Genomic DNA, 57,671 nt, shown 5'->3' with positions numbered 1-57,671 from the left:
TAACAATATCTTTTGCTGAATATAGTGCTTCTAATTTTAGAATATCTGTTTCAAATGTTTTTGGAGTTGTTGCATACAAAGCTCTTGGAATAATAATAGCCTTGTCTTTGGAAAGATCAAGTTTCGTATAATCCATATCCCAAAATAAATGTTTGGGAAAAATTTTCGCTATGTTTTTTGATTGCTTCACAATGCAAAAATACTGAATTTGGAGCTATGTGGTGTACTACTATAAAAATATTAACTCATTCAATTTTAACGACTTACTGATGTGTAAAAAGAAAATCAATAATCGCTGTGGAAATAGTCATTAACGAAATGAAGCAAACAAAGATGTGAGTTTAGGAATACTTGGACTAAACGAGGATTTTGTGAAGCTGAATGAGATAATGACTATTTCTAAATTTGAAATTAATCATCTTTAGCCATTAATCTTGCCATTTCATTTTCCATTGCTACTTCATACCAATCAAAACCAAATTCCTCTGTATTCGCTTCATATTCTAAACCTAAATCATTTATTCGTTTAACTAGTTTTTCTATTTCGTCTAATTTTTCTTGCGCTTCGTCTTCATAAGTCATCCAATCCAATAACCATTGAACTTCATTTGCAATATGTTCACTAAATAAATCATCAAAATGATAAGTAATATTTGTTGTATCTAATTTATCGAAGTCAACATCAAAACTTTTAATTAATTCTTCAAGTAGATCTATGGCTTCATTGATATCATTCTTGCCTCTAAATAGTTCTGAAACAATTTCTTCAATTCTATCTTGTAAAACAGAATTAATATTTTCATTATCTTTAACTGCAAGCATGAATTCTTTAAAATGGGAGTTTAAAGAATAATCTTCATATAGTGCTTCCCATTCAGTAATACTATCAATTATTTCACAAATAACATCTTCTTTATCAATATTATCTATGTATTTATAAATTACCAAAGCCAATTGAATTAAATCAAAATCACTATTACCATCACTTATAAAAGATTGATAATCTGTAAGTAATCTTTTCTCCAAACTTTCAGGTATTTCATTATTACTATCATAGCGTAATGAAAATAATCTTTCTGTTAATTGTGAAACATATTTTACCGATTTAACTATTTTTAAAACTTCTTCTTTATCTTGTTTTAAATATTTAACCAGAAAATCTATTAATGATGGATTAATAAAATTTACATTAACGTCATTTTTTAATAGAATAAACCCACCTTCTAAACGTTGAAATGCTTTTTTAAAAGCAAACATTTCTCTGTGCTTATTATTGTTTTCTATTTCATATTGTACCCTACTATTAAAAGCAACTTCTAGTTCAGTAATATTTGCATTATCTCCAAAACTGATAAGTGTATTTAAAAGCAACCTATCATCTTCTGTTATTTGTTCAGTATAAGCATGCTTCCATATCTCATTTGGATAATCAAAACTTGAAAAAATAAATTCTTTAAATTCATCAGCATCAAAATGATTTACTAGATCTTCTGAAGTAATAAATTCTACTGAACGAGGTGTGTAACTCGTATGATTTACAATGAATTCTTGAATTTTATTATCGCACAATGCTTCCTTTAACTCGTCCTTAATTTCGGATTCTTCGATATGATTTATAAGTAATTGTTTTTTTAATATATAATCATATTCTTTTAATTCAAATAAACTTGATTTAGCTTTTATATTAAATCGTCTTAAATTTTCACTTTCTTCAACTGCACTAATTAAAAGAAATGATCTAGTAGTAAAGACAACTAGTTTATTCTCCATTTTTTCCACTCTTCTAAGAATAGTTCTTAATGCAGTTTCACTACCCTTAGCTTTATTTATTTCAACTTTAGTACTGCCTAAAAAATCATCAAAATAAATTATCTGTTTAGAATTACCCGGTGTTAGTGATTTTTCAGCTTCTTTAATATCATCATAGATATATGATAAATTATAGCCTTCTGCAATATATTTATAGATAAGCATTTCTGCCAAAGTAGTTTTTCCAACACCTGGTTCCCCAGATATTATAATGAACTTATTTTTGTCTAATGCTTTTTGAGCCTCATCGAATAATGGCGTTTTAATGTAAGTCCTCAGACGTTTTTTTAATTCATGTTCAACAAAAGCAGAAGATCTAAATTCTAAATCTGAACTTAATAGTTTCTTTAAAATTGAAAAATCAGATAACCATAATTTATAATGAGAATTTAATATTCCTTCATTTTCTTCAATTAATCTATTTAAATCTTTTTTCCCGTAAATATCATTTAGGTTATTAATATAATCTCCAAATAAAATTTTTATCGCTTCTGTATTATCAACATTCAAATCTACCGAAGTAGCAACAATATATTTATTAGGTTTTAGGGCATTAACATTTTTTACTTCTGTGTTTTTTAAAACTTGATATAAACCATCATATCCAGTTCTGTAATAATGCTTTACTTGACCAACATGGTCATAATGATTTTTCTCTGTTGAATATAATAAATCTATCCCTTTATCTTTTCCGTCTTTAAAGGTTTTATATTTGATTGCTGAACCATTAGGCTGGTCTAGGTTTAATAAATCACAAACAAGTTCTTCTAAATCGGAACTGTTGAGTGTTGAAAAATCATAATCTGCCATAAAATAATTTATTTTTAAAATTCTATCTTTTTTTAGCAACAACAGTTGCAATAATTATTGAAGCCAATGATAAAATAGATATACCAATAACTTTTAATGTGTCTTTGATTCCTTTTTGATATCCTGATTTACTGCCTCCGAATTCTTTTTTATAATCTCCTTTTGCCATATTTTTTTATCTTTATACTATTAATTTTCTTATACGTTTTTGCAAATAATCACGAAATGTAATTTAAGGACTTCAATTAGGCTACGATTTACTCTTGACCGGTAAGTAGTTAAAATATCTTTTCTTATTTCAAATTATTAAATTCATACAAAGTAAAGTCCGTTAAGTAAATAACTGATTTGGTGATGAAGTATAAAAATTGAAACATAAAAAAAACAAATAAGAAACGATACAAAATAATTAAGCAGACTTTTATTGTTAGACAATAGTCGATTGTTTCAAAATTGAATCCAACAGTTGATAAGTGAAAGTTTAGTAGCGAAGTAAAAAAAGAACTAGCAATCACAAAAAATATACACATTATTGCTACTATAATAGAATAGGATAAAGTGAATGAAAAATTCTTCAAATAATTAAAAGTTCTATTGTTTAGAGTATTGGTTTCTGTTCTCTCTTTTAGTTCTTTAATAGTTTCATCCTTATTTGGTTCTATCGTCTGTAGTTTAGTCAATTTATCAGGTATTTTTAATAATACACTATACATTAAGCCCGAAAATAAAGACAAAAGCATTGCTAGAATTTTAGAGTCTTCAATAAACTTATCATGCTTGTAATAAACCAGAAAAACACTTAATGCTGTTATTATAGTATATACAATGATTAACTCACGATAATTCACTTTGTTATCGTCACCAATGTAAATACTTCTAGTAGCATTTAAGTAAATATTCCAGATTTTTTTTATCATATTCTTGCAATTCTAGTGTATTCACCTTCGACTAACTCTCTTAATAAATCATCACAAAATAATTTTAAATTTACAAAATTTGGAGTTCCATTAACATCTAATGGCACTTTGCCTTCTAAATAAATTCTTGGCATCACATCATTCGTATCCAATTCAAAAGTTGAAGTTTTTTTAGATGCTAAATTTTGTAATGATACTTTTCTTGAATTAGCTCTTGATAAAGGTAAATTATTAAAAGTTAATCCAGACATCACTCTATTTAATAAACCTATCCTTTCTGGAGGAATATTATTATCCCCTTTTGGTTTAATAGAAATCTCAATATTATATTCTCTACATAAATTAGAAAATTCGGTATCGCTAGTTAGAGAAGAAGATAACGTACTTGTGAGATAACTTAGACCTACAACTTTGCTGTTATTTTTAAACTCGTCTCTTATACTATCGGGTAAAATAGCGGAAGGCTCTGGTTTGTTATATTTACCTCTAATACTAAATAAATCCCTTATGTGTTGTATAAATTCTTTTCTAATACTTTCTCCCCCATATATTTGAAAAAACAAATATCCAGAACTGCTTCCTAAAGGTAGATGAAGATAAAAAAAGTATTTATCATTAATTACATTACCGCTTAAATCTTCTTCGGTTTCTCTGTTATTTAATGGTGATTTTGTTTTGCCAGACCCTTTAGATCCCCCTTTTAAAACTCCCCAAATAATTTCATTGGTAGGATTATAACCATACTCTTGAACATCTGTAGTTAATGTAAAAGCTTTGTTTCTTACTTCAGTATATCCTTCATCAATACGATTAATAAATAATTGATAAAATTCAGTGAATAAGTTATTTTCAGGAATAACGCCTGGAATATTTAGGATTAAATCTTCAAAACTATTGTTTTCATATCCTGCAACAGGTTTTAATGCAATTGTGAATACTTCTAATTTTACACTTTCTGGATTGTTCATATAAACTGATTAACTTTAATTTTTAATTTTTTCTTTCTCCTCCTGCAACGCCTCTCTAACCTGTTTCAACAACATTTCTTTATACTCTTGATTTTCTTATACTTGGTTGCAAACTATCACAGACTAACATTAAATCGGCTATTCTTTTTAATTATAAAAGATGTTTTTTATTTAACTCCTGAAAATTTCTCAATTATACTTGTAGGCATTGTTGGTGATGAATCATCTTTTAATAATCCCGTATCTGCTCTACTAAAAAGAGATTGTAAAATTAATTGACGTTCTTGTGGTTCTATTGCTGTATMTTTTTTGAGTGCCAAATAAAAATGTGTTAATTGCTCTCTTTCTTCTGCATCTCTTGATAAATGGAATGAACTGAAAGTTAATTTTGATAAAATTTTTATAGTAAATGCTAAAAGAGAAACTATTGTAATCAATATGATAGACCATTTAATGCCTTTAATACTATTATTAAAAGCTTTTTCAAAATAATCAGTTCCTAATGAAATTAATAAAGTAAATAATAAAACAGATGCAATTAGAGATACACCAATTAACCAATTTAGATATGATTTTCCTTCTGTTTTGAGTATTATAGCTCTGTCTTTCCAATATTTAGCAGGAGCTTCTAATCTTAATTTTTCTCTATATAAATCTTCATTGTTCTTTATTGATTCTTGGGCTGTAGCATAAAAATTATCAAACTCTTCTCCAGTATTTTTAAACCAATCTTCAAAAGTTTTATTCTTTTCTTCTCTTAACAATTCAATAGATTCAAAATGCCCCGTTAAGTTATCTTTTGCATCAGAAATGTATCCATTGAGCTGTTGTTCTGCTTCGACAATATGATTGTTGTATTTTTCTCGTATATGACCTAAACTGATTTTTTCATTATTTCTTCTGTGAAGTAGTTCAGATTCTGTTTGGTTTTTGAATTCATAAGCCAATAAAACACCTGTAAAATAATCTTTACCACTACCAAAATTTATGGGGCTATCTGTAATATAGTCGATTGCTCCTTGGGTATAATTAAGATTTTTACTGTTTACTTTTATTAGAAAATCAGTTTCTGGTGAATCGATTAAAAAAACAAAATTTCTACTTCGTACTTTTGAGCTACTAAAAATCTGTATAAATTGCCCCCAGTTAGCATCAAGTTGATTATGATTACCTTCCTTAAAATAGTCTGATATTCCAATCAATTGCGCTTTTAATGATTCGAAATGATTTTTTGAATGTACCAAATATTCAGGAATTATTTCAATATGATTCCAACCAATAACTTGATCATAAATAAATTTATAGATAGATTGAATTCCTTTTAATTCAAACCTTGAATCAAGATGTGGATAATTTAAAATGACATTAAAACTGTTTAATTTATCCTTTATAGGACTATCATTTACTAATTTTCTAAAATTTTTAATGTCCATATTATTTTTAATTTATTTCTTTTTCTCCCTGCAACGTCTCTCTCAACACCTGTTGCAACAACATTTTAGAACCTTGCTTTATTTTATACTCTCTCAAGCTATCACAAAATGCTATTAATTTATATTATTTGACACCAATTAATTTTAAAAATTATTTCTAACTTTTCGTTTTTCTCCTCGAGCAATACTGACACATCCATTCAAATGAGAAATCATTGTGTTTACTCCAACTTGAAATAAATCAAGATTAGTAGCTTCAATAGGAGGATTAGAACTAAGTGAAATCTTGTGCCATTTTAACCCATTACACCAAGATTTTACTTTTTCATTTTCAAAAGAAGCATATAAATTGTGAGCAAATTCATTTCTGATTTTTCTAACCAAGTTTAAATCTTCTCTTACAACGTTTTCAATAAGTCCTAAACAATAGACCATTGAAATTTTATTGCTAAAATTTCCTAATGGTTGATTATATTCCATTAATTTTTTCGCTTCTTTTTCTTCAGGAAGAAAAGCATATAAAATATGCTCCAGACACATTTCTAAAAATGTTCCTCCCAATATTGCAATAGTCCTGTCATCACGTACTTCATTATTAAATAAATTATGAAAATCAATCAGTGTTAAATTGAAATCGAATTGTCTATCAAGTGATTGACTTGTAAAATAGTTACTTCCTAATTTTCCATTTTCCATAATTTATTTTCTTAATTAAACATTCTAAATCTGTTATACCTTTCAAATCAAAAGCTACAATATTTTATTTATATGACTTAATCTAACAATTTGGGTTAACTTATTTTAATATGCTGATTGACGTTTTATCGTAATTGACGTTTGTAATATCACCGAATATCTCTTTAGATAAACAAATTAATAATTCAGATTTTAAAATATCAGTCAATTTCGAATCAAATACTTCCTGAAAATCTTCAGGATATAATATATTTTTTATTATAAGTTTGTTAAATAGATTTTCAATTCCTGCTTGAATTTCAGGTTTAATAAAAAGTTTACTAAGGATGTTATATAGTTTACAGTGTAAATTAATTTTGTTTTCATTTGAAAATTTTAACTCATTCAAATACCAACCATATGGTCTATTACCTCTATTGATAATGCCAAAATCACCATCTGAGCCTCTATAATCTAAAATGTTTTTATAATTTTCAGGACTAATTTTTTCTTCAATTTTTGTTTCCGAATAAGTAGCTCCAATTATACCTGACAAAAAATATAAACCATCGACCAAAACTGCTTTTTGAATGTCGACTTGAATTATATCATTCATATTTTCTAATGGAGAAGAATATGTATAACCCTCATCTCTTGAATTAAATCTTTCGTCATTTAATTCAAAAGTTAGATACTCAAATTTCGTAAGATATCCATCAAAAACATGAGCAATAATTCCATGACCTAACTCGTGGTAATACTTCCAATTTTCTTTCATAATTAAACTTTTTCTCCCTGCAACGCCTCTCTCAAGACCTGTTGCAACAACATTTCGTTATATCCTTGACTTTCTTTAATACTTTGCTTCAACCCATCACAAAACCCCATTAACTCTTCTAACTTGGATACGATTTGTTCTTGCTCATGGAGTGGTGGAAGTGGAATAATGAATTGCTCCAAATTGTATTTAGGTAATCCTTCACGACCTGCACCTGTTGTTGAACCAAATATTAGTTTTTGAAAGTAAGGCGATAATAATAATTTATGCAAAAAGAGGTTGTTTATTGAAAGAGGTCTGATAATACAAACGTGTTGACTTACATTTCCTTCATTGAAATCAATTGGAACTAGTGCACATCTTCCCAATGAACCTCCTGTGATATTTAATAAAATATCATTTGAAATTACAATTGTTCCATTCATTTGTTTTTGAACTTCATCAGAAACAAATTTTATGTCGTCATAAACTAAACCATTATCATGAATATTTTGAGAACGAAAAAATGGCTTTCCAATTTCTGAATAATTACTTCCTTTTGGAGTGCTCCCAGAGCCTATTTTAACACACATTTCACCCAATCTACACCAAGTCCAATGTCTTGGAATTTCAAAAGGGATTTCCTCTTTGGTAATTTGCGGTAATTCTTTTTCTTTTTTGAGCTTTTTCTCTGCGATGAGTTTTGCTTTCTCTACTTTTATTTTTACAAGTAGTTGTTTGCCTGTTTCTTTGCTATTGGTATTTTTAACTAACTTTCCTTGCATAGCTTCCAGCAAAAATGCCTGACGCAATTGTTTGATTAAATCGAGTTGGTGATCTAGTTCAGAAGAAATATCTTCACTATCAGCTTCAAGTAAACTATATTTCTCAACAAATTCAATTTGTTCTTCTAAAGTTGGTAAAGGAATTTCAATTTTGGCAATCTCTTTAATAGGCAAGCTTACATTTGCCATTCCTTTCATTCTATCAACTAATTCACGTTCCTTGTTGAGATTAAGAAAACGAAAAAGATATTCCGCATTTAAAATGTTTTTGTTTTTTGGAATAACAGCACAAAGTATTGAACCTAAAGCAAACTTACCTGATTGAAAATGCAAACGTTTAATACTAGCATGCCCATGCCCAGTTCCTGAAACTAAAGGAATAATTACCGCTTCATCATCAAATTGATATTCGTTATGTGATTTTCTATCTTCAGCAGTAACCACTAAAGGAAATTCACCAGAAATTGCTTTTTGAATTCCTGTCTTTCCTTTTTCAATGATACATAAATCTCCTAATTTTACTTTTTGCCAACTCATTATTTCACGGCATTTTTTAATTGTTCCAACAACGAATTGCTTTTGTCAAAAGAACCATGCAACATTTCCATCAATTCCACACTATTGTATTCGTGGGTTTCTTCTTGTTTGGTTGGGTTTTTAATATCCAAGTCATAATTGCGGTCTATGATAGTTTTTATATCCACTTTCCAAGCAATATCACTTTCCTTGCGATCCGTCCACCATGTTTTTATGGGATTGAATTCTTTGGCTTGTATGGGTTTGGTTTTGTTGTAAGCTTTAGCTCCTTCAGGTAACTTATGTTCATAATACCAAACTTCTTTCGTAGGTGTTCCTTTGGTAAAAAACAATAAGTTGGTTGCTACGGTCGCATACGGCTGAAAAACAGAATTAGGCAAACGTATAATCGTGTGCAGGTTACAATCTTCCAAGAGTTTTTGTCGTACTCTTTGTTTTACGCCATCGCCTGTGAGTGAACCATCTGGCAAAACGATTCCGGCACGACCTCCTTTTTTTAAAAGATGAATCATTAAAATTAGGAACAAATCGGCACTTTCTTTGGTACGGAAATTTTGAGGGAAGTTGGTTTCATTATTATTGGCTACAATACCTCCAAATGGAGGATTGGCTACAATAACATTTACCCTGTGCTTTTCTGTAAAGTTACTCAAAGGCTGATCTAAGGCATCGCCAAAACGAATATTAGGCACTTCCATATCGTGCAAAATCAAGTTGGTAGTCGCTAATAAATAAGGTAGTGGTTTGTACTCCCAACCCATAACATTTTCGGCTATGCTTTGGCGTTCTTCTACACTATTGGCTTGTTTTTTCAAATGTTCAATAGTACAGGTTAGATAACCACCTGTTCCACAAGCGGGATCTAGTATCTTTTCTCCCAGTTGTGGGTTTATCATTTCGGTAATGAAAGAAGTAATGGCACGTGGTGTATAGAATTCACCACTTTTACCTGCACTTTGCATGCCTTTAAGAATACTTTCGTAGAGTTCTCCAAAGGCGTGACGGTCTTTGGCAATGTTAAAGTCCATTTCGTTCAGCTTGTTCAACACTTTACGGATGTTGATTCCGCTTTTCATGTAGTTATTGTTGCCTTCAAACACTTCACGTACTATTAATGCTCTTCGGTTTCCGGAACTCACATCAATATTTCGTAAAGCTGGAAATAGTTTGCGGTCTACAAATTCTATTAGTTCATCGCCCGTCATTCCTTCATCATCACCAGCCCAATTGCCTTTTTCATTTACCCAATGAAATTCGTCTGGAATTGGTGAGGTATAGTTTTCATCTAGTATTTCGAGTTCTTTGTCTTTGTCAGAGAATATTTTAAGAAAAAGCATCCAACCGAGTTGTTCTATGCGCTGTGCATCACCGTTTAGTCCAGTGTCCTGCCACATTATGTTTTGTATGCTTTTAAGTATGCTTGAAATATTACTCATATTTGTATTAGTATTTTTTAGGTATTCTTTTTATTTTCTTTTTTTGTTGTATTAGGGCTAAAAAACAAAAATTCCTTTAAAAATCAACTACTTGAAGTATTTGTTTTTAGTTTTCTTTTACAATTCTTTTTTTTATTGCCACTACTGTTTTAACACTATTTTATTTTTAAAACAACATTTTTATTTTTACACGAATTAAATAAATCTCTTTAAAATCAGTAGTTTAACTTGTTCTGTTTACGGATTTAATATTCATTTAATTTTTTTATGCCAATAAAATATCAATATTTTTTAATTTTTATCTACTCGAAAAAAATAATATAAAACACTTGTTTTTAAGTGATTACACTTGTTTTTAAGTGATGTTTATCTTTCATTTATCTTTTTTTTGCCAAAAAATAAACTCTGTTTTTATTTGCCCCACCAAAATCAAGTACTTCTTCTTTTACCATTTTAAAAATGCACTTCCTAACATCGGCAATAGCAACATCTCCAATCTTTGAATGAATAGTTGAAGCAGAAATATTTGGTGTCATTTTGAGAACTTCTTCAATTAAAGCTTTCAATCTGGGTTGCTCAATGGTTTTTAAAGTAGGCTTAATGTTGATTTTAGAACTCGCAATCAGTTTAGGATTAATCAAGTATTCTCTGCCTTTCTTTTCGCCTCTATTTATGATAATAGACTGACTAGAGAGTTTTGAAATATAGGATCTTAAACGATCTTCATCGGTTAGTTGTAATTCTTTGGTTAGTTGTGTTGCTAATATTTTTTTATGGCGTGTAATTACTCCAAGTGCTATAAACTCTTTTTGTGACAATTGATAGTTTTTCGCAATGAAATCTAGCAATAAAACAGCTTCTTCGTCTAAGATTTTTGAATATTGGGTTACCGAAGTCGCATTATAATCTGAAATAGGTATTGGAAATGCTTTAGCATCACGACTTGTGATTTCATAGATTAAATTATATCCCGTTCCTTCTCCTTCCATTAATTTTAAATCATGAAGGATTCTTATTAAATGTGGATTTCTTCTGTAAGTGGTATGCAGGATATTGTCTTTAGTAATACCTAAAGGCAATCCACCAGGATTTGTTATCTCGAGTCTGTCTTGGTATACTTTTATGAAAATATCGCCTGAAATAGTATAGCTCTTGTGGGCAATTGCATTGATAAGTAATTCTCTAATCAATCGGGCATCATAATGTCTGATTTTATTTCGAAATAACCCTAGAGGGAATTCATCGTAGTAGGTTAGCTCAATTGCTTCTTTTTCAATTTCTAAAAGTAATTCTTTTGGGTTTTTTGAATAATCCTGCCAATCTTCTTTTCTGACTTTTTTTTCCAAATCATCATACACAATGTATTGGACTGTTAAAGGATATACTAATCGGCTTCTTTGTGAGGCTGTACCGAGCCATAAAACGCCAAGATTAGTCAGCTTTCCTTTGTCGATAAGGTTGTAATGCTCAATTATTTCAATGTCTGAAAGGTCTTTGATATTTTGTTTTACCCTGTCTGACTTTCTGATTTCATCTGCAAACCATTGCATATTTATTTGAGGAATTTCAGTGTAAGAAACATTTCGGGGTTGCAATTCCCATTGAAAGGCATCTTTTTCACTTGCTAAACGAACAATGTCTTCACTTCTTGCTGGTTGAGATTGATCTCCAATTCTGATATAGATTTTACCGTCTGCAGTTGTAGCAACTGATTTTAATGTTGGGTAAACTGTAATAGTGAAAAAATCACTCCCATTAGTATGGCTTTCTATTTCACCAAGTTGAAAACCTACATTAAAACAAAGTGATTTTAGTCGGGTAACCGTTTCGTTTGCAGTTTTAACTGATATAGTTTGATTTAATGGTGGTTGTTTGTCTTTGTCTTCAATACCAATAACAATTTTACCGCCATGCACATTAGCAAAAGCGACACTAGTTACCGCAAGGTCTCTTAATCCTTCCGATTTGAGTTTTCCTGCTGTATCTAATACCTTCTTTAAGCTTTTATAATCAATACTAATACCTTCTTCCATCTTTATCTACTAGGCTTTTATCTATAATTAAACTTTTCTTCTTTTTAATGACCACTTCTACCCAATAAAGGTTTGTAATAATTGTGTAATGCTGTTTCTAATAATTCGATTAGCGTTTTTTGCTCTTCGTGGTCTTTGATTCCTAATTTTTCAAAATCAATTGAAGTATAATATAATTCTAATTTGACTTGCGATAAATCCGAGAATTGTAGCCAACTTCGGAGTTGCAAGGAATATGTTTTTTCTGAAACTAGTCCTAAATGTTGCCTTATTCTGTTTTTGAACGACCCGCTTGATTTTCCTATATAAAGTGTTGTGTTTTCATCTACAGCATGATTCGAATTTACTTTAGGATATTTTACTTTTTTTCTTGTTTCCTTTATTGTTTGTATTCTATTGCAAAAAGAAATGTTACTTCCTTTTTCGCCAAAATCTATAATTTTAAAAACATAGATTACATTTTTTAGATCTAGGCTTTTTAGATCAATCTTATTGTAATTGAGAAAATCAAATTCTACTTTTTGAAAATCTTCAATTAGCTTGACTGTATCTATCATTTTGTTAAGTTCATTGAGAATCTTCAATTTATGATTTTCTGCATGAATTTTTAAATCAATAACCATTAAGCGAAGCTTTTATATAATTCTATTTCTAATTCTTTAACTGCTTCTAAATATTTTTGTTTGCTACCAAATTCTTTAATGATTTCTAAAGGCGAACCGAAATCGTCAAATGGTTTTACTCTTAAAACATCAATACTTTCAATATTCACAACCCCTTCATCTGCATATTTGTCTAATAACGTTTCCATTACTTTACGTGCTTGTTCTCCATATTTAGAAAAGTAATTGCGCTTTTTTACATTATTAGCTCTTTCTTTTCTAGTTAATGGTGGCTGGTCATAGGCTACATGACAGATTAAATCAAACAAATCGACTTGTTTGTCAACCGCATCATATAGTGCCTCAACCATAATGCCTTGTTCTTCTAATTCTTTGATAATGGCTTCTTTTTTATCGGCTTTGTTCCAAGTCAGTAAAAAATCTTCTAACGAAGCATACTTTCCATTTATGATTTCTTTGGTATGATCTTTTAAGCTAATAGTTATTGGTTTTCCATTTGAATCAAAAAATAATTCTCTACTAACTAAAACAGAAACATTTACGCCATTGATATATTGTTTTTCTCTTTTTATATATTCTGTATTAGGTTCATTAACCGGATTCCTGATTTCGGGTTTTGCAATTATAATTTCAGCACCAGTTACATCATCAATAATTGGAGAGTTTTCATTCTCTTCTTCATCAATAATGGTAGTTAAATCGGTTTCTTCAGTAATGGGTTTTACTCTTAATGGGTCTCCATCAAAAGCAGGATCGGCAAAATTATCCGTAGCATTTCTAAAGTCCAATATTGTAAAATAAAGCTTGTCAAATTCTTCATTAATTCTTGTCCCGCGACCAACAATTTGTTTGAACTTTGTCATAGAATTGATGTTAGCATCTAACACAATTACTTTACAGGTTTGTGCATCAACACCAGTAGTCATTAACTCGGAAGTGGTTGCAATAACTGGATATTTTTCTTCTGGATTAATGAAATTATCCAGTTCCCGTTTGCCTTCTTCATTATCGCCTGTAATTTGCATTACATACTTATAATTTTCTGCAACTAAATCGGCATTGTGTTTTGCAATTGCATTCCGCATACGCTCGGCATGGTCAATATCAACACAGAAAATAATTGTTTTAGCAAAACGGTCTAATCCTTTTAGGTATTCAGTTACTTTTTGAGCAACAATATCTGTTCGTTCATCTATAACTAATTTTCTATCAAAATCTTTACGATTGTAAATACGGTCTTCAATTTCTTTACCTTCCTTGTCCGTTTTTCCTTGTTGTGGGCGATATCCTTCTGCATCGACATTTAAAGCTACTCTAATTACCTTGTACGGAGCTAAAAAGCCATCATCAATTCCTTGTTTTAGAGAATAGGTATAAACAGGTTCTCCAAAGTATTCTGTATTGCTGGTTTCTTTAGTTTCTCTTGGTGTAGCCGTTAAACCAATGTGGGTTGCTTTGTTAAAGTAGGTCAGTATTTCTCTCCAAGCACTATCTTCATTTGCACTACCACGGTGGCACTCATCAATAACAATTAAATCAAAAAAATCAGGAGAAAAATCTTTGTAGGCATCTTCAATCCCTGGTTCATTATTTGTTAATCCTTGATACAATCCCAGAAAGACTTCATAAGCTTTATCGGAAGTGTCAATTCCTCTTTTTTTATTACTGACCAATTCGTCTTTTCCGTTTCCATTTGAAATGACTTTCTTTTTGATGATAGTCATTTTGTCTTTGAAATGTTTGAAGTCTCCTTTTCGGGTTTGGTCAATAAGAGCCGTTCTATCAGCTAAAAAGAGAATTCTCTTTTTGGTTCTCGATTTCCACAACCGATATATAATTTGAAAAGCGGTATAGGTTTTTCCTGTACCTGTTGCCATCACAAGTATAATTCTATCCTGACCATTTGCAATAGCTTCAACAGTTCTGTTTACAGCTATTTGTTGGTAGTATCTTGGTTTTCTGCCAGAACCATCTGAAAAGTATTTTTGTAATGCTATTTTTTCTCCTTCGGATGTAGCTATGTTTTTGTATTGTTTGTATTTCTCCCACAAATCTTCTGGGCTAGGAAATTCATCTAAAGAGAGTTCTGTTTCAATATTCGAATCATTTACAGTTCTATCGTGAAACAAAAAACCATCACCGTTACTACTAAAAACACAAGGAATATCTAAAATTACAGCATATCCTAAAGCTTGTTGAATACCTGACCGAATAGAATGTTTGTTGTCTTTTGCTTCAATTACTGCTACAGGATTATCTTGGTAATACAGAATGTAATCAGCTCGTTTGCGTTCCCCTCTAGCGGTTAACTTTCCTCTTACATAGATTTTACCATCAGTAAAGAATACTTCCTCTAAAATTTGTTTATGCAAATCCCAACCTGCTTTTTGTAAAGCAGGTGTTATAAATTTTGTGCAGATGTCTCTTTCTGATAAATCCTTTTTACTCATTTGATTCCGCTTTAGTAATCAATAATTTGACAGCAAATTTTATAATTACAACTGTTTCTATTATAGAAATTAGAAGTTTAATTTTTAATAAAAAACAAATAGTTACAAACATACGAAAAAGCAGACGAAAGAAAATGAGGAGAAACGTAAACGGATAAAAAAAATAGAAAAATAACGCAGAAATATTTAGGGTAAGGAGGGTAACCAAATTTTGAGTAAAATATTTTTAGTTCTTTCAGTTTTGAAACTTTCGGATTTATCCGAAGAAAACAACGCAAAACGAAACAGCAGTTGTTTTGATTTGCGTTGTTTTGTGATTATGTTGCCTGATTTTTTCTTTTGAAAAAAAACAAAAAAAGTTTCAACGTTTTTTGCTTACCCACCTTACCCTATGAAATTGACGAAAACTAAAGTATTTCAAACCATTACTTAAAACAACTAGTTATTCTGCAATTTCTTTGTTTTTATTATCTACTTCCTCCCAAGAGTTTTCAAATACTGCATAGACAAATATTCCATTCTTTTTTAAGCGTTCGAAGTTGTGCTTCTTGAGTGCTTTTCCGAGTTTATTAATCGTTCCATCGTTTAGATTTAATTTTGCCCTATCTGCCAGTTTGGAAGCAATTTGAGATGCATTAAGAAAAAGCATCCCACCAATGTTTCCTCCTGATGCTTGTGGTGTTAAAATGTTGCCCTCTTTGTCAACAAATTGATTATCCTCGTTTCTTATAATTGGTTCAAACCAAGTTAAAAGCAATTCTTCTTCTGGGCTTCGAAGTTGGTATTGTTCGTTACTTTCTGTAATGGCTTTTATTTCTTCCTGGTCAAACCAAAACTTAAAGCCACTTTTGAAAAGATATAAAGCTTGTGAAAAAGCCATATTAATATCTACATCGTGCTGGTATTGTATGCCTTCTAATTCAAAACATAGAAATCGTCTGCTTCCTGTACTGTCGTTTAAGAATTGGGCTGTGTTGACACTTCCTGCAAAGGATGCCCTTCGGGGCATTGTTTCGTTGTTATGTCCGTAGGCTTTACGCATTCTGATTTGTGTTTTAGTGATAATTTCTTTTAGTGATCCAATTTCTGAACGGTTTAGGTTTTCGAGTTCGTCCAAGTTGATTAACATACATTCTGCCAGCTGAACCAACGTATCTTTATTGTTTGGGTTGATGGTTCCGGAAAACAAATACTCTTTCAATTGTTTTGGAACGAGTTTTTCTACCCAAGTTGTTTTTCCTAATCCTTGTTTGCCACTAAATACAATTACGGTGTGATTTATCACTTTATCATCCAGTACACATCCGACCATTGCAACCAACCATTTTTTGAAGCATTGTTGCCAAAGGTCTTGTTTGGTTGTTGTGATTGTATTGGCTAATTCGGTAATGTAATCGGTCTTTTCGTCATAGGATGGTAAATTGAAAAAGTAATCTTCAAATGGATTGTACAGTTCACAAAAATCAGAATAAAGCAAATTTCTTAATGAAGATAAATTGGTTTTGATTCGTCCTTTTAAACACTCCCGAAGCATTGAGTTTTCGATAAAATCATTCATTACATTCCACTTCTTTTTACCGAAATATTGAAATTCTAATTTGCCCGAAACTATGTTATGACGAAATATATATTTGTTTGATAAAAACAGTTCTAAACGGTCTATTTGGGTTGGTTTTGGTTTGTCTTCGTCGTCTTCATCGTAATCGGAAGTTGTAGGTTGTGTGTTCTTGGTTGTAGGTTTCTTTTGTTTGTGGTTCGTTTCATTCGTTCCAAATTCTTGAATGTTCCCGTAAGCACTGTTTACCGCTTGGGTTACTTCCTTTTCGTCATATCCAAAATCTGTTAGAATGTTTCCTAGAGCTTCGTGAAGTGAAACGCCTTTCCGGTTTAGGTTACACGCCAATTGATGTACAAATACGTTTCGACTGCCATTCACGAATTGTACTTTTTTTTCGGTGAATTTTATGCAGTGGTTGTAGACTGCTCCGCTGTTGTTGGTTGTGAGTTGTTGGTTGTCGGTTGGAAGATCTTCGACAGGCTCAACTTGACAAGGGGCAGGTTTGACAGTTGTGAATACTGTGGCGTTTTCATTCAGATATAAATTTTCATCGGAAGAATAAAAGCATAATCTGGTTACATCTTTTCCGGACTTATCGATTTCCAGATTTAATAATTTTTCATAATACTCCTGGATCAATAAGAATGTTTCTTTGTGTTCGGTTTTTGGAGTGTCAATTTTTACTAGAATTTTTAATCCGTTTCCAGAAGGACTAATGAAACTGGCGAAAGTGAATTCACTTTGATTAGCCAAATGCGACGCATTTTGCAAATCGGGAGCACTTAATTTATCAATGTCAAGAATTATGCAATTGGAATATTCTGCCAAGAATTCCAATTTACGACCTCCAACAAATTTTGCTGAAGGTGTAAATGCAGGAAGTGATTTTTTGGCTTTGTCGTAGGCTTCTTGTTTGTTTTCTGACAATGATTTTCGAAGATAAACAATGGCGTGTCTGTATTTGCCAGTTTTGATTTCCTCTAAAATTGTTAGAAGGGATTTGTGTTCTACAACTTCGTTGAAGTTTTTAAATATTGTTACCATAAGTATAGTGTTCGGTGATCAGTTATTAGTATTCAGTTAAGTTGTATTGACAAATTTGCATTTGCATACTTCGTAGGTTCTGTAGTAACTGATTCTTTTATTTTCCTTTGAAAGATTTGTTGTAATGCTCGGTTAGGAGTTTTTCCACATCAGATAATTTGTAGTAGATTTTGTTTCCGACTTGACTAAAGGAAATTTTGCCTTCGTCTCTCCAGGTTTGTGCGGTACGTTTTGAAATTTTCATCAGAAGAAGGAATTCCTGATTGTCTAGAAAAGTTTCTTTCTTAGGGTCAGCCTTTGTAGAAAGTTGGCTTTGAATTGCGTCTAATTTGCTCATTAGATCTGTGAACTGGTCTTTTGTGAAGATAATTGCATCCATTTTTAAAGTTTTTTAAATGTTATGGTGCAAATGTGAGAAGTGTAAAAAAGTCCTGAAGTCCCAAAATAGTCCCGCGGGACTATTTTGTTTTAAAGGAGTTTGTCAATGTCTATTCTTTTATGAGGTTTCGGACGTTTATCGCCTCTAGAAGGTTTGAGTATTGTTTCGACCGTTTGGGGACTTATTTCGTTTCCGTCTTTGTCAACGAATGAATTTACGATCATTGCAACCATATCATTAATGTTTCCATCGATAATGGGTTTCCCATTGGAAAACAACTCTCGGTATAATTGATAATATATGTCGACAAACTGATTTACATTACAATTGAATTGGATTTTATTAATTTGCTTTTGACAGTTGCAGTTATTGGATTTCGCTTTTTCAAGTTCGAATTTTAATTTTCCAATTTCATAAATTTGTTCAATTTCTTTACTGCATTGTTTGTCAAATAAAGGTATTTTTTGATTGATGAATTCAATATTTGATTGTCTGTATTCGTGTTTTTCTTTAGTTAACAACAATATTTTTTGTTTATCGCAGGGAGTTTTTTCTAGTTGTTTTTTAAGCTCATAAAAAGAAAAGTAGCGGTCTTCATTTTCCGCATTGATATATTTTTTAGGCGTGTTTATTTTAGAATCTTTTACGCTCGAAGATTGCAAATCGCTTTGTTTTTTCTCAATAAGATAAAAGAGTTTATGGTAACGGCTTAAAGCACATTTTCCTGTAAATAATGATTCATTATTTGCTATTAGTTTTTCAAGTTCGTTAAGCCAGACAACAGGTTCTTTTACTAAATTAGATTGGTAGTTTATAAATGCTGGGAATTCGGATTGAGTGAGTTCAAAAATTTTGTCAATTAAAGCATTGCAATACTTTTGCAATGTAACTTTATCGTCAAGAATAATATCAAAATCAGGATTTAAAGATTGTGTAGATTTTACTACTATCATTTCTACAAACGAAGCTGTTTGAATGTGTTGTTCCATAGAATACAGGGGCAATTGTTATTTTATGTTTTTACATACGTTTTGAAATAGAATTTGTGTGCTATTTCGTTGTTGTTGTTAACTTGTAATTTGCTTGTTTTCAAGTTTCTTACTCCTTTATTTCGATTCTATTTCATTCGAAAATGATTCTTCTCTTTAAGCTAAATTAGAAATAAAAAAAAATCCTTTTACAAAGGATTTCATAATTTTTTATTAATGTTTTAGTGAGATTTTAACTACTATACACTTTTTGAGGTTTTAACGGGTATTTGTGAATTTTATTACATTTTATTCAAAGAAAATTAAAATATGTAATTGTCAACTGCCTTATCTAATTCTTCACTAATGATTTTCGCATAAACTTGTGTTGTGCTTATATCACGATGATCCATAAGTTTAGAAACGTGCTCAATTCTCATTCCATTATTTAAAGCATTAGTAGCAAAACTATGTCTTGATAAGTGAAATGAAAGGTCGAAAGGAAGTTCAATTTTTTCTCCTAATTTTTTTAAATGCCAATTTGCTAATTTATTGAAACCTGCTGTTTGAAAGTAACGTTTGGCTTCATTGTTTAAATAACCTTCTTTGTCTACTATAACTGGAAAGATAAAATCATCGTGATTGGCGTTTGTCTTTTTATATTTTTCAAGAATGTCTATGGCTACTTTTCCAATCTTGAATTGATGAACTCTTCCCGTTTTACGAATGTGTTTTTGTATTTTATGTTCGGCTTCATTGTAATTGGAATATTGCATTTCAATAACATCACTAAAACGCAATCCACCTGCATAAATGGAGAATAGAAATAAATCTCTCCACATCATCGCTTTTTTGCCTTCTATGAGCTTTAATTGAGTTAAATTGTCAATCTGTTTCTTGTTTAGAAATAATCTTTTAGATGCGCTGATTTTTAAAGTCACTTTACTGAAAGGAAACATCGTTTCGGGAATTACTTCTTCTCTGATAGCATCCCTAAATATGGTTCCGAGTACAATGATTGAAAGTCGTTGCGTTGTATCTCCGTTGCCTAATGTATTGCTTAAATGAAATTTATAGTCGTTTAATAAAGCTACCGTAATTTCATCAAAATACACATCCTTTGTTCCCATATATTTTTCAAATTTATCAATCTGGGAGGTGTATGCTCTGTAAGTGGAATAAGAAACAGTGCTTTTGATTTTCTCTAATCTCTTTCTGGCATATTCAAAAAAGTTTGGCACTTCTTTTCCTTTGATAGCTTCTTTGAGTTTCTTTACGGATACTGTTTTTGTTTTGCGTTCCATATCGGCAACCTGTCCTTCAGCATCTGCAATTTTTTGAGATAATGAGGCATTCATCCTGGCACTGTTCGAATGGTTCTTTTTTACTTTCTGCTTTGCTTCATCCCATTCGCTCTCTTTAAGCTTCACTCCAGCAGTGATAAATTTCGTTTTTCTATCTTTTATAATTCGGATATACAAAGGGCTGTGTCCAGTTTGGTCTGCCTGATGTGTTCTTAAAATTAGCTTAACAGATGCCATAATAAAGAGAATTTAGGAATGTTGTACTATATTTGTAAACTGATGAAAAGAAGCGAAGCCATTGAAAAATAAGGGGTTTCAATCGGGTGCATCGTAATACGAAGGTACAACAATAGGTACAACAAAACAAGTATTTCGATGCTTTTTTATGCTTTATTCTGCATTTGTAAAAAATACAATGTCAGTAAATACAGTACTTTAGGTGCAAATCGGATGGTTGGATGAAAAGTTGTAGATAACTTGTATATATGCGAAACAAACTTTCGTTTATATATCCTAAATTAGGTAGATTGGCACTATTTTGCAGGCTTTGTTAATTCCTCAAATATATGAATTAATACCAAAAACACTCATGAAAAAAGATTCAGTTTTATTTCTATTTTCAAAAGCAACTCCTTTTGATTCAGGTATGTTGCGGGAAACCGTAAAGACTATTTTTGCATGTATATGATTGTCGCATATTTTTTTAATAAAAAAATATACCGTTCGGTATTATTTCATATCTTTGTCCAATAAATTTTTAGTATTATCTTTTTAAAATGTCAAAAGCAGAACAAACACGTCAACTGATCATAGAAAAAACAGCCTCCCTTTTTAATAAAAATGGATATGCAGGAACGTCTTTGTCTGATATTACAGCTGCAACCGGACTTACAAAAGGAAGTATATACGGGAATTTTAAAAATAAAGAAGAAGTTATTATTGCTGTATTTAAGCATAGTTCAGGGGAATTAGCAAAGAAATTAGATGAGGCTATTTCGATAGAAAATGAGGCGTACAACCAATTGATTGCATTTACTGATTTTTATCGTAATAATTGGTCTTCGATTTTTGAAAAGGGAGGATGCGCATTACTGAATTCAGCGACAGAAGTAGATGATGCGATGCCTTTTATGAAAACAACAGTTCAAAATTCGTTTGTCAATTGGGCTAATAATGTGGCAAAAATCATTGAATTGGGCATTGAAAAAAAAGAGTTTAGGAAAGAAATTAATCCAAAGGATTATGCTAATACATTTATAATGCTAATTGAAGGTGGTATTTTGCTTTCCAAATTGGCAAATAAACCGGATAATTTATACCTAGCTTTAAACAGAGTCGTTAAAATTATTAATGAAGAAATAGTAGAATAAAAAAATTTAGTCAAAAAMATACCGATTGGTATATTTAAAAAAATCAATAAAATGAAAACAACAAATAAAACCGTTTTGATCTCAGGGGGGGAGTGCATGTATTTCACCCGTTGTAGTAGCCGAACAGTTTGTTGCAGGACTAGAACAGAATGAATTTGAAATTAGGGTTGGACAAACCGAAGATATCTATCGTTTATACCTGTCTTCTCCAGAAGAAGCACTTCAGCTGATGAACCAAAAACAAGAATTCAGAAAATGACTTCGTAATATAATATCCATAATATTTTAAAAAATAGAATCCATGAAAGAAAAAATTGCATTTGCATTGATAATGGGAATAGTTACAACGGGAATTATTTCTTTTACATTGATATCGATAAATCTTGGCTGGGCCCATTTACATTTAGCTGTTTGGTTAAAATCTTGGCTAGTAGCTTATTTAATCGTGATTCCTGCCATCTTAATTATTTCGCCATTTGTTGAAAAAATGGTAAGCTTTTTAATTCCTAAAAAATAATATAAAATGAAACGAGTTGTAATTACAGGATTAGGAACCATAAATCCGTTGGGAAATGATGTGGCATCTTTTTGGAAAAACAGTCTTGAAGGAAAAAGCAGTACAGGCATCATCACCCGTTTTGACGCTTCAAAATTCCGTACGCAAATTGCTGCTGAAATAAAGGATTTTGAACCCCAAAAATATCTGGATCGAAACGAAATAAAGCGCAGCGATTTGTTTACGCAATATGCATTATACAGTGCATCACAGGCTTTGGAAGATTCCGGATTGGATATTTCTAAAATTGATCCTTTCGATATTGGCGTAATTTGGGGAGTTGGACAAGGCGGAATGGAAACTTTTGAATCCGAAGTTGAAAATTATGTAACGGGAAATTATATTCCACGTTTCAGTCCGTTTTTTGTACCTCGATTGATTGTGAATATGGCTTCTGGAATGATTTCTATGAAATTTGGCCTGCAAGGGATTAATTACACCACGGTTTCTGCTTGTGCTACTTCTAATACTGCCATTATGGATGCCTTTAATTATATCCGTCTTGGCAAAGCCAAAATATTTGTAAGCGGTGGTTCGGAAGCGCCTATTACTGCGGCTTCGGTTGGCGGTTTTTGTGCTATGAAAGCGATGTCTGCCAGAAATAACGATCCGTTCACAGCAAGCCGTCCTTTTGATAGAGACCGTGATGGTTTTGTGATGGGGGAAGGAGCAGGAGCATTGATTTTGGAAGAGTATGAACACGCCAAAAAACGCGGAGCCAAAATTTATGCCGAATTAGTTGGTGCATCAATGACTGCAGATGCATATCACATGACATCACCGCATCCTGAAGGTTTAGGCGCTGCCAAAGCGATGCAATTGGCTCTGGAAGAAGCAAAACTCAATATATCACAACTGGATTATTTGAATTTGCATGCTACTTCAACGCCTGTTGGAGATATTGCCGAATTGAAAGCAGTGAATAAAACGTTCAAAGGTTCGAAAAACTTGTGGGTAAGTTCCAGCAAATCAATGACAGGGCATTTGCTGGGAGCAGCGGGAGCAATTGAAGCTATTCTGGCTATAAAATCAATCAATGAAAATACAATTCCGCCTACTATCAACATCGAAAATATTGATCCCGAAATTCCTGAAAATATTCAAATCGTAAGAAATGAACCTTTGCAAAAAAATATACAAACAGCAATGAGCAATGCTTTTGGCTTTGGCGGACATAATTCTACTTTGATTTTTCAGGAAGTATAGGTTTGTTCTTTGTTAAGTGCTGTATTAAAAGAAAAAATGCTCCGTAAAGTCTCATCACTTTACGGAGCATTTCACACTTTTAAACAATACTTTATTGAGCGAGGCGGTAAAAATCACACAAGGTCACCCTTTTTAGGCAGCCAAGTATAAAAAACATTATTTAGTTAATTTTTCAAAAAGATAATCTAAATACCAAATGGATGTAATAATGTTTTGGTTTTGTGTTTTCAAAAGTAAATTCTTTTTATTCAGTAATTTTACGAGAAACCGTAAAAGCTGTTTTTTGGCACAAATGTCTTAGCTCTGATTACTTCGTCAATTCCTTCGCTCGTATGAAGCGGTATCCTTTTTCTTGCGCCTTTTGGCAAGAAAAAGATACAAGCGGATAGCAGGAAACAGCTCCTGAAAAACTCAAAATTTTAATGATAGAATTTTCAACAAAAATTTTGTAATTTTGCAGTCCAAAAAAAAAGGAACGAGAAAATGTTAGATAGACTTCAATATGTAAAACAGCGTTTTGACGAGATTTCGGATTTGATTATTCAGCCGGATGTTATCGCTGATCAAAAACGGTATGTGCTGCTTAACCAGGAATACAAAAGTATTAAAGCCTTGGTTGAAAAGCGTGAAGAATATGTTTTGGTATTGGCCAACATTGAGGAAGCCAATGAAATTATTGCCGACGGCAGTGATGCCGATATGGTGGAAATGGCCAAAATGCAATTGGACGAAGCCAAAGAAAGACTGCCGGAACTGGAAGATGAAATCAAATTCATGCTAATCCCGAAAGATCCTGAAGATGCCAAAAACGTAATGGTGGAGATCCGCGCTGGAACGGGTGGGGACGAAGCGAGTATTTTTGCAGGGGATTTGTTCAGAATGTACACTAAATATTGTGAAGGGCAAGGCTGGAGAACTTCGGTTGTGGATATGAACGAAGGAACATCTGGCGGTTTCAAAGAGGTTATTTTTGAGGTTACTGGAGAGGATGTTTATGGAACGCTGAAGTTTGAAGCGGGTGTTCACCGTGTGCAGCGTGTTCCCCAAACGGAAACTCAAGGTCGTGTGCATACATCAGCAGCAACAGTTATGGTGCTTCCAGAAGCAGAGGAATTTGATGTGCAGATTGATATGAACGATGTTCGTGTGGATTTTTTCTGTTCATCTGGACCTGGAGGACAATCGGTAAACACTACGAAATCGGCAGTACGTTTAACGCACATTCCGACTGGATTGGTGGCGCAATGTCAGGATCAAAAATCACAGCATAAAAATAAAGACAAAGCGTTGACGGTTTTGCGTTCTCGTTTGTACGAAATGGAATTGGCCAAAAAACAGGCTGAAGATGCTACCAAACGTACTTCTCAAGTAAGTTCAGGTGACCGTTCGGCTAAGATTCGTACTTACAATTATGCTCAAGGACGTGTAACAGATCATAGAGTTGGTTTGACTTTATATGATTTAGGAAATATCATGAACGGTGATATCCAGAAAATTGTTGACGAACTGCAGTTGGTTAACAATATGGAGAAATTAAAAGAAGCCAGTGAAGTTTTCTAATAAAATTTGATTGAATAATAACACTTAGTTAGTTGTAAAAAAGCTGATTAAGTGTTTTTTTTGTGCTGATTTAAAAATATAATAAAAATTGTATTAATAATAACTAAAATCTATTAGATGAAAAAATCATTATTGTTTTTAATTGTTTTGTTTTCAATTGTAAAAGCAAATGCCCAATCCTATATGGGTTACATTCCGGATAATTATGCTGGAGTTCAAGGAGTTCTTTTTAATCCGGCATCTATTGTTGATTCCCGTTTTAAAACGGATATTAATCTGTTTTCTGCCAGCGGAACTTTGACCAATGATTTTTATGGTCTAAGCTTATTCGATTTGTCAAAAGATTCTTATGAGGTTAATAGAGACGGAGCTAGAACCCCTGCTAAAAATAATGGGGGATTTGTTTTTTCTGATGTGATGGGACCTTCATTTATGTTTAATATAGCTCCAAAACATTCTCTTGCTCTTTATACCAGAGCAAGAGCTGTTGTGAATTTAGTAGACATAAACGGAGAATTATATGATAAGGTGAAAGACGGTATTGATGACGCTTCTAGTTTTGATATTCCTGTGGGAAGCCCAAATTTTGTAGGACATGCGTGGGGTGAAGTTGGATTGTCTTATGCTGCTGTTTTATGGCAAAGCAAACAGCATTTTCTAAAAGGTGGTCTTACTGCTAAATATTTAGTTGGAGGTGTTAATTCTTATGCAAAAGGAAGTAATGTAAATGCAAAATTTAATAAAACAAATAATCCTTTAACCAGCACACTTACTACTAAGGGTGAACTTGTTTTAGGCACCAGCCAGGATTATATTACCGGCGATGAGGATGTGAAATTTGACTCTGAATCAAAGGGGTATGGTGCAGATTTTGGTTTGATATACGAATGGAGACCAGATTATGAATCATATGATTTAAAAAAGGCCACAGCTGTAGATAATAATTTTAGAGACTTAAATAAATATAAATTGCGTTTTGGCCTTTCTGTGACTGATTTAGGATCGATTAAATATAAAAATGTAAAAAGAGAAGTTTATGATTTAAACAAAACAATCAGTCAGGCGAATGTTGAAAATGCTGACAATATCGAAGACTTTTTAAACCTTTATAATAATCCGGTTACGACTTATAAAGACGAGAATGTTAATTTGCCTGCAGTAGCGCATATGGATATTGATTGGAATATGCACAAGAAATTCTATTTGAATTTAAATGGAAATCTTAGTTTAGCAAATAAATCTAATTTAAATACATCAAGCACTGCAAATATTTGGGTTTTAACTCCCCGATATGAAACGAGATGGTTTACATTCTCACTGCCAATAAATTATATGGAATACAGTGGCATGCAGGTAGGAACCGGATTGCGTTTTGGACCGCTTTTTGTTGGTTCAAGTTCATTGATTACCAATGTGTTTTCAAAAGAATCAAAAGCGGCTGATGTTTATTTTGGTTTCAAGATACCGGTCTATCAAAAGAAATTTAAAGATACTGATGAAGATGGTATTTTAGATAATGATGATTCCTGTCCAAAGCTTGCAGGACCAATTGAAAATAAAGGCTGTCCTTGGCCGGATACTGATGCAGATACTGTTACAGATAATGATGATGCTTGTCCTACTGTTGCAGGTTCAGCTGAAAATAAAGGATGCCCTTGGGGTGATGCTGATAAAGATACTGTTCTTGATAATGTTGATGCTTGTCCAAATATTGCAGGACCGGTTGAAAATAAAGGCTGTCCTTGGCCGGATACTGATGGCGATTCAGTGCTGGATAAAGATGATAAATGCCCTAACGAAAAAGGATTGGCTGCTAATGCCGGCTGTCCTGAACTTGATGCAGATAAAGACGGTGTTCTTGATAAAGAAGATGAGTGTCCTACTGTTGCTGGACCTGCCAGTAATAAAGGCTGTCCAGAGGTAACTAAAGAAGCATTAAAAGAACTTAAAGTTCAAGCGAGAGCTGTGTTCTTTGTTACTGGAAAAGCGGTTTTACAAACAGCCGATAAGGGCCAGACAGATGGAAGATTGGATGCTATTAAAGAAATTATCAAAAATTATCCAAATGCTAAATTCTCTATTGAAGGGCATACTGATAACGTAGGAAACGCAATAGCTAATCAAAAACTTTCTGAAGCGAGAGCAAAAGCAGTTATGGATGCATTAGTTGCTAAAGGAGTTAATCCTGAAAATTTAACGTATAAAGGATTTGGAGCAACCAAACCAGTTGCCAGCAATAAAACGGCAGCGGGAAGAGCTCAAAATAGAAGAACTGAAGTTATCCACGTAGGAACTGTCTACGAAGGGAAATTATAATTTCGTTTTTATATAATAAAAAAATGAGGTCTGTACGACCTCATTTTTTTTATAAAATACTTTATCCCCCGAGAAAGTAAATTATTTTTTTGCTTCAGCATTTTCTTCTGATTTTGCTCCCATTCTATTAACGGTATACATTGGGGCAAACTTAAGTTTTAGTAGCGCAATTTTATTATTGTCATGACTGGTTAAACCTTCTTTTTCAACTGTGTTTTTTCTTGAATCTAATGCTTCATAAACCAATTTAATTTCATCCCAATCTTCACGAGAATAAGAATCTTTATTTTTTTTGACTGTATTTACGAAGTTCTCATACACACTTAGTATATTGTCTTTGTTAACCCAATTGAACTTCATGTCATCATTAACATAATTTTCGCCAAACAAAATTTTATATTTATTGGTTTTAGCGTCAGCAGCACCAGCATCAGCATCGGTTTTTTCTTTTTCAGATAAAATGTTGGTTTTGAATTCTTCATATCTGAGTGATGCAGTATTTAAGCTGTCCTGCAGTTTTGTTTTGTCGGTTGCGGCTGCCAATGAAATTTCGGCCTCCGATTTCAATCTTGCATAATCACTTTCAATTATGGCCCAGTTTTCTATGGCCTTTTCTTGTTGGACATTGCTTAAGGAATCGATATAACTGCTGTAAGCATCTAATGATTTTTGTGCTTTTTCCTGTTTTTCATCTTTACATGATGCAAAAGCTAGTACAGTTGCTATTATTACGAATGTTAATTTTAAATTTTTCATTTTATAAGTATTTTAATTATTAGATTATTTTAAACTCATTTTCTGTTTTTTAAGATGTGATGCTAATTTAATTTATAGGACATATATAAGCTTAAATTGCTGTTTTTTCCGTTTGGTATAGTATATGCTGTACCAGCAAAGTCTCTTTCTTTTCCTACTGTTGAAAGTCCGTAATTATAACGGATGCCAAGCCCCAGTACATCAAAACCGAAGCCAACACCGCCAGAAATGCCAACATCAAATTTATTGAAATCATTATTGTCATAATCGTTTTCAAAGTCTATTGCATTACCGTTTGCATCGTTATTTACTTCGGCGTCTATTAAGTAAGCAAAATAAGGACCCGCATGAACACTCAGGTTTTCTGTTATATTTACTTTTAGTAAAGCAGGGACTTCTATATAGTTCAATTTAAATTGTGTTTTCCCTGTGATAATTGCATTGTTATATGTTAATTCCCCTCCTTTTCGGCTGTATAAAATCTCGGGTTGAACGGAGATAATATCACCAATTGGGAATGCACCGTAAAGACCGGCATTAAAGCTTGTCAAGATATTGTTGTCATCGACTTCGGCATTATAAATATTAGAAAAATTTACTCCTCCTTTTATTCCAAATTGCGGCTCATTAGAATTTGTCTGTGCCTGAACATTGATTAATGATAATCCTATAAAAGCAATAGTGGCTAAAAATTTAATTTGGTTTTTCATAAGTTTTAGTTTTTATTAGTTTCTATACTACATACAAAGGTGGGTTAGATGAAAGGTTCTTATGTTATATTGTATTTTTGTTGTTTTATATAATTCCCATTTAGGTAAAATAACATACAAATAAAATAAAAAAACTTTCATATTTAGGAAAATTTGTGTTATTTTTCTATAAGGAAGTGTTTAGTTTTGAAGGTTTTGCATTTGTATTGCCTTAAGTTCCTTATTCGATTTTTGGACTGTCTGTAGAATAAAGAGCCCAAATAGTGATTAGTAAAAAAAAAAAGACAGCTCAATTTTGTTAACTGGCAGGACTAATTACAAATCAGTAATCCATTTTGTAATTTCATCCTTTAATTTCTGTGGTCTTCGCAATGTTTTTATTAGTTCATAGAATCATCCCCATGATGTTCATTACAAATTTATGTCAGTTTAGCTTCAAGCTTCTTACACAATTGCTGAGGAATGTTGTAAAATTTCAAGTTTTTTAGATTCAACTTTGTAAATTTGCGCCCAGAACTAAATTTGACATGACAACACAACAGCTTTGCGAGCAGATCAAAATAAAAAAATCATTTCTATGCGTAGGTTTAGATGTAGATTTGAATAAAATTCCACAACATTTATTAGAATCCGAAGATCCAATTTTCGAATTTAATAAGGCTATCATAGATGCTACACATGATTTGGCTGTGGCATATAAACCTAATGTTGCTTTTTTTGAAGCCTATGGAATAAAAGGATGGACTTCTCTGCAAAAGACTATTGATTATATCAACGAGAAGCATCCTGAAATTTTCACCATCGCCGATGCTAAAAGAGGCGATATTGGAAATACATCTTCAATGTATGCTAAAGCATTTTTTGAGGATTTAAATTTTGACAGTGTTACTGTTGCTCCTTATATGGGAAAAGATTCAGTAGAGCCTTTTCTTGCATTCGAAAACAAGCATACCATAATGCTGGCGTTGACATCTAATGAAGGCGCTTTTGATTTTCAGACTTTGCAGGTAAATGGAAAAGAGCTGTATAAGCAGGTATTGGAAACATCCAAGACTTGGAAAAATTCTGAAAATCTAATGTATGTGATTGGCGCTACCAAAGCCGAATATTTTACCGAAGTCCGAAAAATTGTTCCCGATAGTTTCTTGCTGGTGCCAGGTGTTGGCGCACAAGGCGGGAGCCTTTCAGAAGTATGCAAATACGGTATGAATGACAATGTTGGATTGTTGATTAATTCTTCCCGTGCGATCATTTATGCTTCCAGCGGAACCGATTTTGCCAATTTTGCAAGAATTGAAGCTTTAAAAATGCAGCAGGAAATGGAAGAAATTTTGAAGGGTTTAAAAGTTTAAGGATTCAAAAGTTTAAAGTTATTCCGCTTTGAGTGTTAAACAATTTAAACTTTTAGACAAAATGAAACAATTCATAGATCAACTCGGAATATCTCATACATTTGAATCTTCTCCTAAGCGGATCATTTCTCTCGTGCCTTCCCAAACCGAATTGCTGTATGATTTGGGTTTGGAAGAAAGGATAGTTGGAATCACTAAATTTTGCGTGCATCCCTATCATCTGAAATCAACGAAGAAAATAGTTGGCGGAACTAAAAAAGTGAATTACGACAAAATCCGTTCATTAAATCCCGATATTATTATTTGCAATAAAGAAGAGAACACCAAGGAAATAGTGGATGAACTGCGGAAGATTTGTTCAGTTTGGGTAACCGATATTTTAACTTTAGAGGATAATTTCCAAATGATAACCGACTTCGGCGAGCTTTTTGATAAAAGAACCGAAGCCCGAAAATGGAATGATAAATTGGCTTTTGCCTTGAGCGGCTTTAAAAATTTTATCAAAGACATTCCAGTTAGGAAAGTGGCTTATTTCATTTGGAAAAAACCCTATATGGCAGCTGGTTCAGGAACTTTTATAGATGAGTTGCTAAAGCTGAATCATTTTCAGAATCATTATGCTTCTCAAGGAAGATATCCCGAAATAGAACTTGAAAAAATGGATGTTGACGGAAGGTTGGATCTGATTTTACTTTCCTCAGAGCCGTTTCCGTTTAAAGCTGAGGATGGATTTGAAATGATGAAAGACTCCGTTAATGCCAAAGTAATTTTGGTTGACGGGGAAATGTTTTCTTGGTATGGAAGCCGATTAATAAAGGCTTTAGAATATTTTAAATATTTGCATAATAGTATTTAGTAAAGAAATAACAAGATTACTCTTGATTGTGATAGTCTAAGAAGTCAAGGAATATGATGCCTAGGAACTCTAGAAAAGAACTATATTTGCCCCAAAAAAAACATAAGTGATTAATTACACAGTATATAAGAACGAGAATAGCGAACAATGGGTCACATTTGTGCATGGTGCCGGAGGAAGCTCGTCTATTTGGTTTAAACAAATAAGGGATTTTAAAAAAAGCTACAACATTCTGTTATTGGATTTAAGAGGTCATGGAGAATCCAAAACAACTTTGAAAACGGCTTTCAAGCAAAAATATACTTTTTCGGCTTTAGCCAATGATATACTTGAAGTTTTGAATCATCTGAAAATAGAGAAATCACATTTTGTCGGAATATCATTAGGAACAATCCTGATTCGTCAACTGGCCGAAATGTATCCGGATAGAGTACAGAGCATGATTCTTGGAGGCGCTATCTTAAAAATGAATTTTCGTTCTCAAATTTTAATGCGTTTGGGAAATACTTTTAAGTATGTATTGCCTTATTTAGTATTATACAAGTTTTTTGCTTTTGTGATAATGCCTAAAAAAAGCCATAAGCAATCCCGATCTCTTTTTATTACAGAAGCTAAGAAACTGTATCAAAAGGAATTTATAAAATGGTTTAAGCTAACGGCTGAGATAAATCCTGTACTAAAGTGGTTCAGACAGGTAGAATTAAATATTCCTACGCTTTATGTTATGGGTGAAGAAGATTATATGTTCCTGCCAGCTGTCCGCAAAGTAGTGGAAAGCCATTATCGATCTTCACAATTATTTGTAATCGAAAATTGCGGGCATGTTGTAAATGTGGAGCAGCCAAATGCTTTCAATACGGCAGTTTTGTCTTTTATACATACAGCTAAGTAAATCGGGCAGTGAGCCTAAATAAAAAATGCCTGCACCATATAGATGCAGGCAATTTTATAACTAACCAAAACCAAAATAATAAATAACCAGTTTATTACATTGCAAAGATCAGTATAATGTTTATGTGTTGCTGTTAAGGAACTGTTATTAGTTATTGATGAAAAGTTAAGTTTTCAAATTTAATTTTAACATATTAATTTTCTTATTTTTTTATCAATTCTTAACTGCCTGATTTCTATTGCTGTTTTTTGTCCTGCAGTGCAAATACTTTCTTTAAAACATTTGATGTTCTGGCATTGATGTCAGTTCTAATATTTTTTTCTTCAACAGTGATCATTTTAAAAACGCCATCGAGAGCTTTGTTGGTTACATAATCGGTAAGGTCAGGGTTTACTTTGGTGACAAACGGTATGGTGTTGTATTGCTTTATTATTTTTGTCCAAATTATATCAGCACCAACTTTCCCAATCGATTGTTGAACAACTGGATTGAATTTTGCATATAGCGAAGTTGTAGTAGCTGACTGCAGATAAACCGTTGCAGTATTTTCATTTCCAAGCAAGATGCTTTTAGCATCGGTTATGGTTATATTTTTAATTGCTGAAACAAATATAGGCGTAGCTTCTTTTACGGCATCTTCGGCAGCTCTATTTAAAGCTAGGATACCTTCATCTGCTAATTTTGACATACCCATTTTTCGCAAAGTTTTGTCTAGTTTGGCTAATTCCTCTGGCATTAGAATTTTTACCGCTTCATTTTTATAAAAGCCATCCATAGCAGTTAGTTTGGATACTTGGACAGAAACTCCCTTGTTGAGAGCCTCTTTTAAACCTGCTGCAATGTCAAGACTGCTGTTTGATTTTGTAACAGCATTTATTTTATCGGTGGCTTTGGTTAAAATATCTTTGAATTGTGCATTGCAGATTGCTGGTAGGATTAAGAGCAGGAGTAGGGCTTTTTTCATTTTGATTTAATTTTTTTTCAAAAATAGGCAAACTATATGGACTGATGAAGGGCAATTTGCCGGTGAAATAAAAAAAGGATTGATTTAGTAGGTAATAATCGCTTGGATTTATTTGTTATATTTGTAATAAATTGAAATATAGATACTTATGTGTTTTTTGTAGAGTAAGGGTAATTGCAATTTTAAAAAGATGAATATACTGGAATTGGAATTATTGTCGGATAATATTCCCGAAACCGAATCTTTTTACAACAGGGTTTTGGGATTGGATACTTTATATGGAGATTGCAACAGTGTTTCATTCAATGCAGGGAGCACAAAACTGACTTTTCATTCTTCCCAAAATGTAAAGCCGGTTTATCATTTTGCTTTTGATGTCCCCAACAATAAATTACTGGAAGCCTTCTCTTGGATAGAAGGCAAAACAGAAATCATGTATGTGATTCCGCCCGATAAAATTGCCGATTTCTACAATTGGAATGCTAAGTCCTTTTATTTTTATGACAATAACGGAAATATATTGGAGTTCATTGCGAGAAACGATTTGGATAACGCTTCTGAAAAACCGTTTGATGGTAAATCTATTCTGTCGGTAAGCGAGATTGGATTGGTTTCCAGAAATGCAGTTATACAATGCGATGAACTTTTTGAAAAATATGGATTAACGCCCTATTCAAAACAGCCCAAATTGCCCAAATTTATTGTTTTAGGAACGGTAACGGGACTTTTTATCCTTGTGGAAGAAAACAGGGATTGGTATCCCACCTCTAAAAAATCGAAATCATTTTGGACAAAAGTGGTTTTTAATCATAATAGAGAAATTAAAGTATTGGAAGTTTTAGAATGAATTAAATCAAAATTAAATCAGACAAAAAAATGGAAAATCAAGACAACCAGCCATCTCCGGCTAGTATTATGCAAATCGGCTCCGGATTTTGGACCTCAAAACTGCTTTTGGCAGCAGTAAAATTTCAATTGTTCTCGAAACTTGACGAAAAGGAATCGATGACAGCTCAGCAAATAAAGACGATGTTGAATCTGAAGTGTACTGATATTCATTTGTATGATTTTTTAGATGCTTTAACGGGACTTGGATTTCTCAATAGGAAAGGGCTTTTGGAGTCGGCTGTTTATTCGAATAGTATCAATTCCGATGCTTTTCTGGTTATAAATAAGCCGGCCTATATAGGAGGAATGCTCGAAATGCTGAATAATCGTTTGTATCAGTTTTGGGGGAATTTGGAGGATGGTTTGCTTACTGGTTTACCGCAAAATGAAATTAAGGCAGGAGATGATAATTTGTTTGACGAACTCTACAAATCACCAGAAAGATTATTGGAGTTTATCAATGCGATGGGAAGTATCCAAATGGGGAATTTTAATGCCTTTGCCCAGCAGTTTGATTTTTCAAAATACAAAACCTTGACGGATGTTGGCGGATGCGGTGCTGCATTGTCCACTACGGTTGCCAAGCACCAACCGCATATGAAATGCACTAGTTTTGATCTTCCTGTTGTTGAGCCTATAGCAAAAGAAAAAATTGCAAAAACACCTTTTTCGGATAGGGTTGTAACCGCAAGTGGTGATTTTTTTACTGATCAGTTTCCAAAAGCAGATGTCGTGGTAATGGGAAATATACTTCACGATTGGGATGAACCAAAGAAATTAGCGCTTCTTCAAAAAGCTTATGATGCTCTTCCCGAAGGAGGTGCATTTGTAGCCATAGAAAATGTGATTGATGATGATCGATCCAAAAATGTTTTTGGGATGATGATGAGTTTGAATATGCTGATAGAAACAGGAACTGGGTTTGATTATACTTTTTCCAGTTTTAATAAATGGACCAAAAGCGTGGGTTTCAAATCAACTTCGATTGTTCCTTTGACAGGCTCTGCAAGTGCAGCTATTGCTTATAAGTAATTTAAGAGTTAAAAAATCTGCTGAATCTGTATGAAAAAAAGACATACAATTTCAGTAGATTAAAAAGTGAAAAAAGGTTGTGTTTCCTAAGAAAACACAACCTTTTGTTATTATAAATCATTCTAAGTAATATAATTTAGAGGATCCTAATTTTATAAATTAAATCCTATATTTGATGGGTTTGTAAAACAAAAATATCAACTTGAAGCAAAACTGACTAATTTTACCAGTTGCTAATGGCATATTTATGAAATGGAGATCAAAGTGTTGAATATCAAAATAAAGAAAAAAGAACATGTTTAAAATTAATTTCACAAAAGAACTTCTGTTTTTTTTTAGTGCATTGGGTACATTCAATGGCTTGATTTTGAGTTGCTATTTTTTCTTTTTCACTAAGAAGAAATACCTGTCTAATTATTTTTTAGGGTTATTGTTATTGGTATTAAGCATCAGAATCGGGAAATCATTTTTTTTGTTCTTCAAACCTGATTTGCCAAGGATTTATTTGCAAATTGGGCTTTCTGCTTGTTTTTTTATTGGACCTGCATTATTTTATTTTGTAAAATCATCCATAGAGCAAACTATCGTTATTCCCAGCAAATGGAAATGGAATTTTGTTGTTTTATTAGCTGTTATTTTGCCTATTGGGATAGCATTTCCGTTTGAAGCTTATCCGAAATTTTGGGGTGTATATTTCGTGAAAATAATTTACTTACAATGGTTTGTTTTTATCTTGGCAACTGGATTTTTACTCAAAGCAATTCTTTTTAAATTATTTTCAAAACCTAAAATTGCAACAGAGAGTAATATTAGCGGGTTCGAAAAATGGTTGCTAAGTATCTATGGCAGTAATATCCTAATTTTTGCTTCCTATGTTTTAAGTTTACTGCCAATCAATTATCCAATTTACATTAGTGGTTCAATTGCTTATACGTTTATCTTGTACATCTTCATATTAAAACTCTTATACAGAAAAAAAACAGATGATTTATTTTCAGCTAGTTCAAATAAATACGGTAATAAAAAAGTAGATAATGACACGGCTGTTGTCTTGATTGAAAAACTACATCAATTAATGTCGGAAAAAAAACTTTACCAAAATGCCAATCTTACCCTAGGCGAATTATCAAAAGAAATTAATATTTCGGCACACCAGTTATCACAAGTCTTAAATGACAATATGGGGAAAAACTTTACGGCTTTTATCAACGAGTATCGCATAAACGAAGCATGTGATATTATAGTTTCAGATAACAAATTAACATTAGAAGGTATTGGATATGAAGTTGGATTTAATTCCAAATCTACTTTCTTTTCTGCTTTTAAGAAATTAAAAGGCACAACTCCTGCCATTTTTCTTCAAAATGCGGTTAAATAGTTCAGATATATAAATCCGTACTAGTAATTTCTAATTCCGATCCTTGAATTGATTGATGTTTTGCAATTTTGCAGTACTAATGATAATTATACTAAAATTTTGAAAAGCATGAAAAAAACAACAATGGGTCTAATGATTTTAGGCAGTAGCCTCTTTGCAAATGCGCAAAATCAAGAAAAAGTTCTTCTTGAAAAAACGATCCAAACCTATTTTGATGGATGGATGACGGGAGATACAATTAAAATAGGAAAAGCAATGCATTTAACTTGTCAACTAAAAGTCATAAAAGACAATCAAATGGCAGAATATGACCGAAAAACATATTTAAAGGGGTTTAGGCTACGTCCTAAATTAGAAAATTCGCAAGGAAGAATCATAAATATTGATATAACTGGCAACATTGCATCAGCAAAATGCGAAATTGAAACGCCACAGCATTTATTCACAGATTATTTTAATATGATGAAATTAAATGGTGAATGGTATATAGTCGATAAAATTGCTGGCAATATTCTTAAAACTAAATAAAACCAATAATCATATCCAATGAAATATCTATTTTTATCAATAACCATACTTTTTTCGCTTTCGGCTATAAAGATACAGGCACAAGGGGAACACAATAAAAAGATCGACAGCTACATTGCTCAAGTTCAAAAACAATACAATATTCCAGGTTTGGCATTAGCTGTAATTAAGAATGGGCAAATTGTTCATAGAAAATATTATGGTCTTGCCAATATAGAAATGGCAGTACCAGTAACTGACAAAACTTTATTTCCATTATTTTCTACAACAAAAGTAATGTCTGTAGTAGCTGTTCATCAGTTAATTGAGCAAAAAAAGCTATCCATGGATAATCATATCTCAGATTTTTTAGATGATTTGCCTACTAATTGGAAAGAAATAAAAATAAAAAATCTCCTCACTCATTCTTCAGGATTACCAGACATTGTTAATTATACAATTGATAAAGAGGAAGATGCCAAACAAAAAGTATATAAGGATACCTTGAAATTTGCTCCAGGAAAACAATTTGACTATAATCAAACCAACTACTGGCTTTTAAACCGAATATTTCAAAAAGTAATTGGAAAAACTTTGAGTGAATATATAATTACAACACAATTTCCAACTTCTTTAAAATCGGTTGTTTTTGAAGGTAATAATCTGAAAGTAGTCGAAAATTTAAGCTATGGTTATGTAAATACAGTAAACAGCGATCAGTTTTTGAAAAGAAATTGGAATTTTCCTGAATATGAGTATGGAGCCGCAGCTCTAAACATGACATTGAATTCATTTATCGAGTGGAATGAGAAATTTGACAATAACGAATTTATCTCTGAGAAAACGAAGACACAATTATTTACTCCCTTCAATTATGAGGTAAAAAGAGATTTTACTTATGGCTTAGATTTAATAAAGTTAAATGGGAAATCATCTTATGGTTTTTCAGGCGGTGTATCAACGGCATATAGAAAATTTCCTGATGAAAAAACAACTATTATACTGTTGGCCAATGGAATGTTTATACCAACTGAGAAATTGGGAGGAATTAATGAAATAGTCAATACTATTGAAAAATTGTACAGAAAAAATTAATAGAGCCTGCGTGAGCTATGATGGATTAATGCCCAGTGATATAATTTTTAGTTTGAATTTGAAAGAGAGTAAATCGCTTTATTATTTTTTTATAGGTCAATTCAATATTAAAAGAAAAATTTAAAGTTCAGTTGTTAGGATGGTATTTGGGAGACAAATTTTCATTAGGCGAATCGGTGAGTAATTGAGTTATGTAAATGATTCACGTTTTGTATGGCGAAGAATCATATAAAAAAATCTGCTGAATTTGAGTAAAATAATAATGCATAGATTTGTTTGATTGATAAAAAAAATAGAGCGGTTGTGTTTCCTAAGAAAACACAACCGTTTTATTATTGTACACCATCGTTTTTCTTTCGGCATGTAATTTTATGGCTCTCGCTAGTACGATACGTTCCAAATCGCGCCCTTTCATGATAAAATCTTCTATAGAGTGGCTGTGGGAAACCCTCGAAATGTCTTGTTCAATGATGGGGCCTTCGTCTAACTCTTCGGTAACATAATGGCTTGTGGCACCTATAATTTTTACGCCGCGCTTGAAAGCTGAGTGATATGGTTTTGCTCCAGGGAATGCCGGCAGGAAAGAGTGGTGGATATTGATGATTCTATTTTTGTAAAGTGATATCAAATTTGGAGTAATAATCTGCATATAGCGGGCCAAAACTATAAAATCAATATCAAATTTTTTTAATAATTCAATCTGAGCCTTTTCACCCTCTTCTTTGCTGTCTTTTGTAAAAGGAACATGATAAAACGGAATGCCAAAACGCTCGGCAATTGGTTTTAAATCTTCATGATTACTTATGATTAAAGGGATTTCAAGAGGCAGTTCACCAGCGCAGTAACGCCCTAATATGTCATACAGGCAGTGATCGTATTTTGATATAAACAATGCCATTTTTGGTTTTTGATCCTGAGGATACATTGCCCAATTCATATTGAAAGGAGTGGCAAGATTGTCTTGAAAGTGACTTTTAATAGATTCAATATTCCAATTGACTTTGCTAAACTCACATTCTAAACGCATAAAAAACACATTTTCATCAGCGTCAACATGTTGGTCTAAGTAAATAATATTTCCATCAATCGAAGCTATATAATTCGTCACCGAAGCAACAATCGCTTTTTTATCTTCACAATGGATAAGTATGGTAATTCTTTGCATTTGTTTTAAATTTTCTAAAATAATTAGGAGTAATTCCTATGAGTTTTTGAATAATGATTAACGATTTCTGATATTAGATTTTGTACTGTTAAGCTTAAAGATTGTTGGTTTTACGAGTTTTATAACTTCAAAAATCAAATATCGTTAATCAAAAATCTTAAATCATTTTTATCAGGGTTAAATCTCGAAAATACCAATTTTTTATCAAAACAGCCTTGTTTTATTAAGAAAAAACAATGTTATCATATTTTATGTTTTATGTTATTTTTAATGATTTTTATTTTAAAATTTATGTAAATTGCACCATTAAATTATCATATTCATAAAATGGAATTAATTAAGCCGTACATGCCCGTAAATAAAGTCCGAATCGTAACTGCCGCATCTCTCTTTGATGGTCACGATGCAGCGATAAATATAATGAGAAGGATCATTCAGTCCACAGGAGTTGAGGTAATTCATCTAGGTCATGACAGAAGTGTAGAAGAAGTGGTGAACACCGCCATTCAAGAAGATGCTAATGCTATTGCCATGACTTCCTATCAGGGAGGGCACAATGAATATTTTAAATACATGTATGATCTGCTTCAGGAGAAAGGGGCAGGGCATATCAAGATTTTCGGCGGAGGCGGAGGCGTAATCCTGCCATCGGAAATAGCTGAACTGCAGGCTTACGGAATTACCAGAATTTATGCTCCAGATGATGGTCGTGCAATGGGACTGCAGGGAATGATAAATGATTTGGTTGAGCGTTCTGATGTAATCCCCCCAGCCCCCGAAGGGGGAGCTTCTCAAATTGTCATTGATTTACAAAATAAAGAAATTAACACGATTGCAAGATTAATTTCATTAGCTGAAAATAATCCTGATGAATTTCATAAAGTATTTCCGCAATCATCAGTTGCTCCCCCATCGGGGGCGGGGGGGACTCCAGTTCTCGGAATTACAGGAACTGGAGGAGCAGGAAAATCATCATTAGTAGACGAATTGGTACGTCGTTTTTTAATCGATTTTCCAGAAAAAACCATTGGATTAATTTCTGTAGATCCTTCGAAACGCAAAACAGGCGGTGCATTGCTGGGTGACAGAATCCGTATGAATGCGATAAATAATCCTAGAGTTTATATGCGCTCATTGGCTACGCGCCAATCTAACTTGGCTCTGTCAAAATATGTAGCCGAAGCTATAGAAGTTTTAAAAGCAGCAAAATATGATATCATAATTCTGGAAACTTCGGGTATCGGGCAATCGGATACGGAGATTATGGACCATTCGGATGTTTCTTTATATGTAATGACTCCAGAATTCGGTGCTGCAACCCAATTGGAAAAAATTGACATGCTCGATTTTGCTGATTTAGTTGCCTTGAATAAATTCGACAAACGCGGAGCTTTGGATGCCATCCGTGATGTAAAAAAACAATACCAGCGCAATCATAATCTTTGGGATATAAATCCTGACCAAATGCCGGTTTATGGAACTATTGCTTCTCAATTCAATGATCCCGGGATGAATACGCTGTATAAATCCATTATGGACAAAATCGTTGAGAAAACCAATTCTGATTTGAAATCAACTTTTGAAATCACCCGTGAAATGAGCGAGAAAATCTTTGTGATTCCGCCTCACAGAACGCGTTACTTATCTGAAATAGCCGAAAACAACAGAAAGTATGATACTATAGCCTTAAGTCAGGAGCAGGTAGCTCAAAAATTATACGGAATTTTTAAAACGCTGGAAAGTGTTACCGGAAAAGTTCCTGTAATTAACAAAGCTGGAATTGATGAAGATTCGGTTTTGCCTAGTGCTTTGGAATTGGAAAAACCAGGCGGTGCGGATAATAAAATCTTTTTAAATCTTCTGCTGAATCAATTTGATAAAGTAAAAATGGATTTGGATTCTTACAATTGGGAAATGATTTTGAATTGGGATGAAAAAGTAAGCCAATATAAAAATCCGGAATATATTTTTAAAGTTCGTGACAAAGAAATAAAAATGGCTACGCATACCGAGTCGCTGTCACATTCTCAAATACCAAAAGTAGCAATGCCCAAGTACAAAGCTTGGGGAGATATTTTGCGTTGGTGTCTGCAGGAGAATGTTCCAGGGGAATTTCCTTTTGCTTCTGGTTTGTATCCGTTTAAGCGTGATGGAGAAGATCCTTCCCGTATGTTTGCTGGCGAAGGAGGGCCTGAAAGAACGAACAAACGTTTTCATTATGTAAGTGCGGGATTGCCGGCCAAGAGGCTTTCCACTGCTTTTGACAGTGTAACTTTATATGGCAACGATCCTCACATTAGACCCGATATTTATGGGAAAATTGGAAATGCAGGAGTTTCAATCTGCTGTTTGGATGATGCTAAAAAACTGTATTCAGGATTTGATTTAGTTCATGCAATGACATCTGTAAGTATGACTATTAATGGGCCGGCACCTATGTTACTTGGTTTTTTTATGAATGCAGCTATCGATCAGCAGTGTGAGTATTATATAAAAGAAAATAATCTTGAAGATGAGGTTACTGCTATAATTAACAAAATATATAAAGAGAAAGAAGTAGAGCGTCCGCATTATCAAGGCGATCTGCCTGAAGGGAATAATGGTTTAGGATTGTTTCTTTTAGGAGTGACGGGAGACCAGGTATTGCCTTTGGATATATATGATAAAATAAAAGCCAAAACGCTCAAAAAAGTCAGAGGAACAGTTCAAGCGGATATTCTAAAAGAAGATCAAGCCCAAAACACCTGTATTTTTTCTACTGAATTTGCATTGAGGCTGATGGGTGATGTTCAGGAATATTTTATTGCCCAAAATGTTAGAAACTTTTATTCAGTATCTATTTCTGGCTATCATATTGCTGAGGCTGGCGCTAATCCAATTACGCAATTAGCTTTCACGCTTTCAAACGGTTTCACTTATGTAGAATATTATTTGAGCCGAGGAATGGATATCAATGATTTTGGGCCAAATTTATCGTTCTTTTTCTCCAATGGTGTCGATCCGGAATATGCAGTAATAGGCCGTGTAGCCAGAAAAATTTGGGCGAAAGCCATGAAAAATAAATACGGAGCCAATGAAAGAGCCCAGATGCTGAAATATCATATTCAGACTTCGGGACGTTCTTTGCACGCACAGGAAATAGATTTCAATGATATTCGTACAACGCTGCAGGCTTTATATGCAATATATGACAACTGTAATTCCCTGCATACGAATGCTTATGACGAAGCTATTACAACGCCAACAGAAGAATCTGTGCGAAGAGCAATGGCGATTCAGCTGATTATTAATAAAGAGTTAGGTTTGGCCAAAAATGAAAATCCGATTCAAGGTTCATTCATTATTGAAGAATTAACCGACTTAGTTGAAGAAGCCGTTTTGCAGGAATTTGACCGAATCACAGAGCGTGGCGGAGTGCTTGGCGCAATGGAAACGATGTATCAGCGGTCTAAAATTCAAGAGGAAAGCCTGTACTACGAAACATTGAAACACACTGGCGAATTTCCAATTGTAGGCGTAAATACATTCTTGAGTTCAAAAGGTTCTCCAACAGTAATTCCAGCCGAAGTAATTCGTGCAACTGAAGAAGAAAAACAATATCAAATTACTATGCTGGATAATCTCCATCAATGTCATGCCGATTTGGTAAAAGAGCATTTAGGCACGCTTCAGGAAGCGGCAGTCAAAGGAAATAATTTATTTGAGCATTTGATGGAAGCAACAAAAGTTTGTTCATTGGGACAAATTACAGAAGCTTTATTTGAAGTTGGTGGGCAGTATAGAAGGAATATGTAGGTTTTAATTCATGATATTTAAAACATGTTTATTGGTTTTTAAAATTGCTAAATGTATTTTTAACAGGTTTTTTGTGAATAAAAAATAAATCAACATTTGAATTTTTTTATATTTACATTATAGTAAAAAAACTATAAGATAGACTACAAATTACACTTTAATGAAAATAAAACTACTTTTATTTATTCTGATGTTGGTCGGAAAAATTAACGCTCAACAAAAAATTCATTCTTTTTCAAATACTCCAGGAGGATTTATTACATTTAATGGTAATATTTTCTTTTTGGGTATTCAGGAAGATTCTAGTCCTAAGATATGGAAAAGCGACGGAACTTCTGCTAATACATCTATCCTTAAAGATGTCTATTTACCCAAAGATGGTGGAGGTGCTCAAGATTTGTTGCCAAATAGTACTGCAATTTTAAATGGTAAACTATTTTTTATTGGAACTGATGGAAATTCTGTTGGTGAAATTTGGAAAACAGACGGAACGCCAAGCGGAACAGTAAAAGTTACTAATTTCCTAAACAGCAAAATTCAAAAGCTTACAGCTGTTGGAACTTCTATTTATTTTTTATTGCAAACGGATTACGTATTACAGGTTTGGAAAACAAATGGTACTTCGGATGGTACGATATTAGTCAAAGATAATCTGCCTATTTGGAATAGGCCAACTTTTCAGGGCAAGTGCAACAATACTTTTATGTTTACTTTCCAGGCATACGGAAGTAATGATTCAAAAGTTTGGAGAAGTGATGGAACTTCAGATGGCACATTTCCTATAACTGAGGAAATAGATGGTAATGGGTCTGGTCCTGGAGGAACATCAGCATTAACTCAATATATAGAAAATGGTAATAAATTATATTTTGTTAGCAGGAATTATTTATTTGAAACAGACGGAACTCTTGAAAAGACAAAAACGATAGCAAATATTCGTGGTATGTATAATCGTTTATTAAGTTATAGTGATGTAATTTCAGTTAATAATGATCTTTATTTTATGTTTTTTTCTGCAGACGATTTAGAACTAAAAATCTGGAAATTTGATTTAATAAAGAATAATTACTCTGTGATCTATACAAATTATGGTTCTAAATATTTTTATCCTTCTGCTTTTGTAAAAACTGATAATTCTTTGCTTTTCAGCGGATCAAATAATACAGGTGGCACTTCGTTATTGTCTATGGATTTAAGCGATTATAAGGTAACACATTTAAAAGAATTATCTCCTAGCGTAGTAAAACCTTTTATATTCGTTGGGTATTTTGATGCTGCTACAATTAGTAGAATTAACAATGACGAATATTTTATTTCATCAGCAGTTAATGAAAAGTATGAAAAAAAGGGATGGATTTTAAATTATGCTTTACAAACAGTAGAAAATATTAGCTCATTAGATAATGTATTTAGTTCAATCGTTTATAAAGATAATTTGTATTATGGAAAAGATAATATTTTCTGGAAATATGCAAACAATCTCAATACATTATCAATTGACAATAAACCATTTTTATCACTATACCCAAATCCTTCAGATGATTTTATACAAGTGAATAAAAGTAAGAACGATCTTATTGAAAGTATTAATATTTTTGACTTGAATGGGAGATTAGTTAGTAATTCATTGGATTTTAAAAATGATAGAATTGAGGTATCTGGGTTAATCCAAGGTGTTTATAATGTTCTGATTAAATTAAGTGATGGTTCACTGGTTAATAAAAAAATAATAAAAAAGTAATTCTTAAGCATTAGGTGGGCAGTATAGATGAAATATGTAATAGTTATTAAGTCTTCTGCAACAATTTCAAACAAAAAAACAGCTCCGGAATGGAGCTATTTTTTTTTGAATTAGTAAGACCTGAAAAATAATCTGCTTAGTTAGCAGCGATACTTTGGTCTTCAATTGATTTTCTTGATAAAGTTGATACTTCTTTTGTAACAACAATTTCATGAGTTACTTTTTTAGAATTAGTTACCACTTCTAAAAAGTAAGTTCCTTCTGGAAATTCTTCTAAGCTGTATGTCTTTAAAATACCTTCTTTTCCAGTAACTGTTTCAGAGTAGATAATGTTATGAAATCTGTCTGTAATAGTCACATTTGCTCTTTGAAGCTGATTTATGGCAAAGCTAATTTCTTTTCCGTTACCTTTTTTTACGTTTAGTAAAATATCACCGTTGATTGCATAAGTACTCATTGTTGTCATGGCAACTAGTACTGCTAAACTAAGTTTTAAGATTGTTTTCATAATGTATTGTTTTTAAAATTTATTGGTTTAAATTTCTATTACAAATGTAGAAGGATAATCGATTGCATGACACAACAGGATTTTCCAATTTATATGTTATTTTAACTTTACGAAAACGTTGTATGTTAAAAAATGACAATTTAAGATAGTTTTGTGGTAAATTTGAGTAAGTTTTTAAAAAAAGGTTATTATGAAAAAAATAAGCCCGACACTTGAAATGATTACCCCTTCTTTTGGAAGTTCATTTACTTTTTCCAAATATGTGGAAAATGCAAATTGTAAATCGGATTTATGGCATTACCATCCCGAAATAGAATTGGTTTTTGTAAACGGAGGTTCAGGAAAAAGACAAATAGGGAGTCATATCTCCTATTATTCAGATGGTGATTTGGTGCTTATAGGAAGTAATCTGCCTCATTGTGGATTCACAAACGAGGAAACAGGCAATAAGAATGAAACCGTAATTCATATGCGCCCTGATTTTTTAGGTGATGATTTTTTGAATTTTCCTGAGTTGAAAAATATTCAGCAGCTTTTGAATAAAGCAAAAGGCGGTATTGCTTTTGGCTCCGAAACCAAGAAGTTAATTGCGGGCATGATGGAAGATATGGAAAAACAATCGGCTTTTGATAGGTTGTTAAGAATGATCCGTATTTTGAATACTTTGGAAACAAATAATGAATACACCATCTTGAATGCTGATGGTTTTGCACTTGAGCTGCAGGTTCAGGACAATGATCGGATCAATGTGGTTTTTAATTATGTTAAAGATAATTTTCAAGAGCCTATTCAGCTGGATACTGTTTCTAATATGGTGAGCATGACCACTCCTTCATTTTGCAGGTATTTTAAAAAAATAACCAACAAGACATTTACTGCTTTTGTGAATGATTATCGTTTGGTGCACGCATCAAAACTCTTGTCTGAAAACACTAAGAGTATCACCGAAATTAGTTATGAAAGCGGATTTAATAATTTTAGTCATTTTAATAAATCATTTAAGGCTTTCACAGGAAAAAGTGCCTCGCAATACAGACATGAATTAAAGTCTTTTATAGAATAATATTTCTTTTTGCCGTAAAGTGCGCAAGATTTCGTCTTTTGTTTGTATTTAGCAAGGTTCGAAGAGTATTGCATCCCTTGCATTTTATTTAAAATAATCTGTGGTTATTTTGTTGAACCTGCGTTTGCCTAGAATCATATTGTTAGGTATTCTGTTTTTATTTAGGAAATTGTATATTTACAATTCACCAGTATAAAATAATAATATGAAAAAGTTGCTTATTGTATGTATTGTATTTTTATTAGGCAATACCATTTTATCTTTTGCATCAACGGTTGATACTTTGCAGATTCCGAGTATAGCAATGAATAAAACCTATAAGACAGCAGTAGTATTGCCCAATTCATATGCTAAAGGAAAAGCAGTTTATCCCGTGCTTTATCTTTTACATGGAGCTTACGGACATTTCTCGGATTGGCTGTCAAGTACGCCTAATAAAGCTACAGTTAAAAATTTGGCCGACCAGTATAATATAATAATTGTAATGCCGGAAGGTGAAATATTCAGTTTTTATCTTGACAGTCCTGTGAATAAAGAGAGTCAGTTCGAAACGTATATCACCCAGGAAGTAATACAAAAGATTGATAAAACCTATCGGACTGTTAATGATAAAAAAGGACGTGTCATTGCTGGACTTTCTATGGGAGGGCATGGCGCTCTGTACCTTTCGGCTAGACATCCCGAATTGTTTTGCGCCGCAGGAAGCATGAGTGGAGCTGTAGATATGGGGACAATGTTAAGCAGGGAGCCTAATGACCAGGTTATAAAACTAATGCAGCCTGTTTTTGGTGATCAAAGCAATAAACCTGATTTATACGCACAAAACGCAGTGATAGGAATGGTTGATAAAATTAAAGCCAATAAACTAGCATTAATTATTGATTGCGGTGTTGATGATTTCCTGATTGAACCCAATAGAGAACTGCATAGGAGGTTAGTATATAGTAAGGTTTCTCATGATTACACTGAGCGTCCGGGAGCACACACTTGGGAATATTGGGAAAATGCATTGCCGTATCAGGTACTGTTTTTTAGTAAAGTTTTTAAAAGCAATGGTGCTTTGGTTAATTAAAAAAGACGCTTTCAATTTGATTTTATTGATTGATGCATAATTTATGAACTTTTTTTGAGTTATAGTTAATGCATATATAATTGATTTTTTTGAATGAAATTTCAATAAATAATTTTTTTGGCTTGATTTTTGAAATACCTTTATTGAACTTTAAAATTTAAATAAGATGAAAAAAATAATTACACTTTTGGCGGTTGTCGGTTTAATTGCATTTTCTAGTTGTACAACTAATAGTGATGATGTAGATAATGATACAATTGCAACAACCTATGAGAATAAGATTCCTTATGATTTTGTTCCTAGTAATAATCCTAATAGTAATTTTAGAGCAAGATTTAATTTCCCAACACGTATATATGATTCAGATATGGTTTTAGTATATCGTTTGGGTGGAAAAGATTCTAATAATAGGGATGTATGGGAGTTCTTACCAGAAACATATTATTTTGATGATGATACTAGAAGTTTTACATTTAATTATAATTTTACTAATTCTTATGTAGATGTTTATTTGGAAGGCAATAATCTTACTGATGTTATAGAAAGTTTCAGATTTGACCAAATTTTCAGATTTGTTGTTGTTCCAGCTAATCTTGTTATAGCGGTTGACAAAAATAATTATTTAGAAGTGATGAAAGTTTTGAATTTGGATGAAAGCAAAATACAGCAGGTACAACTCTAAGAGTTAATTATGAAATATATATAAAAAAAAAAGGAAATCGTTAGATTTCCTTTTTTTTTATGCCTAACTTAATATTAATTTTTTATAAATGTTTTCTGAGCAATATTGATACCATTATATTCAATTTTGATAATATAAGTTCCTGTTATTAAATTTGAAACATTAATGTTTATTAAATTTGGATTTATAATGGAGAAATTATTTGAACTTACCACCATGCCCATAATATTAATAATACTTATTTTAGCTTGTGAAATATCTAAGGTGTTATCCTCAATATTGAGGATTGAAGTTGTTGGATTTGGATAAATTTTCGTGCTTTCTGGATTTGAGCTTCCAGTTAGAGCGACTTCATTACTGTAACTAGATAGTGATCCATTAATCCATTTATTATCGAAAACTGTATAGTTGATTTTAGTAATTCTTCTATAATTATAATTTGATTCAAGTATAAAACTGGCTTGGCCTCTGCGTCCAGAATTATTAGCGACTACTTTTATAGAAGATGGAAGATAATCTTTAGATGTTGCTCCCGAGATATCTAACCAAGATCCTGTGCTTCGACCAATTGACTGACTTTGCCATTGATATGAAATGGATGTTATATAGAAATCTTTTCCTGTAATATTTGTATCTTCGATGATTGGAGTTGAACCAATGATTGTTTTCGGGCTTTCAAATTCGGTGAGGGATGTTATTTTTAAGTTTTGATCGCAACAAATAGTATTGTTGTTCCCCATTCCTCTAATCAAAACTTTTATTGGTTCACTTGCATTAGTTATGTTTTTATAAATTGCAATTCTCCTTATTAAATAATAAGTGTCTTCCAAATTTGATTTTTCAGAAGGATTTTCAAAATTTAATTCTGAAGAATTTTCATTAATTAGAGTATTCCACGTTCTAAAACCAGAGAGATTTGTATTTGTTGTAGTATATTCCCATTTGTAGCTCTCTACGTTTGCACCAGGGTCTCTAGGTTGGGGAGTATAAAAAGGGTTTTCTAAAATTTTTAAGTTTACCGTTGTTGATCTACTCCCATAAATATTCAATTTTTTCACATTTGATAATTCAATAAAGCCATTAGAATTTACTGGTTCATTGGTGTAAATTGTGTTATTTAGTATTGGTGTCGGTACAACAGTAATTGTTACAGTATTGCTTTTATTGGGTAAGTTAGTACTAGAGTTGTATCCTAAGCTTCTTGTAATTGTGATGTTTTTAAGTTCAGTTGTATAATCGAAATTTAAGGTTTTATTAATATGATCTATATCAAATTGTAGGCTACTGTTGATGCTGAATGAGCTGTTTATACCATAACCATAATTTTCATATGGATTTGCATATTGTGAACCAACTATTGGAGCTGGTTTGTCACCAAGTCTTACTGTTTGGTTACAGCATAAAGTATTTGCTATGTTTGCTGGGTTTGGCGCATCGGCAGGTATTCCACCTCCTCCAGTACTGCTTGATTGTCTTATAACAGAAATGGGGTCGCTTTTATATATTGTACCAGAATAAGTTTTATACTCTGCATAAATAATACCACCACTAGGATCGAAATTTGAAAATTCTAATGAAATGTTAAAACTTCTTTCTGCTGATGTGTTTCCTAAAAAAAGTAGCCCTCCACCGTTGCCTCCTGTGGGGGAAATGGCTGAAGATGAGGCGCTTTTTTGATAATAAATATCAATAGAGCCAGGATTGCTATCACTTGGTGCAGTTTTTAATGCTACTTTAACAGATAATGTAACGGTTGAGCTATTAACAGAGCCCAAATTGATTGGTCCGGTACTTACATTTGCCCCATTTACCGTTGTCGGCGTTAGTGTAACTTTTTGTCCTACTGCTAATAAATTGGTAAGTAATAAAAGAATTAAATAAAGATAATTTTTTTTCATAATGTTTGCTTTTTTTGATGAATTAATCATTGGTGTAAAAATATTATAATTTTTTATTTTGTACTAAAAATTATCTAAATTAATATAAGATTTTTATACTGAATTATTTTATGATAAATTCAAAGCCTATTATAACAAAAAAGGGAAATCATTTCGATTTCCCTTTTTTGTTATAATAATTGACTAATTTATTCTTTCTCTTTTTTGCTGATTTGTAAGGAAACAATAACTCCAATGATAAGTGATAAAGCTATAAATCCAAGTGAAGCCCATTCTGGAATTTCTATGTAATCTTTAAGCAGCATTTTTAGTCCAACAAAAGTTAAAATAGCAATTAGGCTATATTCTAAATAGCTGAATTTTTCCAGCATGTGAGCTAAGAAGAAATACATTGAACGCAATCCCAGGATGGCAAAAATATTGGAACTAAATACTAAAAAAGGATCTGAGGTAATGGCTAAAATTGCAGGAACACTATCTAAAGCAAAAACAACATCCATAACTTCAATGACTATTAGCGCTACAAATAAAGGCGTGGCAAATATTTTGTTGTCTGTTTTTAGAAAGAAATTTTCTTTTTCCGTGTGATTGGTAATTGGAATTATTTTTCCTAATAACCTGTAAATTAAGGAGTTTTTAGGTTTGAATTCTTCATCTTCTTTGGTGAATAACATTTTTATAGCCGTGAAAATCAGGAATACACCAAATAAGTAGGTTGTCCAAGTGAATTTATTGATGATTATTACGCCAAAATAAATCATTAAACCTCTAAAAACAATTGCGCCTAATATCCCCCAAAATAGTACTCGATGCTGGTATTTTTTTGGTATTTTGAAAGAGGAAAAAATGATGGCAATGATAAATATATTATCCACGCTTAACGATAATTCAATTAAATACCCTGTAAGGTATTTTATTGATGCGGTCATTGGTTTTAATCCGTCCGGGTTTTCGATGTAATTATTGCTGTACAGCCAATAAATCACTCCTGAAAACAGAAAAGATATTGTTACAAATGCAGCTGTCCATTTACTGGCTTCTTTAGCGCCAATAACGTGCGGGTTTTTGTTGAAAATGCCTAAATCCAGCGCAAGAAATAGTACAATAGCGGATAAAAATACAATCCAGACAATCATAAGGGGATAGTTTATATTTAGGCAAAGATACTTTTTTTGGATTATACAAGTTAGATATAAATAAGGATAAAATTTGATATAAAAAAAGTGCCTTTGGTTAGAAAGGCACTTTTGGGTTTATTTTGGTTATGATTACAAAGCTGAATTAACAGTTTTGATAATTCTTGCCGCAATTTTGTATGGATCACCGTTAGATGCTGGTCTTCTATCTTCCAACCATCCTTTCCATCCTCTTTGAACAGTCATTAATGGAATACGGATTGAACATCCTCTGTCTGATACTCCATAAGAGAAATCGTGGATAGAAGCAGTTTCATGCTTACCAGTTAAACGTTGGTCGTTGTAAGCTCCATAAACAGCAATGTGCTCAGCAGTTACTGGACGGAAAGCCTCACAGATTTTCTCATAAATTTCTTGAGAACCACATGTTCTTAATACATTGTTAGAGAAGTTAGCGTGCATTCCAGAACCATTCCAGTCAGTATCTCCTAGTGGTTTTGGGTGGTACTCGATGTAGTAACCGTATTTCTCAGTCAAACGGTCTAATAAATATCTTGCAACCCAGATTTCATCACCTGCTTTTTTAGCTCCTTGTGCAAACAATTGAAATTCCCATTGTCCACAAGCAACCTCTTGATTTATTCCTTCAAAGTTGATTCCTGCAGCGATACATAAATCAGCATGCTCTTCAACTAATTTTCTTCCGTGTGTATTTTTACCACCTACTGAGCAATAGTACATTCCTTGTGGTGCTGGATAACCTCCAATTGGGAAACCTAATGGCAATAAAGTTTTAGTGTCCATGATGAAATACTCTTGTTCGAAACCAAACCAGAAATCTCCGTCATCTTCGATAGTTGCTCTACCGTTTGATGGGTGAGGAGTACCATCTGCATTCATAACTTCAGTCATTACTAAGTAACCGTTGATACGAGTTGGATCTGGGTAGATAGCAACTGGTACTAATAAACAGTCAGATGAACCGCCTTCAGCTTGTCTGGTTGATGAACCGTCAAAAGACCAGTTTCCGATTTCTGCTAATGTTCCTTGAAAATTTTCGTGTTCTTCAACTTTAGTTTTACTTCTCAAGTTTTGTGTTGGCTCGTATCCGTCTAACCAAAGGTATTCTAATTTAATTTTAGCCATAATAATATAATTTATTTTTTTTTGTTTTTTCTGATGCAAATATAAAATAATTTGCTCATGTCGTAAAATTGGGGGGTGCTTTTTATATAGGTGTTTTTAATTTTTGATATTACTGCATTTTAGGAGGGGTATAATTGGAAAATTATAATTTTAGAGGGGTATAATAAATAAATTCGTAATGTGTATTTTTTGGATATTAAATTTTAATTAAGAATTTTATTACTCTAATTTGGAATTTAAGCCGTTGAAGCATTTTTTTTGTATTATATCTGATCAAATTTATTCGCTAATGCTGTAATTATTTGTTGGGCAGAATAATTTATATTTGTATATGTTTTTAATTCAATGGGTATTAATTTTTAAGATATAGGATATGTCATCAATTCGTTTTCAGGCTTTAAAAGAAGCTTCTAATAGAAAGTTAATAGATTTTCAGGAATCTGGAAGAAAATCGGAACTTTTTGGTTCCAATGTATTTAATGATAAAGCAATGAAGCAATTTTTGACTTCGGATGCTTTTAAAGCAGTGCAAGGTGCGGTTCAATATGGAAATAAAATAGACAGAAAACTGGCAGATTATATTGCTATGGGGATGAAGGAATGGGCTTTGGCAAAAGGAGTTACGCATTATACTCACTGGTTTCAGCCTCTTACAGGAACTACTGCAGAGAAGCATGATGCTTTTTTTGAAACTTCGTATGACGGAAGCGATCCATTAGAGAAATTTGGCGGTGCTCAATTGGTACAGCAAGAGCCAGATGCCTCGAGTTTTCCACATGGCGGCATCAGAAATACATTTGAGGCACGAGGATATACTGCTTGGGATCCAACTTCTCCGGCATTTATTTTTGGTACGACTTTGTGTATTCCAACTATTTTTATTTCTTATACAGGGGAAGCTTTAGATAATAAAATTCCATTATTAAGAGCTTTATCGGCTATGGATGAGGCGGCTACCGAAGTATGTAAATATTTTGACAAAAATGTAAAGAAAGTTACGGCAACATTGGGCTGGGAACAAGAATACTTTTTAATTGATAAATCCTTAGCAAATTCCCGTCCGGATCTTATTATGACAGGAAGGACTTTATTAGGCCATACTTCTGCCAAAGGACAGCAGCTGGATGATCATTATTTTGGTTCTATTCCTACTCGCGCTTTAACGTATATGAGGGACTTGGAACAGGAATGCATGTTGCTGGGAATACCTGTAAAAACCCGTCATAACGAAGTGGCGCCCAACCAATTTGAATTTGCTCCTATTTTTGAAGAAGCAAATTTGGCCGTAGATCATAACTGTTTATTGATGGATGTTATGCAAAAAGTAGCAGAGCGCCATGATTTGAAAGTATTGCTTCATGAAAAACCATTTAAAGGTGTCAATGGATCAGGAAAACACAATAACTGGTCACTGTCTACAGATACAGGAGTGAACTTGTTGAGTCCAAGTAAAACACCTATGACTAATTTGCAGTTTTTGACATTCTTTATCAACACAATCAAAGCGGTAAATGATTATGAAGCTTTATTGAGAGCATCCATAGCTACTGCCAGCAATGATCATAGATTAGGTGCCAATGAAGCGCCTCCGGCAATTATCTCAGTTTTTATTGGAGAACAGCTGACCAAAGTTCTAGCAGAATTAGAAGGCGTGTCTACGGGGAAATTATCTCCAGAAGAAAAAACAGATTTAAAGCTTAATGTTGTGGGCAAAATCCCAGATGTTCTTTTGGATAATACGGATAGAAACAGAACTTCTCCATTTGCTTTTACGGGTAATAAATTCGAATTCAGAGCTGTGGGTTCGTCTGCAAACTGCTCCAATGCAATGACAACATTAAATACTATTGTTGCTAAACAGCTTAAAGATTTTAAAAACGAAGTGGATATCTTGATCGAGTCTAAAGACATGAAAAAAGACGACGCTATTTTTAATGTACTAAGAGAATACATCAAACAGTCTAAAAAAATACTTTTTGAAGGGGATGGCTACAGTGAAGCTTGGCAAAAAGAGGCAGTAAAAAGAGGGTTGAGCAATTTTAAAACTACTCCTGAAGCCTTGAAGGCTAGAGCTTCCAAACAAGCTGTTGATTTATTTGGAGAAATGGGCATTATGAATCAGGTTGAACTGCATGCCCGTTATGAAATTGAATTGGAAGAATACACAAAAAAAATTCAAATTGAAGGAAGGGTTTTAGGAGATATTTCTAAAAATCACGTAATTCCTACTGCCATTAGATATCAAAATACCCTGATAGAAAATGTGAAAGGATTGAAAGATATTTTTGGTTCGGAGTTTGAGTCAATCGCAAAGGAACAAATCATTTTGATCAAAGAGATTTCTGGACATATTGAAGGAATTAATTCTAAAGTAGAAGAGATGACTGAAGAAAGAAAGAAAGCTAATAATTTGACAGATGCACTAGCAATGGCTGAAACGTATTGCAACAATGTAAAGCCTTATTTTGAAATTATTAGAAGCCACTGTGATAAATTAGAGTTATTAGTAGATAATGAATTATGGACTTTGACTAAATACCGAGAATTACTTTTGACAAAGTAATTAGTTATTTATTGTAAAATCAAAAGGCTTTTTTAGGAAAGCCTTTTTTGTTTTCTGTGGTATTTGAATTATTGGTTTTTCCAATGAAGTTCTTTTTCTGAAAGCGAAAAATAGTTAAGCATAAAAAAAGCACCCGCTTGTAACGGGTGCTTCTTGTTTTAAATTAGTTAAATATTATCTGGAAGAAATTACTTTTTTGGTACTGCTTCCTCTGTTGGTAGTTACTTTGACTATATAAACTTCCTCTTGACCTGTATAAGGAATGTTCAGTAAAACTGATTGGCTCAAGTAACCATTAGTGTCGTAGTTTTGTGCTACCACAACGCCTGATATGTTGAATACTTCAATTTTTACATCGGTAACAAAATCAAAATTATAGCTTACTGTGATCTGGTCTTTGAAAGGAACCGGACTGGCAGTAAAAGTTATAGCTTCAGTTGGTGCATCTATCCTTGCAGTTGCATCGGTAGTGCTTGAAATTGAAGCTGTAGGAAGTGTACAATCTCCAGGTAGTGGAGTATTGTCGGAACATCCTGCAACAGCGTTTATACTACCTTCAGTTCCTGCTGCAGGCGAGCCATTAATGTAACCTTGGAAAGAATACTTACTAACTAGATCAGCACCTGAGTAAACGGCACCTTGGAGTGATTTTACATTGTATTTTATAGAAACAATATAAGTGGCTCCAGGGGTGGCTCCAGTCACAACTAGTCTTGCACCGGTACCATTATCTATAAAGCTTGGAGTAAATGGTACGATTATACAACCCGAACTGAACAGACGGATCTGTCMAAGACTATTTTTATCATAACCATGCACTTCAAACAGTTTATTTAAATCACCATCATTGGATTGTTTTATTTCAATTGTAAAGTTAGCTGCAGGGGCAACTACATTTGAATAATAGAAGAACACTCCAGGAATGGCATTAGTCACTTTTTTGCTATTGTTAACAGTTGTACAAACATTTTGCAACTCTGTAACTGTTCCTGTGCTGAAATTACAACAGGTGGTTTGTGTTGGGAAGATATGGCCTCCACAAGCTTGAATTGCTACTGTCAAACAATTGCTGTTAGCAGAACAGGCAACGCCGTTGAGCGTTGAAGTAGCCACTCTACGGAAATTGGTAATCGCTGTTACCGCTGCTGGATCATAAGTTGCAGATGTTGCTCCTTGGATATCTGCCCAAGTACCGTCACATCCAGTTGTGCTCATTTGCCATTGGTAAGAGATTACTCCTGCTCCTGTAGAGCTTCCCGGTGTGGTGCTGGTAAATGCTGCCGCATCAAATGGTGAACAGCCAGTTTGATCTCCAGCGATTGCTCCCGGACTTATAGCATTTGGAGTTACTGTCAAACAATTGCTGTTTGCAGAACAGGCAACGCCATTGAGCGTTGAAGTTGCTACTCTTCGGAAATTAGTAATCACAGATACCGCTCCTGCATCATAAGTTGCAGATGTAGCTCCTTGGATATTTGCCCAAGTGCCGTCACATCCAGTTGTGCTCCATTGCCATTGATAAGAGATTACTCCTCCATTTGCAGTGCTTCCCGGTGTAGTATTGGTAAATGCTGCAGGGTCGAATGGAGTACAGAGTGTTTGATCTCCCGCGATTACGCCAGGGGCAATGTCATTTGGTGTTACTACTAGAACATTACTGTTACCTGCACAATTAACATCAGAAGAAGCGACTCTTCGGAACCAAGTTTTAACTGCTACTGCAGGCGCATCATAAGTTTCAGATGTCGCGCCAAGAATGTTTGCAAAACCGGTTGCTCCGCTTATAATGCTGCTTTGCCATTGGTAGCTAATTGTACCATGGTCAGAACCAGGTGTAACACTGGTAAATGCTGCAGGATCAAAAGGAGAACAAAGTGTTTGGCTTCCTGCAATTTCACCAGGAACTATTCCAGTTGGAGTCACTGTCAAACAATTGCTGTTAGCAGAACAGGCAACGCCGTTGAGCGTTGAAGTAGCCACTCTACGGAAATTGGTAATCTCGGACACCGCTGCTGGATCATAAGTTGCAGATGTTGCTCCTTGGATATTTGCCCAAGTACCGTCACAKCCTGTTGTGCTCATTTGCCATTGGTAAGAGATTACTCCAGCTCCTGTAGTGCTTCCCGGTGTAGTGCTGGTAAAGGCTGCTGCATCAAATGGTGAACAGCCGACTTGATCTCCAGCGATTGCTCCCGGACTTATAGCATTTGGAGTAACTGTCAAACARTTGCTGTTAGCAGAACAGGCAACGCCATTGAGCGTTGAAGTTGCTACTCTTCGGAAATTGGTAATCACAGATACCGCTCCTGCATCATAAGTTGCAGATGTTGCTCCTTGRATATTKGCCCAAGTGCCGTCACATCCAGTTGTGCTCCATTGCCATTGATAAGAGATWACTCCTCCATTTGCAGTGCTTCCCGGTGTGGTATTGGTAAATGCTGCAGGGTCGAATGGAGTACAGAGTGTTTGATCTCCCGCGATTACGCCAGGGGCAATGTCATTTGGTGTTACTACCAAAACATTACTGTTACCTGCACAATTAACATCAGAAGAAGCGACTCTTCGGAACCAAGTTTTAACTGCTACTGCAGGCGCATCATAAGTTTCAGATGTCGCACCAAGAATGTTTGCAAAACCGGTTGCTCCGCTTATAATGCTGCTTTGCCATTGGTAGCTAATTGTACCATGGTCGGAACCAGGTGTAACACTGGTAAATGGTGCAGGATCAAAAGGAGAACAAAGTGTTTGGCTTCCTGCAATTTCACCCGGAACTATTCCGGTTGGAGTCACTGTCAAACAATTGCTGTTAGCAGAACAGGCAACGCCGTTGAGCGTTGAAGTTGCTACTCTTCGGAAATTGGTAATCACTGTTACCGCAGGTGCATCGTAAGTTGGAGATGTTGCTCCTTGGATATTTGCCCAAGTGCCGTCACAGCCTGTTGTGCTCATTTGCCATTGGTAAGAGATTACTCCAGCTC

The 57,671-nt window shown here is 33.2% G+C and carries 44 protein-coding genes (1 of these 44 running past the window's edge); 19 read left to right on the top strand and 25 right to left on the bottom strand.

Annotated features, from left to right (window positions below; translation table 11 throughout):
• From AC1DVP_RS10940 to AC1DVP_RS10865, 16 genes are all read right to left on the bottom strand, one after another.
• A protein-coding gene (locus AC1DVP_RS10940; protein WP_477183507.1) for a DUF6922 domain-containing protein crosses the window boundary here: on the bottom strand, window positions 1-190 show its 5' portion. The gene continues 98 nt to the left of window position 1, outside the view; the window shows 190 of its 288 coding nt (coding positions 1-190); its start codon is at window positions 188-190; the stop codon falls past the left edge of the window.
• A 221-nt stretch (window positions 191-411) separates the two neighbouring features.
• The gene (locus AC1DVP_RS10935) at window positions 412-2,619 is read right to left on the bottom strand and encodes an nSTAND3 domain-containing NTPase (protein WP_477183506.1); all 2,208 of its coding nucleotides are present in this window, start codon (window positions 2,617-2,619) and stop codon (window positions 412-414) included.
• A 22-nt stretch (window positions 2,620-2,641) separates the two neighbouring features.
• Window positions 2,642-2,788 (bottom strand): hypothetical protein, encoded by a 147-nt coding sequence (locus AC1DVP_RS10930; RefSeq protein ID WP_477183505.1) that lies wholly within the window; start codon window positions 2,786-2,788, stop codon window positions 2,642-2,644.
• 744 nt (window positions 2,789-3,532) lie between these two features.
• Entirely contained in the window at window positions 3,533-4,504 is a 972-nt protein-coding gene (locus AC1DVP_RS10925; RefSeq protein ID WP_477183504.1) for a hypothetical protein, read from the bottom strand.
• A gap of 167 nt (window positions 4,505-4,671) precedes the next feature.
• The gene (locus AC1DVP_RS10920; protein WP_477183503.1) at window positions 4,672-5,937 is read right to left on the bottom strand and encodes a DUF6161 domain-containing protein; all 1,266 of its coding nucleotides are present in this window, start codon (window positions 5,935-5,937) and stop codon (window positions 4,672-4,674) included.
• Window positions 5,938-6,081: 144 nt separating this feature from the next.
• Entirely contained in the window at window positions 6,082-6,633 is a 552-nt protein-coding gene (locus AC1DVP_RS10915; protein ID WP_477183502.1) for a hypothetical protein, read from the bottom strand.
• Between the two features lie 100 nt (window positions 6,634-6,733).
• Window positions 6,734-7,390, bottom strand: coding sequence for a hypothetical protein (locus tag AC1DVP_RS10910; protein WP_477183501.1), 657 nt, complete (start codon window positions 7,388-7,390; stop codon window positions 6,734-6,736).
• Between the two features lie 2 nt (window positions 7,391-7,392).
• Window positions 7,393-8,691, bottom strand: a complete 1,299-nt coding sequence (locus AC1DVP_RS10905; RefSeq protein WP_477183500.1) for a restriction endonuclease subunit S — start codon at window positions 8,689-8,691, stop codon at window positions 7,393-7,395.
• Window positions 8,691-10,127: a class I SAM-dependent DNA methyltransferase gene (locus AC1DVP_RS10900; RefSeq protein ID WP_477183499.1), complete on the bottom strand. Its 1,437-nt coding sequence runs from the start codon at window positions 10,125-10,127 to the stop codon at window positions 8,691-8,693. Before AC1DVP_RS10900 ends, AC1DVP_RS10905 begins: the two co-directional genes overlap by 1 nt.
• Window positions 10,128-10,504: 377 nt before the next feature.
• Window positions 10,505-12,160 (bottom strand): ATP-binding protein, encoded by a 1,656-nt coding sequence (locus AC1DVP_RS10895; protein ID WP_477183498.1) that lies wholly within the window; start codon window positions 12,158-12,160, stop codon window positions 10,505-10,507.
• A 44-nt stretch (window positions 12,161-12,204) separates the two neighbouring features.
• On the bottom strand, window positions 12,205-12,717 hold the full coding sequence (locus AC1DVP_RS10890; protein ID WP_477183497.1) for a hypothetical protein: 513 nt from the start codon (window positions 12,715-12,717) through the stop codon (window positions 12,205-12,207).
• A gap of 65 nt (window positions 12,718-12,782) precedes the next feature.
• Entirely contained in the window at window positions 12,783-15,233 is a 2,451-nt protein-coding gene (gene hsdR, locus AC1DVP_RS10885) for an EcoAI/FtnUII family type I restriction enzme subunit R (protein WP_477183496.1), read from the bottom strand.
• 442 nt (window positions 15,234-15,675) lie between these two features.
• Window positions 15,676-17,835, bottom strand: a complete 2,160-nt coding sequence (locus AC1DVP_RS10880) for a VapE domain-containing protein (RefSeq protein WP_477183495.1) — start codon at window positions 17,833-17,835, stop codon at window positions 15,676-15,678.
• 97 nt (window positions 17,836-17,932) lie between these two features.
• Window positions 17,933-18,214, bottom strand: a complete 282-nt coding sequence (locus tag AC1DVP_RS10875) for a helix-turn-helix domain-containing protein (RefSeq protein ID WP_073371263.1) — start codon at window positions 18,212-18,214, stop codon at window positions 17,933-17,935.
• Between the two features lie 89 nt (window positions 18,215-18,303).
• On the bottom strand, window positions 18,304-19,203 hold the full coding sequence (locus AC1DVP_RS10870; RefSeq protein ID WP_477183494.1) for a hypothetical protein: 900 nt from the start codon (window positions 19,201-19,203) through the stop codon (window positions 18,304-18,306).
• A gap of 302 nt (window positions 19,204-19,505) precedes the next feature.
• Window positions 19,506-20,723 (bottom strand): phage integrase SAM-like domain-containing protein, encoded by a 1,218-nt coding sequence (locus AC1DVP_RS10865; protein ID WP_477183493.1) that lies wholly within the window; start codon window positions 20,721-20,723, stop codon window positions 19,506-19,508.
• A gap of 539 nt (window positions 20,724-21,262) precedes the next feature.
• On the opposite strand from AC1DVP_RS10865, the gene AC1DVP_RS10860 reads away from it, so the two are divergent.
• From AC1DVP_RS10860 to AC1DVP_RS10840, 5 genes are all read left to right on the top strand, one after another.
• Window positions 21,263-21,856: a TetR/AcrR family transcriptional regulator gene (locus AC1DVP_RS10860; RefSeq protein ID WP_477183492.1), complete on the top strand. Its 594-nt coding sequence runs from the start codon at window positions 21,263-21,265 to the stop codon at window positions 21,854-21,856.
• A gap of 301 nt (window positions 21,857-22,157) precedes the next feature.
• Complete coding sequence (locus tag AC1DVP_RS10855) at window positions 22,158-22,373, top strand: DUF2798 domain-containing protein (RefSeq protein ID WP_477183491.1); 216 nt, start codon at window positions 22,158-22,160, stop codon at window positions 22,371-22,373.
• 6 nt (window positions 22,374-22,379) lie between these two features.
• On the top strand, window positions 22,380-23,618 hold the full coding sequence (fabF, locus tag AC1DVP_RS10850; RefSeq protein WP_477183490.1) for a beta-ketoacyl-ACP synthase II: 1,239 nt from the start codon (window positions 22,380-22,382) through the stop codon (window positions 23,616-23,618).
• A 483-nt stretch (window positions 23,619-24,101) separates the two neighbouring features.
• The gene (prfA, locus tag AC1DVP_RS10845; protein ID WP_477183489.1) at window positions 24,102-25,178 is read left to right on the top strand and encodes a peptide chain release factor 1; all 1,077 of its coding nucleotides are present in this window, start codon (window positions 24,102-24,104) and stop codon (window positions 25,176-25,178) included.
• Between the two features lie 117 nt (window positions 25,179-25,295).
• Entirely contained in the window at window positions 25,296-27,494 is a 2,199-nt protein-coding gene (locus AC1DVP_RS10840; RefSeq protein ID WP_477183488.1) for a DUF5723 family protein, read from the top strand.
• An 81-nt stretch (window positions 27,495-27,575) separates the two neighbouring features.
• Here the strand turns inward: AC1DVP_RS10840 and AC1DVP_RS10835 are convergent, their stop codons facing one another.
• Together AC1DVP_RS10835 and AC1DVP_RS10830 are read right to left on the bottom strand one after the other, a co-directional pair.
• The gene (locus AC1DVP_RS10835) at window positions 27,576-28,250 is read right to left on the bottom strand and encodes a hypothetical protein (RefSeq protein WP_477183487.1); all 675 of its coding nucleotides are present in this window, start codon (window positions 28,248-28,250) and stop codon (window positions 27,576-27,578) included.
• A gap of 62 nt (window positions 28,251-28,312) precedes the next feature.
• The gene (locus AC1DVP_RS10830) at window positions 28,313-28,960 is read right to left on the bottom strand and encodes a porin family protein (RefSeq protein WP_477183486.1); all 648 of its coding nucleotides are present in this window, start codon (window positions 28,958-28,960) and stop codon (window positions 28,313-28,315) included.
• 527 nt (window positions 28,961-29,487) lie between these two features.
• On the opposite strand from AC1DVP_RS10830, the gene pyrF reads away from it, so the two are divergent.
• The 3 genes from pyrF to AC1DVP_RS10815 all read left to right on the top strand — a co-directional run bounded on the left by pyrF (window position 29,488) and on the right by AC1DVP_RS10815 (window position 32,060).
• Window positions 29,488-30,312, top strand: a complete 825-nt coding sequence (pyrF, locus tag AC1DVP_RS10825; protein WP_477183485.1) for an orotidine-5'-phosphate decarboxylase — start codon at window positions 29,488-29,490, stop codon at window positions 30,310-30,312.
• A gap of 61 nt (window positions 30,313-30,373) precedes the next feature.
• Window positions 30,374-31,168, top strand: coding sequence for an ABC transporter substrate-binding protein (locus tag AC1DVP_RS10820; RefSeq protein WP_477183484.1), 795 nt, complete (start codon window positions 30,374-30,376; stop codon window positions 31,166-31,168).
• A gap of 106 nt (window positions 31,169-31,274) precedes the next feature.
• Window positions 31,275-32,060 (top strand): alpha/beta fold hydrolase, encoded by a 786-nt coding sequence (locus AC1DVP_RS10815; protein ID WP_477183483.1) that lies wholly within the window; start codon window positions 31,275-31,277, stop codon window positions 32,058-32,060.
• 235 nt (window positions 32,061-32,295) lie between these two features.
• On the opposite strand, the gene AC1DVP_RS10810 is transcribed toward AC1DVP_RS10815, so the two are convergent.
• Window positions 32,296-33,024, bottom strand: coding sequence for a DUF4197 domain-containing protein (locus AC1DVP_RS10810; protein ID WP_477183482.1), 729 nt, complete (start codon window positions 33,022-33,024; stop codon window positions 32,296-32,298).
• A 190-nt stretch (window positions 33,025-33,214) separates the two neighbouring features.
• Here AC1DVP_RS10810 and AC1DVP_RS10805 point away from each other — a divergent pair, with 190 nt between their 5' ends.
• The 5 genes from AC1DVP_RS10805 (at window position 33,215) to AC1DVP_RS10785 (ending at window position 37,924) form a co-directional block, all read left to right on the top strand.
• The gene (locus AC1DVP_RS10805) at window positions 33,215-33,871 is read left to right on the top strand and encodes a VOC family protein (RefSeq protein ID WP_477183481.1); all 657 of its coding nucleotides are present in this window, start codon (window positions 33,215-33,217) and stop codon (window positions 33,869-33,871) included.
• Window positions 33,872-33,900: 29 nt separating this feature from the next.
• Entirely contained in the window at window positions 33,901-34,944 is a 1,044-nt protein-coding gene (locus AC1DVP_RS10800; RefSeq protein ID WP_477183480.1) for a methyltransferase, read from the top strand.
• 295 nt (window positions 34,945-35,239) lie between these two features.
• Window positions 35,240-36,322, top strand: a complete 1,083-nt coding sequence (locus AC1DVP_RS10795; RefSeq protein WP_477183479.1) for a helix-turn-helix domain-containing protein — start codon at window positions 35,240-35,242, stop codon at window positions 36,320-36,322.
• Between the two features lie 108 nt (window positions 36,323-36,430).
• On the top strand, window positions 36,431-36,850 hold the full coding sequence (locus AC1DVP_RS10790; protein WP_477183478.1) for a nuclear transport factor 2 family protein: 420 nt from the start codon (window positions 36,431-36,433) through the stop codon (window positions 36,848-36,850).
• A gap of 18 nt (window positions 36,851-36,868) precedes the next feature.
• Window positions 36,869-37,924 (top strand): serine hydrolase domain-containing protein, encoded by a 1,056-nt coding sequence (locus AC1DVP_RS10785; protein ID WP_477183477.1) that lies wholly within the window; start codon window positions 36,869-36,871, stop codon window positions 37,922-37,924.
• Between the two features lie 310 nt (window positions 37,925-38,234).
• On the opposite strand, the gene purU is transcribed toward AC1DVP_RS10785, so the two are convergent.
• Window positions 38,235-39,089 (bottom strand): formyltetrahydrofolate deformylase, encoded by an 855-nt coding sequence (purU, locus tag AC1DVP_RS10780; RefSeq protein ID WP_477183476.1) that lies wholly within the window; start codon window positions 39,087-39,089, stop codon window positions 38,235-38,237.
• A 327-nt stretch (window positions 39,090-39,416) separates the two neighbouring features.
• Between purU and AC1DVP_RS10775 the strand changes: the two genes are divergently transcribed.
• Both AC1DVP_RS10775 and AC1DVP_RS10770 read left to right on the top strand, forming a co-directional pair.
• A complete protein-coding gene (locus tag AC1DVP_RS10775; protein WP_477183475.1) occupies window positions 39,417-42,884 on the top strand; it encodes a methylmalonyl-CoA mutase family protein in 3,468 nt (1,155 codons plus the stop codon).
• 160 nt (window positions 42,885-43,044) lie between these two features.
• Entirely contained in the window at window positions 43,045-44,625 is a 1,581-nt protein-coding gene (locus tag AC1DVP_RS10770; RefSeq protein ID WP_477183474.1) for a T9SS type A sorting domain-containing protein, read from the top strand.
• Window positions 44,626-44,761: 136 nt separating this feature from the next.
• Here AC1DVP_RS10770 and AC1DVP_RS10765 read toward each other — a convergent pair whose 3' ends face one another.
• Window positions 44,762-45,133: a DUF3244 domain-containing protein gene (locus tag AC1DVP_RS10765; RefSeq protein ID WP_477183473.1), complete on the bottom strand. Its 372-nt coding sequence runs from the start codon at window positions 45,131-45,133 to the stop codon at window positions 44,762-44,764.
• Between the two features lie 190 nt (window positions 45,134-45,323).
• Between AC1DVP_RS10765 and AC1DVP_RS10760 the strand changes: the two genes are divergently transcribed.
• The 3 genes from AC1DVP_RS10760 (at window position 45,324) to AC1DVP_RS10750 (ending at window position 47,950) form a co-directional block, all read left to right on the top strand.
• Complete coding sequence (locus AC1DVP_RS10760) at window positions 45,324-46,196, top strand: AraC family transcriptional regulator (protein ID WP_477183472.1); 873 nt, start codon at window positions 45,324-45,326, stop codon at window positions 46,194-46,196.
• A 205-nt stretch (window positions 46,197-46,401) separates the two neighbouring features.
• Entirely contained in the window at window positions 46,402-47,268 is an 867-nt protein-coding gene (locus AC1DVP_RS10755) for an alpha/beta hydrolase (RefSeq protein WP_477183471.1), read from the top strand.
• 166 nt (window positions 47,269-47,434) lie between these two features.
• Entirely contained in the window at window positions 47,435-47,950 is a 516-nt protein-coding gene (locus AC1DVP_RS10750) for a hypothetical protein (RefSeq protein WP_477183470.1), read from the top strand.
• A 74-nt stretch (window positions 47,951-48,024) separates the two neighbouring features.
• Here the strand turns inward: AC1DVP_RS10750 and AC1DVP_RS10745 are convergent, their stop codons facing one another.
• The 3 genes from AC1DVP_RS10745 to AC1DVP_RS10735 form a co-directional block, all read right to left on the bottom strand.
• Window positions 48,025-49,848 (bottom strand): T9SS type A sorting domain-containing protein, encoded by a 1,824-nt coding sequence (locus AC1DVP_RS10745; protein WP_477183469.1) that lies wholly within the window; start codon window positions 49,846-49,848, stop codon window positions 48,025-48,027.
• 188 nt (window positions 49,849-50,036) lie between these two features.
• Window positions 50,037-50,984: a TerC/Alx family metal homeostasis membrane protein gene (locus tag AC1DVP_RS10740; protein ID WP_477183468.1), complete on the bottom strand. Its 948-nt coding sequence runs from the start codon at window positions 50,982-50,984 to the stop codon at window positions 50,037-50,039.
• A 132-nt stretch (window positions 50,985-51,116) separates the two neighbouring features.
• Complete coding sequence (locus AC1DVP_RS10735; protein WP_477183467.1) at window positions 51,117-52,130, bottom strand: glutamine synthetase beta-grasp domain-containing protein; 1,014 nt, start codon at window positions 52,128-52,130, stop codon at window positions 51,117-51,119.
• A 373-nt stretch (window positions 52,131-52,503) separates the two neighbouring features.
• Here AC1DVP_RS10735 and AC1DVP_RS10730 point away from each other — a divergent pair, with 373 nt between their 5' ends.
• Window positions 52,504-54,693 (top strand): glutamine synthetase III family protein, encoded by a 2,190-nt coding sequence (locus tag AC1DVP_RS10730; protein ID WP_477183466.1) that lies wholly within the window; start codon window positions 52,504-52,506, stop codon window positions 54,691-54,693.
• 174 nt (window positions 54,694-54,867) lie between these two features.
• Here AC1DVP_RS10730 and AC1DVP_RS10725 read toward each other — a convergent pair.
• Window positions 54,868-57,671, bottom strand: a 2,804-nt coding sequence (locus AC1DVP_RS10725; RefSeq protein ID WP_477183465.1) for a T9SS type A sorting domain-containing protein, incomplete at its 5' end; no start/stop codon positions are given.

Source organism: Flavobacterium sp. P3_A6 (assembly GCF_056403035.1).
This window is presented reverse-complemented; position numbering and strand designations above follow the sequence as displayed.

Bases quoted from the DNA above. Each gene is read 5' to 3' on its own strand.
- AC1DVP_RS10935 (WP_477183506.1), bottom strand. From the start codon at position 2,619: ATGGCAGATTATGATTTTTCAACACTCAACAGTTCCGATTTAGAAGAA.
- AC1DVP_RS10930 (WP_477183505.1), bottom strand. From the start codon at position 2,788: ATGGCAAAAGGAGATTATAAAAAAGAATTCGGAGGCAGTAAATCAGGA.
- AC1DVP_RS10925 (WP_477183504.1), bottom strand. From the start codon at position 4,504: ATGAACAATCCAGAAAGTGTAAAATTAGAAGTATTCACAATTGCATTA.
- AC1DVP_RS10915 (WP_477183502.1), bottom strand. From the start codon at position 6,633: ATGGAAAATGGAAAATTAGGAAGTAACTATTTTACAAGTCAATCACTT.
- AC1DVP_RS10910 (WP_477183501.1), bottom strand. From the start codon at position 7,390: ATGAAAGAAAATTGGAAGTATTACCACGAGTTAGGTCATGGAATTATT.
- AC1DVP_RS10905 (WP_477183500.1), bottom strand. From the start codon at position 8,691: ATGAGTTGGCAAAAAGTAAAATTAGGAGATTTATGTATCATTGAAAAA.
- AC1DVP_RS10900 (WP_477183499.1), bottom strand. From the start codon at position 10,127: ATGAGTAATATTTCAAGCATACTTAAAAGCATACAAAACATAATGTGG.
- AC1DVP_RS10895 (WP_477183498.1), bottom strand. From the start codon at position 12,160: ATGGAAGAAGGTATTAGTATTGATTATAAAAGCTTAAAGAAGGTATTA.
- AC1DVP_RS10890 (WP_477183497.1), bottom strand. From the start codon at position 12,717: ATGATAGATACAGTCAAGCTAATTGAAGATTTTCAAAAAGTAGAATTT.
- hsdR (WP_477183496.1), bottom strand. From the start codon at position 15,233: ATGAGTAAAAAGGATTTATCAGAAAGAGACATCTGCACAAAATTTATA.
- AC1DVP_RS10880 (WP_477183495.1), bottom strand. From the start codon at position 17,835: ATGGTAACAATATTTAAAAACTTCAACGAAGTTGTAGAACACAAATCC.
- AC1DVP_RS10875 (WP_073371263.1), bottom strand. From the start codon at position 18,214: ATGGATGCAATTATCTTCACAAAAGACCAGTTCACAGATCTAATGAGC.
- AC1DVP_RS10870 (WP_477183494.1), bottom strand. From the start codon at position 19,203: ATGGAACAACACATTCAAACAGCTTCGTTTGTAGAAATGATAGTAGTA.
- AC1DVP_RS10865 (WP_477183493.1), bottom strand. From the start codon at position 20,723: ATGGCATCTGTTAAGCTAATTTTAAGAACACATCAGGCAGACCAAACT.
- AC1DVP_RS10860 (WP_477183492.1), top strand. From the start codon at position 21,263: ATGTCAAAAGCAGAACAAACACGTCAACTGATCATAGAAAAAACAGCC.
- AC1DVP_RS10855 (WP_477183491.1), top strand. From the start codon at position 22,158: ATGAAAGAAAAAATTGCATTTGCATTGATAATGGGAATAGTTACAACG.
- fabF (WP_477183490.1), top strand. From the start codon at position 22,380: ATGAAACGAGTTGTAATTACAGGATTAGGAACCATAAATCCGTTGGGA.
- prfA (WP_477183489.1), top strand. From the start codon at position 24,102: ATGTTAGATAGACTTCAATATGTAAAACAGCGTTTTGACGAGATTTCG.
- AC1DVP_RS10840 (WP_477183488.1), top strand. From the start codon at position 25,296: ATGAAAAAATCATTATTGTTTTTAATTGTTTTGTTTTCAATTGTAAAA.
- AC1DVP_RS10835 (WP_477183487.1), bottom strand. From the start codon at position 28,250: ATGAAAAATTTAAAATTAACATTCGTAATAATAGCAACTGTACTAGCT.
- AC1DVP_RS10830 (WP_477183486.1), bottom strand. From the start codon at position 28,960: ATGAAAAACCAAATTAAATTTTTAGCCACTATTGCTTTTATAGGATTA.
- pyrF (WP_477183485.1), top strand. From the start codon at position 29,488: ATGACAACACAACAGCTTTGCGAGCAGATCAAAATAAAAAAATCATTT.
- AC1DVP_RS10820 (WP_477183484.1), top strand. From the start codon at position 30,374: ATGAAACAATTCATAGATCAACTCGGAATATCTCATACATTTGAATCT.
- AC1DVP_RS10810 (WP_477183482.1), bottom strand. From the start codon at position 33,024: ATGAAAAAAGCCCTACTCCTGCTCTTAATCCTACCAGCAATCTGCAAT.
- AC1DVP_RS10805 (WP_477183481.1), top strand. From the start codon at position 33,215: ATGAATATACTGGAATTGGAATTATTGTCGGATAATATTCCCGAAACC.
- AC1DVP_RS10800 (WP_477183480.1), top strand. From the start codon at position 33,901: ATGGAAAATCAAGACAACCAGCCATCTCCGGCTAGTATTATGCAAATC.
- AC1DVP_RS10795 (WP_477183479.1), top strand. From the start codon at position 35,240: ATGTTTAAAATTAATTTCACAAAAGAACTTCTGTTTTTTTTTAGTGCA.
- AC1DVP_RS10790 (WP_477183478.1), top strand. From the start codon at position 36,431: ATGAAAAAAACAACAATGGGTCTAATGATTTTAGGCAGTAGCCTCTTT.
- AC1DVP_RS10785 (WP_477183477.1), top strand. From the start codon at position 36,869: ATGAAATATCTATTTTTATCAATAACCATACTTTTTTCGCTTTCGGCT.
- purU (WP_477183476.1), bottom strand. From the start codon at position 39,089: ATGCAAAGAATTACCATACTTATCCATTGTGAAGATAAAAAAGCGATT.
- AC1DVP_RS10775 (WP_477183475.1), top strand. From the start codon at position 39,417: ATGGAATTAATTAAGCCGTACATGCCCGTAAATAAAGTCCGAATCGTA.
- AC1DVP_RS10770 (WP_477183474.1), top strand. From the start codon at position 43,045: ATGAAAATAAAACTACTTTTATTTATTCTGATGTTGGTCGGAAAAATT.
- AC1DVP_RS10765 (WP_477183473.1), bottom strand. From the start codon at position 45,133: ATGAAAACAATCTTAAAACTTAGTTTAGCAGTACTAGTTGCCATGACA.
- AC1DVP_RS10760 (WP_477183472.1), top strand. From the start codon at position 45,324: ATGAAAAAAATAAGCCCGACACTTGAAATGATTACCCCTTCTTTTGGA.
- AC1DVP_RS10755 (WP_477183471.1), top strand. From the start codon at position 46,402: ATGAAAAAGTTGCTTATTGTATGTATTGTATTTTTATTAGGCAATACC.
- AC1DVP_RS10750 (WP_477183470.1), top strand. From the start codon at position 47,435: ATGAAAAAAATAATTACACTTTTGGCGGTTGTCGGTTTAATTGCATTT.
- AC1DVP_RS10745 (WP_477183469.1), bottom strand. From the start codon at position 49,848: ATGAAAAAAAATTATCTTTATTTAATTCTTTTATTACTTACCAATTTA.
- AC1DVP_RS10740 (WP_477183468.1), bottom strand. From the start codon at position 50,984: ATGATTGTCTGGATTGTATTTTTATCCGCTATTGTACTATTTCTTGCG.
- AC1DVP_RS10735 (WP_477183467.1), bottom strand. From the start codon at position 52,130: ATGGCTAAAATTAAATTAGAATACCTTTGGTTAGACGGATACGAGCCA.
- AC1DVP_RS10730 (WP_477183466.1), top strand. From the start codon at position 52,504: ATGTCATCAATTCGTTTTCAGGCTTTAAAAGAAGCTTCTAATAGAAAG.